This window comes from Streptomyces sp. NPDC031554 (genome assembly GCF_055580685.1).
Map to the genome: position 1 here is coordinate 113,990 of NZ_JBVIKX010000012.1, position 55,939 is coordinate 169,928.

Sequence of the window (55,939 nt, forward strand, 5' to 3'; positions counted from 1 at the left end):
CGCAGCCAGCCCATGGTGCCCATGAGCAGCCCGAACAGCACCCCGAGCGTGATGCCGAGGCCGGCTCCGATCGCGATGCGCCGCAGGCTGATGCCCAGGTGCTCGACGAGGGTGGTGCCGTTGTAGCCGCGCACGCCGTCGTGGGTGGTGGACACGGCGACGAACGCGTCCCACACCTCGGCCGGCGGCGGGACCAGTGTCTCGCTCCACGTCCCGCTCGCCGCCAGCAGCTGCCACAGGACGAGGAACAGCAGCAACGAACCGGACGGCAGCGCGACATGGCGCACGCGCGCCCACGCCTTCCTTGTCGGGAGGCGGCGTTCGGGCGGTACGTCGGCGGGCGCCGCCGGGGTGTCGGGCTTGAGCAGGCGGGAAGTCGTGGACATGGGGCGTCCTCCAGGGGGCGCCGGGACATGAGCGGCCGTCGTCGACCGACAGGGGCGGCCGGTCCCGAGCGAAAGCGATGCGGGACGAAGCGGAGGGAGCACCCTGCGGTCAGGGTGCGTGAAGGCCCCCGCCGGGTGGCGTCACCGGACGACGGGGCGCGTCAGAAGTGCTGGATCAACGGATCAACAACAACACGAGCCCGCGCGTCGGCACAGGTCGATGACCAGGCGTCGCACCAAGAGCTCGGGAATCATGGCCCAGTTCTACAACAGGCCCCGGCTCCGCACCAAGAGGCGTCCCACCCATTGGAACGGGGGGAGGACGACCGGCCCCCGGCGTCGGTGGGGAGTCCGTGGGCTCTCGACCGGGGCGAGGGCACCGCGCGGCTCGGCACCCCCCGGTTCGTCCGCGGCGTCGCCGCCGGGGCGTCGTCGCCATCCGAGCCCGACGAGGAGAGCGCGCGGCAGGCCGGCGAGGTGGTCCGCCGTTCGCAGCACCGCACCGTCCGCCTCGTCGTGTTCCGTGACGGTGGCTCGGGGCCGGCACGGCAGGGCGTGATCGACGCGTTCCACGAACTCGGCGTCCGCGGCCAGGACATGGAACGGTGTGGAGGAGGGGGGCGTCACCGCGCGGTGGTGGGCTGCGTCCGTCGGCCGAGGCCGGTCAGGTGATCCGCGGACGGGTCGTCTCCGGGCCGTCCGCTGTTCCCCCGAGGGGAGTCCGTGTCGTCGGTGCGGCCGAAAAGTGCGGGGGCGGGAGCAACCCTGCCGCCGTCTCGGCGGTCACACAGGCGTCACCTGTCTCATGCGTTTCCCTCTTGGTCCGGAAAGGGCCCCATTCTCCGTGTTGACTCGTACCCGGCTGACCGCGCTGGCCGCGACAGCCGCCCTCGCCGCCACCGGCGGCCTGATCACCGCCACGCCGGCCCTCGCGGCCGTCACCTGCGCCTCCCCCGTCTGGAAGGCGCAGTACTTCGCGAACACCTCGTTCAGCGGCACGCCGAAGCTGACCGCCTGCGACTCCGCCATCAGTGAGAACTACGGGTACGGCGACCCTGCCGGTGTCACCCTGCCCAAGGACAACTTCTCCGTCCGCTGGTCCCTGACCCGGGACTTCGGCTCCGGCGGCCCCTTCCGGCTCTCCGCCGCCACGCAGGACGGCATGCGCGTCTACGTCGACGGCGTGCGGAAGATCGACCTGTGGAAGAACGTCTCCACCACCGCCCGCAGGACCGTGGACCTGACCGTCCCGGCCGGCAGGCACACGATCCGCGTGGACTACGTCGCCTGGACCGGCCTCGCCCTCGCGGGGTTCACCTACGCCCCGCGCACCGAGGCCGCCGTCGACACGGTCAAGCCGCTCGCGCCGGCCGGCCCGACCGCCGCGTACAGCCGGGACACCTCCAGGACCACCCTGCGCTGGACCGCGAACAAGGAGATGGACCTCGCCGGTTACCGCGTGTACCGGCGGCTGAGCGGCACCCAGTGGGCGAAGGTCAGCGGCGCCTCCCTGCTCACCTCCCCGTCCTTCACGGACGTGACGCCCGCCACGGGCCAGACCTTCCTGTACGAGGTCCGCGCCGTCGACAGGGCGGGCCGCGAGTCGGCCGGAAGCCTCGACGTCACCGCGGTGACCGTGGACCGCACGGGCCCGGCCGCGCCGGGCGGCCTCTCCGTCGTGGGCGACGCGTGGTGGGCCACCCTCACCTGGCAGGGGGTCGCCGACGCGGCGCGGTACGAGGTGTACGCCGCCCCCGCGGCCGCCGGCCCGTTCGAGCTGCTGGGCACGGTGGCCACGACGTCGTACCGCACCGACGCCCCCGTGAACACCCCCCGGTACTACCGGGTGCGCGCCCTCGACGCGCTCGGCAACCCGTCGGCGTACGCCGCCGTCACCGGCGACGGCGTCGACCGGACGCCGCCGAAGCCCCCGGTCTCGCTCGACTCCCTCGTCCGGGTCGAGTACACCAACGTGTACTGGAAGCAGCCCGACGGCTTCTACGAGGACTTCGACAACGGCGGGACGTACCACGTCTACCGCTCGCTCGGCACGACCCTCGACCCGGCCGCGCTGACCCGCGTGACCTGCGCCGAGGAGAGCGACGAGACCAGCACCGGCGGCGTCTGCCACGACCTGGACATGCCCGAGGGCGTCCATGTGACGTACGCGGTCGCCGCGGTGGACCCGGCCGGGAACGAGTCGGCGCTGTCCGCCCCGCTCGTCGTCCGCACCGGCGACCGCGTCGCGCCCGGCCCGGTCACCGGCGTGAAGGCGACCCCGCGCGCCGACGGCGTGCTGGTCAGCTGGGACGCCTCACCGGAGGACGACGTCGACCGCTACGTGGTCCGCACCGGGGCCCGGCAGGCCGACGGCACGGTCAAGTGGCTCGGCTCCACCTCCTGCCGGGAGGGCACGAGCGACCCGCTCGCGGTCCTGTGCGGCGAGCTGCCCGACGGCGAGACGTACGTGTACGCGGTCGTCGCCAGGGACCGCTGGGACAACGCGCTGCCGCCGGGCGCCCCGCAGGTCGCGGTCGTCGAGGCCACCGAGCTGGACGTCCGGCCGTCCGTGACGGTCGTCCGGGACTGGGAGCTCGGCAGCCTGGGCCACGGCACCGTGATCGGCGGTCCCGACGAGGACGGGCCGTCCATCGGCTGGCGGTGCGACGCCACGGCCGCGTGCGAGGACGTCGTGGGCTACCGGGTCAGCCGGTGGAACGCGGCCGCGCGGGCGTACGAGCCGCTGCACGCCGGACTGCTGCCGGCCGGGACCCGCACCTACACGGACACCACGGCCGCGCGGGGGACCACGCACTTCTACACGCTGGAGGCGGTGCGCGCCGATGGCGGCGTCGCGGGCACCTACGTGTGGAACTGCGTCTTCCAGGACCGCGTCTAGCGGACGGTGCGCCCGGGCCGGAGACCCGGGGCCCGGGAGTCCGGGCCGAAGAGCCCGGATCGGGGGGCCGGGGCGGAGGAGCGGGGGCGGGACGTGCCGCTCCGGTCCTCCGCCCCGGCGACGGCCGGCCGGGGAGTCCGCGGGGACGGGCGGCTCAGTGCTCCTCGCGCAGCCCCCACGGGGTCCCGTACTCACCGAGCAGGTCGAGGAAGGGCTGGGGCGGCAGTGCCTCGGGGCCCAGGACGCCGCTCGCGCCCCACCTGCCGTCGGCGATCAGTTCCAGGGCGATCACCGGGTTGACGGCGGTCTGCCAGACGACGGCCTGGGAGCCGTACTCGCGCATCGACCATTCGTTGTCGACGACGTGGTACAGGTACACCTCGCGCGCGGCACCGTCCTTCGTCCCCCTGACCCAGGTGCCCGCGCAGGTCTTGCCCCTCATGCGGTCGCCCAGCGTGGCCGGGTCGGGCAGGCACGCGGCCACCACGTCCCGCGGGGAGACCTGGACGGGGCCGTCCGCGCCGGGGACGGTGACCTTCGCGGTCGAGTCGAGCCCCAGCTCGTGGAGGGTCCTGAGCTTGGCGATGAAGTCGTCGCCGAGGCCGTACTTGAAGGTCACCCGGCGCGCGTCCACCCAGCGGGGCATCAGGAGCACCTCCTCGTGCTCGACGTTCACGCACTCCACGGGGCCGATACCCTCGGGGAAGTCGAAGACCTCCGGCTCGCTGAAGGGTGCCGTGGTGAACCAGCCGCGGTCCTTCTCGTAGACGACGGGCGGGTTGAGGCACTCCTCGATGGTGGTCCAGATGCTGAAGGAGGGCGCGAAGCCGTGGCCCTCGACCGTGAGGTTCGCGCCGTCGCGGACGCCGATCTCGTCGATCTCGTCGAAGAGCCGGTCGGCCGCGTACCGGGCGAAGACGTCCGACAGGCCCGGCTCGACGCCCATGCCGACCAGGGCCAGCCGGCCGGCGCGCTCCCAGGCCCCGGCCAGGGCGAACTGCTCGTCGCCCAGCTTGACCCCGCACTGTTCGTGAGGGGCGGTCGGGTGCGGCACGGACAGCGACATCGCCATGTCGACGTAGTGCGTACCCGCGGCGAGTGCCGCGCGGAACAGCGGCATCACGAACCGCGGGTCGGTCGCGTTCAGCAGGACCTCGCACCCCTCCTCGGCGAGGAGCCGGCCGACGGCCGCCTCGTCGGAGGCGTCCAGGCGGCGCGCGCTGAACCGCTGCCCCGCGTCGCCGAGCGCGGCGACGGCCGCCTCGGCGCGGGCGAGGTCGCGGTCGGCGACGACCATGCGGGTCAGGAACCCGCGGCGGGCCGCGATACGGGTGGCGGCGGTTCCGACGCCGCCCGCGCCTACGAGGAGCACACGCATGTCACACACCGTTCTCGTCGGGAGTCGGGGCGGTTCCGGTGAACGCCCGGGGACACCCCGATGCAACACGACCGCGACGGTTAAGGTCTACGGCGTTGGCATAAGGGTTCCCGAAGGAGCGTGCGATGCCCAAGAGGGTGGTTCCCGAGGCGGAACGGCGCAGGCGGCGGCCGACCCGCCAGGGCACCGTGCTGTCGGAGCGGCAGATCGTGCGGACGGCGCTGCGGATACTGCGTGAGCACGGCGGCGCCGGGCTGACCGCACGCCGGCTCGGCGCCGCGCTGGGGGCCGACCCGAGCACCCTCTACCGGTACTTCGCCGGCCTGGACGACCTGACCCGCGCCATCGGCGAGGAGTTGATGGGGCGCGCCCTCGACAGCTGGACGCCCACCGGGAGTTGGCGCCCCGACCTGCGCGCCCTGGGCCTGGCCCTTCACACCTCCTACCTCGCCCACCCCCAGGCCGCCCTGCTGACCGCGAGCCGTGTCACCGGCCGGCCCCGGGAGATCCAGGTGGACGAGACGATCCTCGGCATCCTGCGCGGCGCCGGCTTCAGCGACGTGGACACCGTCGGCGTGTACCACGCCTTCATCGACCTGACCCTGGCCTTCGCCGCCCTGGACGCGGGCGCGCTGGCCGTCAAGGACGAGGCCAGGGGCGCGGACGAGGGCATGTGGACCTCCACCTACGCCCGGCTGCCCGCCGAGACCCATCCGCACATCGCCGCGACCGCGCACCTGCTGGCGGACCGGATGAACCTCAGCGCCTATCCGGTCGTACTGGACACGCTCCTGAACCAGGCCGAGGACCGGCTGGTCACCGCGCGGGACCGGGCCGGCGGCGGTACCGGGTGAGACCCGGGGGCGCGTCGACCGGAGCGGCGGCACGGCGGGGCGCCCGCGGCAGGCCGGACCCGGCACCCGCGACAAGCCGGACCCGGCGCCGGAGGCGGAGGGACCATCCGGGCGGGCGGCCCGCACGCGTCGAAGCGCATCGACGCGACCGTCATCCTGACGGACGGCCGACGCTCCGAGCGGCGAGCCCACTCGCCGTCGCACCCCTTGTCCCACGGGAAACGCATCCGTTACCTTCACGTGCCACCAAGTGAAGCGCTTCGACACTCATCCCAGGGCAGGGCCGCCGCAATGAGCCAGCAGCTGAACCGCAGGACCCCCGACGACGCGGACGACGCGGAGGTGCCCGTCCGGCACCGGACCGCCCGACCGGCCGATCCCGTGATCCCCGGCTTCCACCCCGACCCCAGCGTCTGCCGCGTCGGCGAGGACTACTACCTCGCCTGCTCCAGTTTCGAGTACTTCCCCGGCGTGCCCGTCTTCCACAGCCGCGACCTGGTGCACTGGACGCAGCTGGGCAACGCCCTGGACCGGCCGGAACAGCTGCGTCTGCCGGCCGGCATGCCGTCCTCCGGCGGGATCTACGCCCCCACCCTGCGCCACCACGACGGCCGCTTCTGGCTGATCGTCACCAACGTGAGCGAGGGCGGCGGAAACCTGATCGTCACGGCCACCGATCCCGCCGGCCCCTGGTCGGACCCCGTCCCCGCGCCGGGCGTACCGGGCATCGATCCCGACCTGGCCTGGGAGGAGGACGGCACGTGCTGGTGCACGGTCGCCGGGGTCTCCCAGATCCGTATCGACCCGTCCACCGGGCGGACGTACGGGACACCGCACCGGGTGTGGTCCGGTACGCCCGGCGCGAAGGCACCGGAGGCGCCGCACCTGTACCGGATCGGCGACCACTGGTACCTGCTCATCGCGGAGGGCGGCACCGAGCGCGGCCACGGCGTGTCGATCGCCCGGAGCCGCACGCCCGGCGGCCCGTTCGAGCCGTGCCCGGCCAACCCGGTCCTCACCCATCGCGGCACCGACCACCCCGTGCAGAACACCGGCCACGCCGACCTGGTCCAGGGCCCCGACGGCTCGTGGTGGATGGTCCTGCTCGGCGTGCGGCCGCGCGGCGGCACCCCCGGCTGGCACGTGCTCGGCCGTGAGACCTTCCTGGCGCCCGTGACGTGGGTGGACGGCTGGCCGGTCGTCGGCGAGGTCGGACCGGACCCGGCCACGCTCCCGTGGCCCCTCTCCCCCGGGCCCGCCGAGGAGCGCCGGGACGACTTCGAGCCGGGCGGACTGCGGCCGTGCTGGATCTCCCTGCGGGACCGCCCCGCCGAACACTGCACCACCGAGGAGCGCCCCGGATGGCTGACGCTCCGCGCACGGGGGGACTCCCTGGACGAGCCCGACGTGGTGTTCACCGGCCGGCGCCAGCAGCACCTGTCGTGCCGGGCGCGCACCCTGGTCGATCCCGCCCGGGGGCGCGGCGGGCTCGCCGTCCGGCTGGACGAGCGGCACCACTACGCGGTCGAGGCGTCCGGCACGGAGGTCCGGGTGGTCGCGCGCGTCGGCTCCCTGCGCACGGTCGTGGCCACGCACCCCGTGCCCGCCGGGCCCGTGGTCCTCGGCCTCACGATCACCGACCCGCCGCCTCCGCACGGGCCGGTCACCGGCCCCGACGTGGTCTCCCTCGGCGTCGAGGAGCCCGACGGCACCTTCACGGTGCTCGCGACGCTCGACGGCCGCTACCTGTCGACCGAGGTCGCCGGCGGCTTCAGCGGCCGGGTCCTCGGCATGTACGCCGCCGCCGGCACCGTCCACTTCGACTGGTTCGACTACGAGCCCCTCGACCGCTAGGACGTTCGGCGGCGGCGCGTCGCCGCCCGCCCCGGCCCGGCATCCGGTCCGCGGTACGGCGTCCTGACCGCCCGGCCCCTCGTCCCGGTCGCCTCCCCTCCCGGTCACCCCCTTCCCGGCGTCGGGCCGGCGCCGGGAAGGGACCGGGCGGCCCGCGGTGTCCCTCAGATGCGGGTCCACTTCTGGCCGGCCCGGCCGTCGCAGGTCCACAGGACCAGCCGGGTCCCGTTGGCGGTGCCGGCCCGGTCGACGTCGAGACACCGCCCGGCGTGCGCGTTGCGGATCGTTCCGTCGGAACCGACGGTCCACTTCTGGTTGTCCTGGCCGTTGCAGGGCCAGGTGATGACGCGGGTGCCGTCGGCGGTGCCCTGGTCGTAGGCGTCCAGGCACTTGTCGCCGAAGACCCTGATCTCGCCGCCGGCCCAGGTGGTCCACAACTGGTTGGCGGCCGTGTGGCAGTCCCAGATCAGTACGGTGGCCCCGGCCGCGGTGGAGGCGTTGTCCACGTCCAGGCAGCGGCCGGACGCGTTGCCGCGCAGCCTCGAGGTGGTGGCGGGCGACGGGCTGCCGCCGCTCACCCGGAACACGGCCACGCCGTGCGCGGGGACGCTCGCCGAGATCTGCCCGGATGTGCTCGACGTACCGCCGGTCCACAGGTCCGTGAGGGTGAACGGCCCCCCGGACAAGCCGACTTGCGCGGTGTTGGTGGTGACCGTGGCGGTACCGGCGCCCCGGTTGAACAGGCCCACCGCGACCGAGCCGTCGGACAGTGGCTTGGCGAACACCTCGGTGGTGCCGTCGTCCCGCACCCTGCGTCCGCCCGCGCCCAGGGGGTCCTGGTCGACCGCCAGCAGGCGCGGGTTGCGCAGGGTCGCGCTCACGTCGGCGGACATGGTGCGGATGTCGTTGCCGGCCATGAGCGGGGCGGCCATGAGGGCCCACAGGGCGAAGTGGGAGCGGGACTCGGTCAGCGACAGTCCGGGACGACCGACGACCAGCATGTCGGGGTCGTTCCAGTGCCCCGGGCCGGACTGCGCCGCGAGCGGGGCGGTGACGTCCAGGACGTTGCCGACACCCATCGGATAGCTGTTGGTGTTGCCGTTCTGCCAGATGTCGAGCAGGTCCTCGGTCGTGCGCCAGAGGTCGGCGACCCCGCCCCAGTCGTAGGTGGCGCCGGTGATGGCGTGCAGGCTGTTGGGGTTGATGCTGTAGACGATCGGCCGCCCGGTGGCGCGCAGGGCGTCACGCATCAGCGTGAACCGGGCGACCTGTTCGTCGCGGGTGCCGCTGGAGGAGCACCAGTCGTACTTCAGGTAGTCGACGCCCCAGGAGGCGAAGGTGGCGGCGTCCTGGACTTCGTGCCCCCTGCTGCCCGTGGACCCCGGGTAGCCGCCCGTGGCCTGCGCGCAGGTGCGCTCGCCCGGCACCTGGTAGATGCCGAACTTCAGGCCCTTGCCGTGGATGTGGTCCCCGAGCGCCTTCATCCCGCTCGGGAACTTGGCGGGGTCGGCCCGCAGGTTGCCCGCCGCGTCGCGCTGCGGGTCGAACCAGCAGTCGTCGACCACCACGTACCGGTAACCGGCGTCCCGCATCCCCGAGGACACCATCGCGTCGGCGGCCTCGCGGACCTTCGCCTCGGTGACCCCGCACCCGAAGCTGTTCCAGCTGTTCCAGCCCAGCGGCGGGGTGAGCGCCGGACTGCCGGGGGCGGCCGAAGCGGTCGACTGGACGGCGGCCGTGACGGACGCGGTGACCGTCAGCGCGACGGCCGCGAAGAGGTGGAGGAGTGTTCTGCCCGATCGTCTGAACACCGGGGCTCCTTTCCCGGAAGGGGAAGCCGTGAACTGCCTGTGCGGGAGGGCGGGCGCGGGCCCCGCGCGGCACACGGCCGCATCGGGGATCCCCTGACGCCGCCGCCACGCCGGACCTGCCGCTCCGGAGCACCGGAGCACCTCAGCAACTAAGCATCGAAAGATTCGTTCGATATTCCGAACATCATTCGGTCCCGAGGACTTTGACGGATCATCAGGGATGACATTGAGCATGTCAACACCGCACGGACCGCCGCCCCCACGGCATCCGCCGAGCCGTCGACACACCATCACACACCCTCGCGTCGAAATGTTTCGATGTGAATGGCGAATCATGCGAGAAGGATTGACGGGATCGTCAAGCTCCCTACCATCCCAATTGATCGGATAGTCGATCGGCGTTCGACATGACGAACCGAGACGAGCCCGCCCCGCCGTTCAGCTCGCGACGGGCGGGACCACCGCGCGTTCCCGGGCCGCACAAGGAGAGCGAAACGTGGACATGTCATGCCCTCAACAACCGCTGGGCCGTCGCCGGGTCCTGGCCGCCGCCACCGGCCTGGCCACCGGTGTCTTCCTGCCCCCGGCCGCGGCCTCCGGGACCGCCAGCGCCTCCGCTCCCCCTCCCGCCCCCGGTACGGCTCCCGCAGCCGCCGCGCAGTACGCGAACCCGGTGATCTGGCAGGACTTCGCCGACATCGACGTCCTGCGCGTCGGCGACACGTACTACGCCTCGGCCTCGACGATGCACTACTCCCCGGGCGCGCCCGTCCTGCGCTCCTACGACCTGGTGAACTGGGAGATCGCCGGCCATTCGGTGCCCGTCCTCGACTTCGGGGCCAAGTACGACCTGAACGGGGGCCGTGGCTACGTCCGTGGCGTCTGGGCGTCGTCGCTGGCCTACCGTCCCGGCAACAGGACCTTCTACTGGCTGGGCCAGATCGACTTCGCCCGGACGTACGTCTACACCGCCACCGCCGTCGAGGGGCCGTGGAACAGGCTGACGACCATCAGCACCCCTTACTACGACGCGGGACTGCTGGTCGACAGCGACGACACCCTGTACGTGGCCTATGGGAACACCACCATCAGCGTCGCCCAGCTCTCGCCCGACGGCCGCAACCAGGTGCGCACCCAACAGGTGTTCACCACACCGTCGAGTGTCGGAACCCTCGAGGGCGCCCGCTTCTACAAGATCAACGGGCAGTACTACATCTTCCTGACCCGCCCCGCGAACGGCCAGTACATCCTGAAGTCGTCGGGCGGTCCCTTCGGCCCGTACACGATGCGGCAGGTCCTGCTCGACCTGCGCGGGCCGATCGCCGGCGGCGGTGTCCCGCACCAGGGCGGGCTGGTGCAGACGCAGGGCGGTGCCTGGTACTACATGGCCTTCGTCGACGCCTACCCCGGCGGCCGGATGCCCGCCCTGGCGCCGGTGACCTGGACGCCGGACGGCTGGCCCGTCGTACAACTCGTGAACGGTGCCTGGGGCACCTCGTACCCCAGCCCGGCCGTGCCCGCTCCGCCGCGCCAGGTCACCCCCATGACCGGCGTCGACACCTTCGACGGCACGTCCCTGAAGCCCAGGTGGGAGTGGAACCACAACCCGGACGCCGCCAAATGGTCGGTCGGCGACGGCCTGACCCTGCGGACCGCGACCGTCACCAACGACCTGTACTCGGCCCGCAACACCCTCACCCACCGCATCCAGGGCCCCACCTCCACCGCCACGGTCCAGCTCGACCACTCCGCGATGCGGGACGGCGACCGCGCCGGACTCGCGCTGCTGCGTGACTCCTCCGCCTGGATCGGCGTCAAGCGCGACGGCGGCACGACGCGGGTGGTGATGGTCAACGGGCTGACGATGGACGGCAACTGGAACACCACCGGCACCGGCACCGAGGTCGCGAGCGCGACCGTCCCGGGAAGCCGCGTCTGGCTGCGTGCCGGCGCGGACATCCGCCCCGGCGCGGCACGCCCCGGAACCTTCTCCTACAGCACCGACGGCACCTACTTCACCCGCCTCGGTCCCGCCTTCTCCCTCGGCAACGACTGGCGGTTCTTCATGGGCTACCGGTTCGCCCTCTTCAACCACGCCACCCAGGCACTCGGCGGCGCGGTCCGCGTCACACGGTTCGAGCTGTCCGTGCCCTGAGCCGATCCGGTCACCGGCACCATCCACCCCCACTCCCGACCGTACGAGGAGAAGGATGAACCCGCTGAAGCGGCCCGGCCGACGCCGGGCCTCCGTACCGGGCCTGCCGGCCGTGGCAGCGATGGTGACGCCCACCACCGTGACCGGCGCGTCCGGCGCCGAACGGACCACCACGCCGGGCGCCCAGGCGGCACAGTCCGGGCGGTACTTCGGAGCCGCCGTGGCCGCCGGAGAACTCGGTGACGACACCTACACCTCGATCCTGGACCGCGAGTTCAACTCGGTCACGCCCGAGAACCAGATGAAGCCGGATCCTGGACCCGGGACATCAGCCACGGCGAGATGATCCGCGCGGGCTACGACCGGACGATCGGCATCGACTCCTGCCGGCTCCAGTACCCGTACCAGGGCCTGAACCCCAATACGAGCGGTGACTACGACAGCCTGCCGTGGCGGCTGGGTCTGCTCACCCAGACCAGCTCCACCTGCTGACGGAGGGGGTCCCGCCGCTCGTGCGGAGCCCCCTCCGCCCCGCCGTAGCACGCCGAGGGGTCCGCACCGGGAACGCGGGCGGAGGGCGACGGGTTCCCGGACCGGGCCGGCTCCGTGGCGGACAACGGTCACCGACGCCCGTCCGGAGGGACCGCCCGGCCCGAACGGATTCCGGACCGGCCGAACCGGTGCTCCCGCCCGCTCACAGGCGCTGGTTCGCGACGTCGACCTCGTCCGGTTCCGGTCCCGTGGCCGGGTCCCGCTCCGCCCGCAGCAGGCGCAGCCGGTCCAGCCGGGAGATGACGGGCGAGGCCGTGACCCCGTGCAGGACGACGGAGACCAGGACGGTGAAGGCCACCACCGCCCACAGTTCCCCGGCCGGGACGTGGAACGTCTGGGTGCCGAGCGCGTAGGAGAGGTAGAAGAGCGAGCCGATCCCGCGGATGCCGAAGAAGGCGGTCACCAGGCGTTCGCGGGGGCCCGCGGCCGAGCCGAGCTGGGCGAGCCAGCCGGTCAGGGGGCGGATGACGAACAGCAGCGACAGGCCGACGAGGGCACCCTGCCAGGTCAGCTCGGACAGGATCCCCTGTCCGAGGCAGGCGCCGAGCAGCAGGAGCAGGCCGGCGGTCAGAAGGCGCTCCACCTGTTCCACGAAGTCGTGCATCACCGTGTGGTAGCCGTGGGCGCGTTCGGCGGCCCGCAGGCGGCAGGCCGTGACGAACACGGCGAGGAAGCCGTAGCCGTGGGCCGCCTCGGTGAGACCGTAGGCCAGGAGCATGGCTCCCAGGGCGACGAAACCCTCCCCGTGTTCGGACAGCCGCATCGTCCGCGGACCGGCGCGGAAGAACAGCCAGCCCAGCAGCGCTCCCACGGCCAGGCCGCCGGCCACGCCCACGGCGCACTTGTACAGCAGGTCGACCAGCAGCCAGTGCCCGATCCAGTCCCCGGACATCCCCGTACCGGCCGAGGCGGCCAGCGCCGTCGCGGCCGCGACCAGGGGGAAGGCCAGCCCGTCGTTGAGTCCCGCCTCGCTGGTCAGCGCGAACCGCACCTCGTCCTCGTCGTGCTCGGAGTCGGTGGGCGCGCCGACCCGCACCTCGGAGGCGAGCACCGGGTCGGTGGGCACGAGCACGGCGGCGAGGAGCAGCGCGGCGGCCGGCGGCCAGTCCAGCAGCCCCAAGGCGAGGAGCGCCGTCGCCACGACGGTCAGGGGCATCGTGATGCCGAGCAGCCGCCAGGTGGCACCCCAGCGGCGGCGGCCGAAGGGCCGGTTCAGGGCGAGCCCCGCCCCCATCAGCGAGACGATGACGCAGATCTCGGTGAGGTGCTCCGCCCATGCCCCGTCGCGGACGGGGTCGATCTCCGGCAGGGGCACGGGCAGCAGGGGCAGGACGGCGCCGCAGGCCAGGAACACGAGCGGCGCCGACAGCGGCCGGCCGGCCACCAGACGGGGCAGCATCGCCGCCCCCAGCACACCCGCTCCGAGCAGGGCAAAGAGGAAATCAGCCGAGGTCATCGCTGACGAGTGCCCGCCACCGGTCGAAGATACGCAGGCCCACCGACGTGCACCGGCCGGACGGGAGCGGCCGGCGTGCCGCGCCGGACGACGGTCCCGGCGCCGTCCGCAGCGGCGGGCCCGGCGCCGTCCGCGGGGCGGGCCCGTGGTCCGGCCCCGGGCCGCCGCACGTTAGGAGCCCCGGGGCAGGGGTAGTCGGACGCCCGGCGGGACGGGCCCGGTGGCCGGCCGCGTGCGGGGTGACCCGTGTGGCGGCCGGCCGGGCGCGCGGTGAGACTGGGGCGAGCGGCGGCCGACGATGGGTGGGTCATGCACAGCGTTGAGGAAACGATCGAGATCGCGGTTCCGGTGAGCACCGCGTACAACCAGTGGACGCAGTTCACGGGCTTCCCCCGGTTCATGAGGGCGGTGAAGAGGGTCGACCAGGTCAGGCCCGCCCTCACCCGGTGGACCATCGCGGCGGGACCGCTGCGCCGTGAGTTCCAGGCCGAGATCGTGGAGCAGGAGCCCGACTCGCACGTGGTCTGGCGGAGTCTCGAGCGGCATCACGCCCACCGGGGCGAGGTGACGTTCCGGCCCACCTCGGCGGGCGGCACGCTGATGACCGTACGGATCCACGTCGAACCGCGCGGCGTCACCGGCGTGCTCGCCGGCGTCCCCCGGCTGGCCGACCGGGTCGTACGGGACGAGCTGCGGCGTTTCAAGGAGTACATCGAGGGCCTGGGAGAAGAGACCGGGGCCTGGCGGGGAACCGTCCACGACGGGCGGGTACGGCCCGAGGAACCCAAGCCGCACCGGAGCCGGGTGGCCCGCTGGCCCGTCGGCTGATCCGCGAGCGGCAGCAGCACGAGGGAAGAGGCGACACGATGAAGAAGGCGCCCGGCGACGAGCCGACCGAGGCTCTGACCGTGACCCCGCCGAAGAAGTGGGCCGCGGGCGTGCCCGCGGTGGTCCACGCGATGGAGTACTCCCTGGAGGAGACCTCGCCCCGCAACGCCGGGCACACGTTGCTGACCATGAACCAGGTGGACGGCATCGACTGCCCCGGCTGCGCCTGGGCGGACCCCGCGCCGGGCCACCGGCACCGCAACGAGTACTGCGAGAACGGCGCCAAGCACATCAACGACGAGGCGACGACGAGGCGCGTCACCGCCGACTTCTTCCGCACGCACCCGGTCTCCGAGCTGGGCCGGCGCTCCGACGCCTGGCTGAACCAGCAGGGACGGCTGACCGAACCGGTGGTCAAGCGACCGGGGTCCGACCACTACGAGCCCATCAGCTGGAACGACGCCTTCGGCCTGCTCGCCGCGGAGCTGACGTCGCTCGACTCCCCCGACGAGGCCGTGTTCTACACCTCCGGCCGGGCGAGCAACGAGGCCGCGTTCGTCCTGCAGCTGTTCGCCAGGGCGCTGGGCACCAACAACCTGCCCGACTGCAGCAACATGTGCCACGAGTCCAGCGGGTTCGCCCTGCACGAGACCCTGGGCACCGGCAAGGGCACGGTCAGTCTCGACGATCTGCACCACGCCGACCTGATCTTCCTGGTGGGGCAGAACCCCGGGAGCAACCACCCGCGGCAGCTGTCCGCGCTCGAGGAGGCCAAGCGCAACGGCGCCCGCGTCATCGCGGTGAACCCGCTGCCGGAGGCCGGTCTGCTGAGGTTCAGGAACCCGCAGAAGCCGCGCGGGGTGATCGGGCAGGGCGTCGAGATCGCCGATCGGTTCCTCCACATCCGCAACGGTGGCGACCTCGCCCTGTTCCAGGGGCTCAACCGGCTGCTGCTGGAGGCCGAGGACGCCCGGCCGGGCCAGGTGCTCGCCCACGACTTCATCGCCTCCGACACCGAGGGCTTCGAGGAGTTCGCCGAGCACGCCCGCACCGTCGACTGGGAGGACGTCCTCGCCGCGACCGCGCTGACGCGCGAGGAGATCGAGCAGGTCCGGGACGAGGTGCTGCGCAGCGACCGCGTCATCGTCTGCTGGGCGATGGGGATCACGCAGCACAAGCACGCCGTCCCCACCATCCGGGAGATGGTGAACTTCCTGCTGCTGCGCGGCAACGTCGGCCGGGCCGGCACCGGCGCCTGCCCGGTGCGCGGGCACAGCAACGTGCAGGGCGACCGCACGATGGGCATCTGGGAGCAGATGCCGGACGAATTCCTCGACGCGCTCCAGGAGGAGTTCGGCTTCGATCCGCCGCGCGCCCACGGCCTGGACTCCGTCAACTCGATCAAGGCGATGCGCGAGGGCCGCATCAAGTTCTTCCTGTCACTGGCCGGCAATTTCGTCCGCGCCGCCCCGGACAGCGAGATCACCGAGGAGGCAGTGCGCGGCTGCCGCACGACCGTCCACATCTCCACCAAGCTCAACCGGTCGCACACCGTCTGCGGCGAGACGGCGCTCATCCTGCCGACCCTCGGCCGCACCGAACGGGACATCCAGGCCGACGGGGAGCAGTTCGTCACCGTGGAGAACTCGATGAGCGAGGTGCACACCTCCCGCGGCCGTCTCCAGCCCGCCTCCCCCCTGCTGCTCAGCGAGGTCGCCATTGTGTGCCGGCTCGCCCGCCGCACCCTCGACAAGGCGAGGGCGGACATCCCGTGGGAGGAGTTCGAGGCCGACTACGGCACGATCCGCGACCGCGTCTCCCGCGTCGTCCCCGGCCTGCACGACTTCAACCGGCGGGTGACGCGTCCCGGCGGCATCCAGCTGCCGAACCCGGTCAACGAGGGCGTCTACCACAACCCCGCGGGCAAGGCGCTGTTCACCCGCAACGCCTGGGAGATGCTGAACGCCCCCGAGGGGCACCTGCTGCTGCAGACCCTGCGCTCGCACGACCAGTGGAACACCGTGCCCTACACGTCGAACGACCGCTACCGGGGCATCCACGGCAGCCGGCGGGTGGTGCTCGTCCACCCGGAGGACATCATCGGTCTCGGTCTGGCCGAGGGGCAGTACGTCGACCTGGTCGGTGTCTGGCAGGACAACGCCGAGCGCCGCGCCGAGGGCTTCCGCGTGGTGCCGTACCCGACCACGCGCGGCTGTGCCGCCGCCTACTACCCGGAGACCAACGTCCTGGTACCGCTGGAGAGCGTGGCCGACAAGAGCAACCAGCCGACGTCGAAGGGGATCGTGGTCCGGCTGGAGCCCGTCGCCGCGCCCCGGTCGGAGGCGTCCCCGAGCCGGGGTCCGTCCGCCCGCCCGACGGCGTGAGCGGGGTCGCTGCGAGGGTCAGCGCGGAAGCGTCCAGCCGGGCGTCCAGGTCCCGGCGGCGCCGTGGTCGGCCGCTGTGGCCGCGAGGTGGGCGCGGAGGATGTCCAGGGCCGGGTGGGGGTTGTCGCGCCGCCACAGGAGGGAGTGCGGGTAGACGGGCGTCGGGTCGGTCACCGGGATGCGGCGCAGGCCATGGCCGGCGGGCCACACCAGGCGCGTGTGTCCGCCCATGAAGGTGGCCAGGGCCGGGGTGTCGGCGACGGTGTCGAGGAGGGCGTCGGAGCCGAAGTTGGGGCCGGTGGCCTCGATGGTGAGGCCGAACTCGGCCACGAGGTCGTCGTAGTAGGCGGCCCATTCGGTGCCGGGGACGATGCCGGGCATCCAGATCCGGTGTCCGGCGAGCTGTTCGACGGTCACGGACCGGGCGCCGGCCAGTGCGTGGGCGGGACCGGTGAGGAGCTGGAGCGGCTCGTCGAGCACCCGGACCGACGCGATGTCCTCCGGCAGGGGTCTGCCCGGCGCGGCGACGGCGCGGAAGGACGCGTCGATCGTGCCGGAGCGCACGGCGGCGACGGCGGCCTCGATGTCGAGGAGCATCACCACGTCGAGATCGATCTCGGGGTGGGCGCCGTGGAAGCCGCGCATGAGCCCCGACGCCGCTCCGCGCGAGGCGATGATGTCGACGCGCAGGGGCCGGCGGCCGGCGCGCACGGACGTGAGCGCGCGCTCGGCGACGCGCAGCAGTTCGCGCGCATGGGGCAGGAACGCCTGCCCGTCGATGGTGAGTCCGGCTCCGCGCGCGGTCCGGGTGAACAGTCGCACCGCGAGGTGGCGCTCCAGCGCGGCGATGCGCTTGGAGACGGCCTGCTGGGTGATCCCCAGCTCGGCGGCCGCCTCCTGGAACCGTCCCGTGTCGGCGGCGGCCACGAACGTCCGGACGGTGTCGAGATCCATGCCGGCATCCTAAAGACACAACGGCGGGTTGTGGCCGAGAGCCCGTCCGTTGTTTGATTCCCGGCCGGAGCCTTCGCTTTGATGCGTCCGATCGCTTGTCGGTTGTACGGAAGGGGCGGGCGGGGAGTGTCAGGCACGCAGAGCGGGCACCGGCCGGGACGGCGGCTCGGGCGTCGGCGGGGGCGGCGGCTGGGGCGGCCGTTCGGGTGGCTGTGGGGGGCGTACGCGACGAGCGCGCTCGGTACGTGGCTCGCCTTCGGCGCGTTCCCGCTGATCGCCGTCCAGGTGCTGCACGCCGGACCGGCCGAGGTCGCGGCGCTCGCCTCGGCGGGAGCGGCGGTGGGCGCGGCGGCGGCGGTGCCGCTCGGCCCGTGGGTGGAGTTCCGGCGCAAGCGGCCGGTGCTGATCGCGACGGACCTGGTGCGGTGCGCGGCGCTGCTGACGGTCCCGGTGGCGTTCGCGCTCGGCGTGCTCACCTTCCTTCAGCTCCTGCTGGTCTCGGTCGTCGTCGCGGCGGCCGACATCACCTTCCGTGCCGCTTCCGGCGCCTACCTCAAGACGCTGCTGCCGGCCGAGGACCTGCTCGTCGCCAACGCCCGCCTGGAGTCCACGGCCTGGACGACCACGATCGTCGGACCGCCGCTGGGCGGCGCGGCGATCGGGCTCCTCGGCCCGGTGGCGACGGTGGTGACCGACGCGGTGAGCCACCTGCTGTCGGCGTTCGGTCTGTGCGCGACGGGCGGGCACGAGCCGCGGCCCGGGCGCCGGGAGGCCGGGCGCCCGCGGGCCGGGGACCTGCTCGACGGCTGGCGGTACGTCCTCGCCGACGCGACGCTGCGTCCGCTGTTCCTCAACACCACCGTGTTCAACGGCCTGGTGATGGCCTCCTCGCCGCTGCTGGCCGTCCTGATGCTCGGCCCGCTCGGGTTCGCGCCGTGGCAGTACGGCCTGGCCTTCGCCGTACCCTCGGTCGGCGGACTGCTCGGTTCGCGGCTGGCGCCGTCGCTGGTCACGCGGTTCGGGCAGCGGCAGGTCCTGCTCGTGTCCGGGACGCTGCGTGCGGTGTGGCCCGTCGGCCTGGCCTTCCTGGGGCCGGGCACCGGAGGGATGCTGCTGGTGATGGGTGTCGAGCTCGGGCTCATCTTCTGTTGCGGGGTCTTCAACCCCGTCCACGCCACCTACCGTCTCGAACGCACCGCGACCGACCGGGTCGTCCGCACGCTGTCGGCCTGGGCGGTGACGGCCAAGGCATCGACCGCGCTCCTGACGGCGGTCTGGGGTGTGCTGGGAAGCCTGCTGGGGCCGCGGACGGCCATCGCTCTGGCCGGCGTCCTCCTGCTCGCGACCCCGCTGCTGCTCCCCCGCCGCGCGACGGCGCGTCCGGCCGGTTCGGCGCCGGCGCCGAACCTCACCTGACGGGGCGCCCCCGCGATCATCGTGACCGGGACGGGGAGGCGGAGCCGTGCCGGTGGCCGGTCTCCGGGTGCGGATCGAGGAGGTCCACGCCGTGGCCGTGGGGTGTGCGAGCGGCCGCCGTTCGGGCGCCGCTCCGCGATCCTCAGGTGACGATGTTCTCCGCGTACGGGCACGTCCGTCCGTACACGGCGTCGAACGTGACCCGCTGACCCGCCAGGAGGCCCACGAGCCCGTGGTCGGCGATGTGGGAGTAGTGGGCGTACACGTCCGTGCCGTCGCCGTCCTGCTCGATGAAACCGAAGCCCCGTGCCGTGTTGAACCACTTCACCGTGCCGGTCGCCATTTATCCCCTCCTCCTCACAGCCGGTCGGATGCGCGCGGCACACGGCTCGCTTCGCACTCCGCACTTCACACTCCGCGCGGCGGACCCACCGGGGCCGAATAGCGCCGAACACATCCGGAGTTCCGGGTGAATTCAACGGGACGGCAGGACGAAGTCCGGATTCAATTTTCTTCCGGCCCGGAATGTTTTCCTCGCACGGCCGGATCCACCGCTCTCGCGCTCGGATATTCCGCGGTCATGACACCACAGGTGCGCGTCGGGCACGGTCGGGCGGCGATGGCGCGCGCCGGGCCGGTCGTCACCGCGGGCGGGCCCGACGGATCGAGCGGGCAGGCGGCAAACGGCTGGGCCCGCACCGATCGGTGCGGGCCCAGCCGTCACGTGCGCGCCGCGGATCAGACGGGAACGATGTTCTCCGCCTGCGGGCCCTTCTGGCCCTGCGTGACGTCGAAGCTCACCTTCTGGCCTTCCTGCAGCTCACGGAAGCCGGAGGTGGCGATGTTCGAGTAGTGGGCGAAGACGTCGGCGCCGCCGCCGTCCTGCTCGATGAAGCCGAAGCCCTTTTCCGCGTTGAACCACTTCACGGTGCCAGTAGCCATGTCATATCTCCTTCGGGGCATTACCCGTGGGACCTGCACTGTGCACATCCCGCGTCGCCGTGATGACCCCGTCCGGAAGAAAAACCGGCATGAAAAAGCGCACCTGCCGACCTGGGGGACGGCAGGGCACTTGAAGTTTTCGGGAACCACAACTGCAACTGGAAGAACCGTAGCACGGAATAACGACCCGAGCGAGCGCCGGTAAAAACCACATCGTTTCTCGATCAGTCCGCCGACATACCCTCACCGCGCATGAATCGGATTTCTGCGGCGACGGCGACAGAATTTGTGCCGTGAGCCCATGGCGGCACGGGCCTCCCCTCCACGACATCCGCCACCGCATCCGTCTCGGGGAGCGCACCGACACGCGCCGGCCGGAAGGCGGCCCGACGGGACCACCACCGGGCCACCGCGAGCGACGGGCCCGGGGACCCGGCCGCGCCGGAGTCCCCGGCGCCGCCTTCAGGCACCGAGGGGCGGCGGGGCGGGCGAGCCCGACCGCCCCGCCTTCCGACCGCCCTGCCGCCGACCGCCCGGCGGCCGATGGTCGATGGCCGGCGGCTCCGACTCGACGGCCGAGCCGATCCGGTCGGCCGTCCCGGTCAGGAAGGCGTCCCGGTCAGGAAGGAATGCCGGTGCCGTCTCCGCCGAGTGGTGCGGGCCCGCCCGTCCGTCACCAGGGCACCTCGCCCTCGTCGTCGAAGAAGCGGCCCGTCGGCCCGTCGTCCGCCACGGTCACCAGCCGGATCGCGGAGGCCGCGCCCTGCTGCGGGGTGCGCACTCCCCGGAAGCCGTTGAGGTCGGTCGCCGTGAAACCGGGGCAGACGGCGTTGATCAGGATGCCCGTGCCGGCCAGTTCCTTGGCGTACTGCACGGTGACGGCGTTGAGGAAGGTCTTCGACGGCGCGTAGGCGACCGAGAGGGGACCCGTCTCGGCGCCGGGTGTGCTCTGCAGTGTCAGGGAGCCGACACTGCTGGAGACGTTCACGATCCGCGGCGACGGCGAGCGGCGCAGCAGCGGCAGCAGGGCGTTGGTGACGCGGACGACGCCGATCACGTTGGTCTCCACGGCCGCCCGTATCCGGTTCACGTCGACCGTGGTGGGCTCCTGCGGGCCGCCGCCGGTGATCCCCGCGTTGTTGACGAGCGCGTCGAGCCGCCCGGCCCGCTGCTCGATCAGGCCGGCCGCCGCCGCCACGCTCGCGTCGTCGGTCACGTCGAGCGGCACGCCGAACGCGTCGGCCCCGGCCGCGCGCAGCTTCTCCACGGCGGCCTCGCGCCGCTCCCCGTCCCGCGCGCCGACCCCGACGGACCAGCCCAGGGCGCCGAGTCCGACGGCGATCTCGTACCCGATGCCCTTGTTGGCGCCGGTCACCAGCACGACCTTCTGTCCGTTCACGTTGTTCCCGCTGTTCCCGCTGTTCGTCTCGCTCATGACGTCGATCCTTCTCCCGCGGCCGCCGGGGCGTCCAAGACCGATCGGGTGGGCGTCGATACCGTCCGGGTATCGCCCCTGGCCGGCCCGGTTACGCTGACGAGGTGGAGACACGTGAGCTGCGGTACTTCGTCGCGGTCGCCGAGGAGTTGCACTTCGGCCGGGCCGCCCGGCGGCTCGGGATCGCCCAGCCTCCGCTGTCGCGGGCGATCGGAGGGCTCGAACGGCGCCTGGACGCCGCCCTCCTGGAGCGCGGCAGCCGGGGCGTCACCCTGACCGGGGCCGGGGCGGTGCTGCTGCGGGAGGCGCGGGCGGCGCTGGACGCCGTGGAGGCCGCCGAGCGGCGCGCCCGCCGGGCCGCCCGCGCCGCGGCCGGCCGGCCGGCCGTGGTCCTCGCCGCGAAGGCGGGCGCCTCCGACGAACTGCTGGCGAAACTCCTGGACGCCTATGCCGCCGAACCCGGCGCCGTCGCGGTGGACATCGTGCTGTGCGGGCCGGGCGAACAGGTACGGGTGCTGTGCGACGGCCGGGCCGACGTGGCCCTGTTGCACCGGCCGTTCGACGACACGGCCGGCTTCGACACCGAGGACCTGCACACCGAGGGACAGGTCGTGGTCCTCCCTGCGGACCATCCCCTCGGCGGCCGCCCCCACCTGCGGCTCGCCGAGGTCACCGGCCTTCCCGACCTGCCCCTCCCCCGCTGGCCGCGCCCCGACGGCACCTTCCCGGACGGCCCCGGCCCGCAGGTGCGCGACCACACCCAGCTCACCCAGCTCATCGCCCTCGGCCGTGCGTGCGCGGTCGTCCCGGAGTCGGGCCGCACCGGCCTGCGCGAAGGCCTCACCGCCGTACCCGTCCTCGACGCCCCCCGCGTCACCACGGTCATCGCCTGGCCCCCGCACAGTCGCTCGACGGCGGTCGCGGGACTGGTCCGCGCCGCCGGCGCCCTGTGACCGGCGCGGACGAGGGAACGAAGGGACGGAGGGACGGAGGGACGACTTGCGCTGAAGTGCGCTCCAAGTCGTAACGTCGCAGGCACCGCGGCGCGCAGGGCCCGTTTCGCCCGACGCCCCTCACGGGATGCCGAACGGTGGAATCCGACGCTAGATGGATGAGGGGCCTCGCGCCGCCCCGACGACGAACGAACACGCGAACGCGCGAACGTACGCGCAGAGAAAGGTGGGACACGGCATGCGGAAGCGCAGCCTGCGGGACCTCCAGGTGTCGGCCATCGGCCTGGGGTGCATGGGCATGTCCGCCTTCTACGGATCCGCCGACCGGGAGGAGGGGATCGCCACCGTCCGGCATGCCCTCGACCTCGGGGTGAACTTCCTCGACACCGCGCAGATGTACGGGCCGCTCACCAACGAGTCGCTCGTCGGCGAGGCGATCCGGGGGCGTCGCGACGAGTACGTGATCGCGACGAAGTTCAACTACCGGATGGACGACGCGGTGCCAGGCGACATCAGCACGGTCGGCCCGCAGGACGGCTCGGCCGAGCACGTCCGCAGCTCGGTCCACGGTTCCCTGAAGCGTCTGGGGACCGACCACATCGATCTGTACTACCAGCACCGGGTCGACCCGAACGTACCGATCGAGGAGACGGCCGGCGCGCTGGGCGAGCTGGTCGCCGAGGGCAAGGTGCGGTACATCGGCCTGAGCGAGGCGAGCGCGGAGACCATCCGGCGCGCGCACGCCGTGCACCCGGTCACGGCGGTGCAGAGCGAGTACTCGCTGTGGTCGCGGGACGTGGAGGCCGAGGTGCTGCCCGCCTGCCGTGAGCTGGGCATCGGCTTCGTGCCGTACTCGCCGCTCGGCCGCGGTTTCCTCGCCGGGCGGTTCACCTCACCGGACGAGCTGGACGCGAACGACTGGCGCCGCGAGAACCCGCGCTTCCAGGACGCCAACCTGGAGGCGAACCTGCGGCTGGCGGCGAAGGTGAAGGAGATCGCCGCCGAGAAGGAGGTGACCCCGGCCCAGCTGGCCATCGCCTGGGTGCTGGCCCGGGGCGAGGACCTGGTGCCGATCCCGGGCACCAAGCGCCGCACCTACCTGGAGCAGAACGCCGCGGCGGTCGACATCACGCTGACCGGGGACGAGCTGGCCCGCATCGACGCGGAGCTGCCCGAGGCGTCGGGCGAGCGGTACGACGAGGCGGGGATGAAAAGCGTCAATCGCTAGGAGTGTTCCGCCGGCGGCGCCGCGGTTCCCCTCCGCCGCGCCGTCGCCGCCGGCTGCGGGCCCGCACCGGTCCCGGGCCCCACCGGTCTCCTCGCCGGTCGGATGTCACCCGATCGTGCGGCAGGCCCCTCTCCGGCGGTTCGGGCGACCGCATCAGCCGTGGGCCCGGTGGCCGGGCGGCCGGTCCTGTCAGAGCCGCCGTCCGTCGTCCGCCCATGCCGCTGGCGGATGCCGTCGTCCTGTTCGATCAGGCATGGACCCGGTTCGAGTCGTGGCCGGCCGCTCACTCGCCGGCGGACCGTGCCGCGCTTCGACCGCCGGCCGTCCGCACCTCTGCGTGCCGTTCGCGCTGCCCGACGACGGGGGTGTCGCGTTCGTCGATCACCGGCCCGGCCCCACGTACGGGCACGTGTACGAGATGGGCGTCGGCTCCGGCGACCTGGACGGCACCCTTGAGGGCTCGATCCTGACCGAGTTCGTCCGCGCCGTGACGGACGCCCTGGAGTCGGGCACGCCGTTCCTGTACCGCCGGTCGGCCGCCTTCGAGCACTCCTCGGGCAGGACCTGCGCCGAAGGGGGATCCGTTCCTGAAGGCCTCCCCTTTCCCCGCAAGTCCGGGAAGGGGCTTCCCCTCCACCTCGCGGGAGCGGTGAAGCCGCAGCGAGGGAGCAGGGCCCTGCCCGTCCACCGGAGCAGGCTCACGCCGTACCGGGTGCCGGGCGCTCAGGGACGGGCGAACAGCCTTCCGAGGTCGTCGAAGGCGTCGCCGACGAACCGTCCCAGGGTGTGCTGCGGGTCGGCGGTCTCGATCCAGCGTTCGAAGGCGGTCTTGAACACGGCCAGACCGGCCTCCGCGGCGAGGCGTGCCTCCGGCTGCGCCGTTCCGCGCCGCATCAGGGCACCGGTGAGCGTCTGCGACCAGGACGCGAGTTTGGCCAGTTCACGTTCCTGCAGTTCCGGGTGGGCGGCGATGACGGTCTGACGCCGCCGCGCCAGCTCCCTGCGGTCCTCCATCAGCCCGGAGAGTTCGAGCAGGGCCGCTGTCACGGCCTCGGCCGGGGTGAGCGCCGCGGAGCTCCGGGTCACGGCTTGTTCCAGGACCTCCTGGAGCTGCCGATTCCCGGGGAAGAGCACCTCACGCTTGTCCGCGAAGTGGCGGAAGAACGTCCGCTCGGTCAGTCCGGCGCGCTGCGCGATCTCCTTCACCGTGGTCCGCTCGAAGCCCACTTCCGCGTAGAGCTCCAAGGCCGCGTACTCCAGTCGGCCGCGCGCGTCCGGCGCCCATCTTCCCATGGCTCCACCCTACGTGATGACAGTGACTGCCATCGATGAGCTACTGTAGTGATGTCAGTCAATGACATCACCTTGATCACAGGTGTCCCCCAGCTCATGCGAAGGATCACTCATGCGCGTATTCGTCACCGGAGCGTCCGGCTGGATCGGCTCCGCGGTCGTCCCCGAGCTCATCTCCCACGATCACCGGGTCACCGCCCTCGCCAGGTCGGACGCCGCCGCCCGAGCCCTGCGCAAGGCCGGGGCCGAGGTGGTCCGAGGATCCCTGGACGACCTCGACATCCTGCGCGGCGCGGCCGCCGACTCCGAGGGCGTCGTCCACCTGGCCTTCAAGCACGACGCCGCCTTCTCCGGCGACTTCAAGAGCGCCATCGCCGCCGACCGCGGCGTCGTCACCGCGATCGGCGCCGCCCTCGCGGGCACCGACCGGCCCTTCATCGCCACCGGCGGTACCCCCGCCGTCCCCGGCCGCACCGCCACCGAGCACGACGGGCGTCCCGCCGCCACGGACGCCGTCGACGACAACAGCCCGGCCGGCCGCGCCGGAACCGACGAGATGGTGCTGGCGCTGTCCTCCCGCGGGATCCGTTCCGCGGTGCTGCGCCTGCCGCGCGCCGTCCACGGGGAGAACGACCCCGGCTTCACCACCTCGCTCATCGCCACCGCCCGTGACAAGGGCGTGTCCGGGTACGTCGGCGACGGCTCCCAGCGCTGGCCCGTCACCCACCGTCTGGACGCCGCGCGCGCTTTCCGCCTCGCCTTGGAGAAGGCACCTGCCGGCTCCCTCCTGAACGTCGTCGGACAGGAGGGCGTCACCATCCGGAGCATCGCCGAGTCCATCGCCCGCCACCTGGGCGTGCCGCTCTCCTCCGTCGCCGCCGAGAACGCGCTCGAGCACTTCGGCTGGCTGGGCGCTCTCGTGTCGCTGGACCAGCCGGCGTCCAGCGCGATCACGCGTGAGCTGCTCGGATGGCGACCGACGCATCCCACGCTCCTGGAAGACCTCGACCAGGGGCACTACTTCCGCTGAGCGGGTCGCGCCCGACCAGGGCCGTGCCGGTACGGCGCGGCCGGGGTCACACCGTGTGCGTCGGCGCCGCTCCTGCCGTGCGCCGCGGGCTCCTCCCCCGCGGCCGGCCGCTCGACGGCGGCCGTGGCGCCCCGGCGGTCCTCGCCCCGTGCGAGGCCCGTCGCGGGTGCGGGAACCGGGTCAGCACCCTCGCGCCGGCTGGACCATGATCAATCTCCGCGCCGACCACGGTTCGACTGATCCCCGGGGCCGGGACAGATGCAGGACGTGCGGGCCGGCCCGCTCCAGTCCCCCGCGCGCCGTCCCAGGCCCGTCGAAGAGGGCGGGGCCGGCCCGGACCGCCATGCCCCACACCCGGTACACGGACGCCGCGGTGAAGCAGCCGCGTTCGGACGGCTTCGACGTCCAGGATGAGGACGTGGCCCGCCTCTCGCCGTTCGTGCGCCACCACATCAACGTGCTGGGCCGGTATTCCTTCCAGCTCTGCGAGCCACCGGAAGGGCTGCGGCCCCTGCGTGACAAGAAGGCCACGGGCGAGGAGTGACAGCCACCGACGCTCCTCAGCGAAAGTCCTGGACCGTGGTCAGGGGTTCAGCAACTGGCGAAACTGCTGGTCGAACTCCCGCGGGTCCCGGCTCAACGATGCCTTGACCATTTCGGTGAACTCGTCGACCACCACCTCGACGGCGTCGGCCTCGACGCCGTCGAGGGTGATTCGGGCGACATCGGCCGGGTCCATCTTGGGCATGTCGTAGCCCTTCATCATGTCGGTGTCGGCCGCCCCGAGATGCACCGAGGTGACGAGCGTGCCCTGACCGGCCATCTCCTGGCGCAGCGCTCGACTCATGCTCCAGACGGCTGCCTTCGAGACCGCGTAGGCGCTGCTGCCGGGGAAGACGAACCATGATGCCGAAGAAGCCATGTTCACGATCGAGCCCCCGCCATTTGCCGCAAGGACCGGTGCGAAGGCGCGGGCCATCGACAGCGTGCCCCAAAAGTTCACGTCCAGTGCGGCATGTACCGCCTGCAGGTCGCCGAGCAGGGCGCCGCCTCCGATGCCGGCATTGTTGACCAGCAGGTTCACATCGTCCGCCGTGCGGGCTGCGGCGGTGACGGCGTCCGGGTCGGAGATGTCCAGTGCGAGGACCTCGACGCCGTCGAGATCGATGGACTCGGGACGACGGGCGGCCGCGTAGACCTTCGCGCCTCGCTCGACGAGCTGGGCAGCGAGGTGGCGGCCGATACCGCGGTTGGCTCCGGTGACGAGCGCAGTGGCTCCGTTGATGTTCATGAGACGTACGCTAGAACCTCACGTCGACGTGAGGATCAAGTCCGAAGTGACGGAAGGTGTCATGCGTATCGGAATGGTGGCCGAACGCGCTGGAGTCAGCGTCCGTGCGCTGCGGTACTACGAAGAGCAGGGGCTCGTCATCGCCGACCGCAGCCCCAGCGGCCACCGGCGGTACCCCGAGTCCGCCGTCGAGCGGGTGAAGTTCATCCAGCTCCTCTACGCGGCCGGTCTGGCCAGCAAGGCGATCCGGCAGATCCTTCCGTTCCTGGACACTCTCGTCGCGACCCCGCAGATGACACGCCGGCTCATGGACGAGCGTGCCCGTATCAGGGGCCAGATCGACGCCCTGACCAGGGCGCACGATCGACTCGATGAGCTGATCCGCCTCTCCGCCGAGTACGAGAGCACCCCGGCTGCGTGCTCGGCGACGTAGCCGCATCGCACGCGTCACCTCTGCGGCACTGACGGCGATGAGAGAAGCCGTTCCGGCAGTGGGCGTTCTCCAAGCCTCACGCTGATGCCCGGAGCCGTCCTCCCTCACGTGTCGACGTCCCACGACATCGATGCCGACAAGATGCTCGAGGTGCTCCGCATCGGCAAGGAGAAGATGTCCGGCAAGGGCACCGAGAGCGCCGAGAAGCGTGTCGACCCGCTCCGCCGGCGGACGGGCCTCGTGCGGGAGCAGGTCATCGAGGACGTGGCCGCCTCCTTCCGCAACCGCTACGGGACGACCGCAGGCGAAGTCGCGGTGGAAGAGATGGACCGCGCGGAGGAACCGGTGCGGTCGAAGCTCGCGACCGAGGAGCGGACCGCGCGCGTGCCGTGAACGCCGCATTCTGCCGGGTGCCGCCTCGTACCCGGCAGGGCGAGCAGGTCTTTGCCCGTGATCATGTCGGCTGGTGGTGTCCTCCCCGTCCGACCGTGGTCACGCCGGGTCCCTCGCTGGAAAGGCCCCGGTCGAGCGCCTCCGCCCAGAACCGGCCGGCCGCCCGGTCGTCGAGAGCCTTGATGTTCACCTGAACGGGTCGCGGTCCCCTGTCGGCGGTCTCCTGCGCCCGCCCCGGCACCCCGCGGTTCGGGACCGGGCCGACAGGGCGTCAGGTGTGGCGTTGGCGCCGCCTTCTCCTGAGTGATGACGCCGGGACCGGTCACCTCGCGGCGGGCACCGCGGGCGGGACGCGCGGACGCCGTCACCGGGACGGGAACGTCCGGCTGCGGGTGAGGTGCGGTACCGGCTCACCAGCTTAGTCACCCCGGCGGCCCGTGCCATCCCGGCCGCGGGCGGCGACCGCGCGGGAACGGCTCCCGGATGGCACGGCCCGCCGAGTGGTGGAAACATCGATGGTGTGCTTGGCGCCGCTCCACGCTCGTGCGAGGAGGGATCGTCATGGCCAAGCGTCTGGTCGTCTGCTGCGACGGCACGTGGAACTTCGCCGACCAACCGAGCAAGACCAATGTCGCCAAGGTCGCCCTGTCCGTGCGTCCAGGACACGCGGACGGGAAGGAGCAGCGCGTCCACTACCACGGTGGCGTGGGCACCCGGCGGCAGGAGCGGCTGCGCGGTGGCGCGTTCGGCGTGGGACTGTCCCGGAACGTCCTCGACGCCTACCGGTTCCTCGTCGAGACGTACGAGCCCGGCGACGAACTGTTCCTCTTCGGTTTCAGCCGGGGCGCGTTCACCGCGCGGAGCCTGTCGGGGCTGCTGCGCAACTGCGGTGTGCTGCGCCGGGACCACGTCGACCGGATCCCGGAGGCCTGGGACCTGTACCGCAACCGGATCGAACGGCCGACCGGCGCGGCGGCGACGCTGTTCCGCCGCTCGTACGCGCGTGAGACGCGGATCCACTTCATCGGCGTGTGGGACACGGTCGGCGCCCTGGGCATCCCCGTCCCCGACGCCACGTGGCTGCAGCCGGCCGTGCGACGGTTCAACCGCCGCTGGGCGTTCCACGACACCGAGCTGAGCAGCTGGGTGGGGGCGGCCTTCCACGCGCTGGCCGTCGACGAACAGCGCTCGGCGTTCCGGCCGACCCTGTGGCACCAGCAGCCCGGCGCGGCCGAGCAGGGCCAGGAGCTGAAGCAGGTGTGGTTCGCCGGGGTGCACTGCGATGTCGGCGGCGGCTACGAGGAGACGGGCCTGTCCGACGTCACCCTGCTGTGGATGGTCGACCAGGCCCGCAGACACGGGCTGGCGTTCGACCCCGATGTGCTCGGCACGGCCGGGCCGAAGGTGATGAAGCCGGAGCAGAGCGTCGACTTCCGCGTGCGGCCGGACGGTTCGGGCGCGATGCACGCCTCGTGGACGGGCGCGTACCGGGCGTTCGAGCCCCTGCACCGGCCGCTCGGCAAGGCGGTCGACGGCGACGGCGTACCCGACGGCAACGAGTTCCTCGCGGTGCCCGCCAAGGAGCGCCACGACCGTGACGCGCGCTACCGTCCGCCGGAGCTGGAGCGGTATCTGAGCGGTCAGGAGTCGGTCCGGCTGGAGCCCGTGCTGCTGCCGGACATCGCCGCGGGCCTGCCGCCCATGCCTCCCGCGGCGTCCGCCCCCGGTACGGCGGCCGACGCGCGGGGCGGGCACGACCGCACCGTCTGACACCACGTCCCGCACGACCGGCGCGCCACATCCCGCGTCCGCGACCGGGATCAGTGCGCCGCGATCCAGCGCCGGACGGCGTCGTTGACGGTGTCGTCCATGGTGCTCAGCGCCTCCACGGCGTGCAGGTCTCCGGGCTCGGGCGCGACTCCTGCCCGCACGAGCGCCGCGTGCAGCTCGAGGCGGCGGCAGTCGGCCGGGAGCAGGGAGGGTCGCCGGGCAGGCTCGGGGGCGTGCCGGGGCGTCTCCTCCTCGGCCCGTGCCCGGGGCGGCACACGCCAGTCCTCGTCCCCCCACTGCCCACCCGTTCCCGGCTCGTCGAGAGTCGTGCTCGCGTCGACACCGCAGCGGTAGGGGTCCAGGATCAGCCGGGGCATCGTCACGGCGGTCGGTGAGTGCTTCCACTCCTGCATACAGCCGGCCTCCAAGGTCGGTGTGCGTTCGGCGTTCGTTCGGTGTCCAGGAGGCGGTCCGGGCGGTCGGCAGTTGCGGTCCGGGCGGCGGACCACCCGATCGCACCCAAACCCATCTCGTCACACCGGCGCACCGTCGGAAAGGACGACGACACGTGCGCCGGTGCGGCGTCCCGCCGGCACGCGCGCGTGCGTGAGCCGTCGGCGGCCCGTCCGGAGGCGGCGGTCCTCCGCGGCCCGTACCGACCACTTTCGGCCGCGATCTGTTCCGGCGGCCGGTTCATGATGCATGGTGGGGGTGCGGGTCACGCCTCCCCCGGACGAAGGACCGCCCGCCGGGCCGCGCCGTCCCGTCTGCCGGACGGCCGGGTCCGCCGCACCTCCCGGCTCCCCACGGGAGGCATGCGGCTGTCCGGACGCGGATCGTCGTACGGTGTCCCGTCCGGCGGCGGCCGGGACGCGGAGCGGTTCGACACCGGGGCGTGCGGACGGGGCGCGCGGACGTCCCGTCCGCACATCGTGTGCGGAAAACTCCTGTGCGCCGGCTCGCACACCTCTGCGATCATCCCCGGATGGCGCACCGTCTCGAATCGCTGGTCATCCGGCACACCCACCGCCTCCCCTCCCCCGCGGGCTCCGCCGGCGAAGGAGCCGCCGCCGCGCGGCAGTTCGACGCGGCGCTGATGTCCGTGGGCTTCAAGCTGTCGCCGGAGCTGCTGGAGCGGCTGTCGGGACTGTCCGAGGCCGCGGTCGTGCACACGGCCGGGCGGACGCTGCGCACCGTGAGCGAGATGGTGGGCGACCACGTCCGGCACAACCCGTACTTCATCGACTTCCCCGCGAACGTGCCGGACACCGAGGAGTTCTGGACGCGGTGCGTGGCGGAGGCGCTCGCCGACGACGCCTCGCGCGAGAACGTGCTGACCCGGTCGGCCCACGGGACGCTGGACCTGCTCGGTCTTCCCTCCTACGGCCGCTACCGGCACACCTACGAGGAGATGCTCGCGGCGCAGGACGAACTGATCGCCTCGGACCGCGACCGGGTGACCGTCCTGCACCTCGGGCGGGATCTGGACGACGAACTCACCGACCTGTACCTGGCCCTGGCGGGCAGCACGACGCCGCTGGGCGAGGAGCACCTGGGCGACCTCGGGATCCTCGCCGAGCGGTGCGCGCTCGGCCCCCAGCCCGAGTCGGTCCCGGTCCGGGAGAACCGCGCGGTGGTCAACCGGGCCCGTCTCGCCGCCGGCGCGGACCTCCTGCTGGACACCGTCACCGATGTGCTGCGGCTCGCGTGCGCCCTGTCGGGCGGTGACGTGACGCTGCGGGAACCGACCCGGTTCCGGGCCCTGCCGCGGCCGGTCCGCCGGGCGCTGATCGCGGGTCTCGACGCCGTGGTCGCGGCGGACCCCGCCAAGCTGGCCGACGTGCACGCGCACCGCGAGCCCTTCAAGCGGCTCGGCGAGCGTCTCCACCCGCACGAGTACCCGCGCCGGCCGCACGCCGCCGAGGTGTTCGCCGTGGCGCGGGGCGAGAAGGAGGCCCGGTCCTTCGACAGCCGTGTCCAGAAGCTGCTCGACGAGTACGACGTCCTCGGCGCGACGCGACTGCTGAAGTCCGCTCCCGGCAAGCTGTTCCGTGCCCTGGACCTCCTGCTGCGCATCGCCGCCGACCAGGGGGAACGGGACGCGGTGGTGGCCGCCGCGGTGGAGGTCGCCCCGCGGGTGTCCGGCCGGGTCGTGCTCTCGGTGCGCGAGCACTTCCAGAACCGGGAGCGGGAGACGGCCGAACCCCGGATCTTCGTCAACCGCCGGGGTCGCGGCTGGGTCGTCCCGGACGCACGGCCGCCCGTGCCCGCCGCCGACCGTGAGCGCCTGGTCGCCGCCCTCGACGCCGAGACCCGGCGCCGGCTCCCCGCGCCGGGCCGGCTGCTGCTCGGTCCCGGCATCCTCGACGTGGCGCTCCCGCTCAGCGGCAGGGCGACCGCGGCCGGGCTCGGCGTCCTGCCGCGCGGTTCGGTGTCCGCCGTCGAGGGGGAGCGGCTGCGCTTCTTCGTGTACTGGAAGGAGGCCGGGCAGCGCACCGACTACGACCTCTCGGCGCTGCTCCTGCACACGGACTACAGCACCGACTCCTGGCTGTCCTACACCTCCCTGACGGCGCTCGGGGGCAGGCACTCGGGCGATGTGACCGAGGCGCCCGAGGGGGCCTCGGAGTTCATCGACCTGTCCCTGGAACGGGTGCGCAGCACGTTCGTCGTTCCGCAGGTCAACGTCTACGCCGGTGAGGGTTTCGAGGAGGTCGCGGAGTCGTTCTTCGGCTTCATGCTGCGCGACGGTGAGCAGGAGGGCCGCCCGTTCGAGCCGCGCACGGTGCGGATGAAGTCGGATCTGCGCGGGGCGGGCCGGGTGGCGCTGCCGCTGGCGTTCCGGCGCGAGGACGACGGCGGCTGGCGGGCGAAGTGGCTGCACCTCTACCTGAGGGGCGTCTCGTCGGCCAACCGGGTCGAGGAGAACCAGGTGTCGGTGTCCAAGGTGGTGCGCGCCGTCGTCGAACGCGAGTACCTGACGGTGCGCCACCTGGTCGGTCTCCTGTCCGGCGGCACCACGGTCGTGGAGCGGTGGGACGGCGGGCCGGTGCCGGACGAGCCGGTGCTGTACATCGGTCTCGAACGTCCCGAGGGGCTGCACCCGGACTCCCGGGTCGTCACGCCAGAAAATCTCCGCGACCTGATCCCGGCCTGAGTGCTAGCGTTGCCCGCGGCGAGGCCATGAAAGGACTTCCTTCTCCACTCCTTCTGAAACGAGTTCTTTCGCTTTCCTCGCCGTCGACGTCGCTCGACGAAGGCGCCCGCGCTCACCGCGCGGGCGCCTTTGCGCTCCCCCCGCTCGGCGAGCGGGTCTCACCGCGCTCGCCGAGGGGACTCACCACGCCTGCGGGTCAGGAGACGCGCTTCAGCTGCCAGGCGTTGTTGCTGAGGCTGGGGGTCGACGAATAGATGCAGCTGCTGGTGTAGTACGAGCTGGTCTGGACCCAGCCGGCGGGCTGGTAGGTGGAGGCGCAGGCGTTGACCACGGTGCCGACCGGCAGACCGGTGAGCTGCTTTATCTGCTTGATGTTCGGGCTGAAGCTCTGCGTGCCGCAGCTGCTGCTGTAGCCCCAGCTGACGTCGACGTAACCGGCCGGGGTGACGACGCTCGCACAGGAGGTGAAGACATCACCGGGAGCGGCCTGGGCGGGCGCGGCGGACAGGGCGAACATCGCTGCCGTGCCGGTGAGGGCCAGACAGGCGGAACGAAGGCGACGCATCTGTGGTGACTCCTTCTGATCGCGGGCGGCCGGTCAGGCCGAGAAGGCATTTCTACGGCCCGCCGATCAGTTCGGACAGGGACTTTCCAGTCGAACAGGGATATGAATTCGGGCTCGGGCCCGGCTTCGGACCGGGGTTCCGGTGAAGTCCTCGCCGGTCAGGAACCGCAGGTGCGCCACGAGTTGTCTCCCTCATCGCCGACTCGAGGCGAGGGAGGAACAGACGATGACGCGTACACGCAGGCGTGCGGGGATGTGGGCCGCGGGACTGGTGGTGGTCGTGGGGAGCATGGTCGCCGGATGCTCGGACGACTACAACGACGAGCGCGGCAAGGGGGACGCCCCCGTGCGGGGCGGGGCGGGCGACGACACTCCGGCCGAGGTGTTCAACATGCCCGACGGGTTCGGGAACCTGGCCACCAAGTGTGTGGGACACGGGTTCCGGGCGTATGTGACGACCAACGCCGGCGCGCCGTCCAACATCGAGATCGTGCAGGACACGACGTGCGCCGGCTGATCAGGGGAGTCCTCGGGGCGGTGCTCGTGGTCCTCGCCGTCTCGGGGTGCTCCGAGGAGCACTACGACGAGCGGGGCAAGGCCGACGCGCCGGTGGCGGGCCGGGCCGGGGAGGACTCCCCGGCCGAGGTGTACAACTTCCCCGACGGGTTCGGGAACGTCGCCACCAAGTGCGTGGGGGACGGCCGGCGGGGTTACGCCACCACGAAGTCCGTCCGGCAGGAGGGCGAGGACGACGTCGTGGTCCTCCCGGCCCACGCGGTGATCGTGGACGACCCGGAGTGCCGGACGCCCTGACCGGGGCGCCCCGCCTCGGGCGGGCCCGGGAACTCCGCGGGCGGAGGGACGCGCGGCGGCGGGCGCGCCAGTCCGACCACGTACCCCGTCGTGCTGGGCGAGCGGGCGACGCGCGAACTCTTCGGTGCCCAGGCCCAGAACGCCTCCGCGCTGGTGAGGACGGCACCCGGCGTCTCCCCCGACGCCCTGGCGGCCCGGCTGCAGGGGCAGCAGCCCGCGTCCAGCCTGGTCGCCACCCCCATCGAGTCGGACATCCGACGTCAGTTCGACTCCAGCACCGCCTTCTTCCGCCTCATGCAGGGCTTCCTCGCCCTGGGCCTCGGCGTGGGCATCACCGGCCTGGGCGTCGTCATGGTCCGGGCCGTGCGCGAACGCCGCCGCACCATAGGCATCCTGCGGGCCCTCGGCTTCCGGGCCCGGACCGTCCAGCGGTCCTTCCTGTGGGAGAGCTCCTTCATCGCCCTGGAGGGGATCCTCCTCGGCTCGCTCCTGGGCGTCCTCACCACCTGGCTGATGTACCGCGACAGCGCCGCCTTCGAAGGCATGGAAGGGGGTTTCCCGGTCGAATGGAGCGGTATCGGCGGCCTGGGGCGGCCACCTTCGCCGCGTCGCCCCTGGCCACGGTCGGACCCGCACGGCGCGCCGCCGCCATCCGCCCCGCGCTCGCCGTCCGCGTCACCGAGTGACGGGCGGCCGGGGACGGCCCGCCGCACCGGCGGCGGTACGGCGCCCGCGTCGCCGGCGGCGGTTCCCGGCCGTACCCCGCCCGGGTTGCGCCCGGCCTGTTTGCGGCGATGGTGGAGTCATGCGGCCGGGTGCGGGGGGCCACCGGGTCCCGGCCCCCGGCCCGGCCGCGCGTCGGCCGTGTGCCGGGACGCCGGGGACCGGACAGGGGTCCGTCCCCCGTCGAGGTCGCGGAGAAGGGAGTGCACCGTGGCGACGAGGAGCGGCGTTTTCGGCGCCCTGACCAAGGAGCATCGCGAGCGGCTCATGGGCCTCGCGCGCGAGGTGTCGTTCGCGGCGGGCGAGCGCGTCTTCGACGAGGGCGGCGAGGCCGACCGCTTCTGGATCATCCACACGGGCACGGTGGCGCTCGACCTGCGCGTGCCCGGACGGCGGCCGGTGGTCGTGGAGACCATCGGCGCCGGGAAGCTGCTGGGCTGGTCCTGGCTGGTCCCTCCCCACCGGTGGCATCTGGGGGCCGAGGCCGACAGCCCGGTGCGTGCCTACGAGTTCGACGCGGCGCCGGTCCGCGAGATGTGCGCGCGGGACCCGGGACTGGACCACGAACTGTGCACCTACGTCTCCGGCGTGCTCGCGCGCCGGCTCAGGGCCGCGCGGGTGCGGCTGCTCGACCTGTACGCGCCGCACGGCGCGGGCGAGGTCCCCTGACCGGGCGGAACGGGACGTCCCGGATCGGGACGCCGCGGATCGGGACAGCACGGGACGAGACGCTACGGAACGAGGTGCCAGGCAGTGCCGCAGACCCCGCACATCGTGAGCGACGTGATGACCCGGACGGTCGTGGCCGTCGGCCGTGACGCGCCCTTCAAGGAGATCGTCCGGACCATGGAGCAGTGGAGGGTGAGTGCCCTGCCCGTCCTCGAGGGCGAGGACCGGGTGATCGGTGTCGTCTCCGAGGCCGACCTGCTGCCCAAGGAGGAGTTCCGCGACGGGGACGAGGGCCTCGCCGGACAGGGCGGCCGGTCGTCCGCCGTGGCGAAGGCCACGGCCGCCACGGCGGCCGGGCTCATGAGCGCTCCCGCGATCACGGTCCACGGCGACGTCACACTGGCGCAGGCGGCCCGGACCATGGCCGTCCGGCACGTCAAGCGACTGCCCGTGGTCGACGACGTCGGCATGCTCCAGGGCATCGTCAGCCGTGCCGATCTGCTGAAGGTCTTCCTGCGGCCGGACGAGAGCATCGAGGAGGAGGTACGGCGCACCGTGGTGGCGTACCTCTTCCCGGGGCTCAGCCACGGCATCCACGTGAACGTGCGCGAAGGGGTCGTCACCCTGCGCGGGCACGTCCACGACACCTCGCTCGTCTCGGTCGCCGTGCGCCTGGTACGCGCCGTGGAGGGCGTCGTGGACGTCGAGCCCCGCCTGACCGGCCGGGCCTCCGGCACGGAGGACACCGGCCAGGCGGACACGGGCGTGGCGGGCACCGGCGAGGAGGGGGCGCGGTGAGCCGCCGCGACGGCGTGTTCCGCGGGACGGTGCCGTGGCGGCTCCCGGCGAGTGCGCTCACGCGGGGACGACCCGGGAGAGCGGTTCCCGCGGTACCCGCTTCCCCGCTCCCTCGCTCCCCCGCCTCCGCGGTCGCTCCGGCGCCGCGCTGCGGCAGCACGGCCCCGCACGGCGGGACGCCGCGTCAGTCCGGCTCCATGTAGGGGCGGCGGAAGACCGGGGCCTGCCCGGTGCCCCAGGGGCGTACGGCCGCCAGTGCCCGGGTGACGGCGGAGTCCAGCGGACCGCCGGTGTCGACGGTGACGGCCTCGGGCCAGGCCGGTTCGCGGGCGGCCATGGCGGCGGCGACGTCCGGACCGGCGTCGGACGGGCCGGGGGCGCGTGTGCTCAGGCGGGCCGCGGCCACCTCGTCCGGGGCGCGGCAGCGCAGGGCGACGAGGTCGGCGCCGGTGCGTTCGGCGACACGCCGTGCCGCCTCGCGCCGTTCCGGGTCGGACCAGGTGGCGTCCAGGACGACGGACTCGCCGGCGGACAGCAGGGCGGCCGCCCGGTCGAGGAGGGCGGTGTAGGTCCTGGTGGTCCACTCGGGTGTGTAGAGCCCCTCGCCGTAGCCGGCCGCCGCGGACCGCTCCGCCGGAAGGCCGGCCAGTTCCTTGCGGACGCGGTCGCTGCTGAGCAGGGTGACTCCCAGCCGGTCGGCCAGCGCCCCGGACAGGGTCGACTTCCCGCTGCCGGGCAGCCCGCCCACGAGGGTCAGGCGGACGGCGGAGGTGCGCAGGTGACGCAGCGTCGTCGACACCAGCCGGCCGGCCGCCGTCCGCGCGCCGGGTGCTCCCTGATGGGCCTGGATGAGGGAGACCTTGGCGCGGACGAACGCGCGGTAGGCGACGTAGTGGTGCCACAGGGATGCGGGTGCGGGGTCGCCGGAGTACTCGCCGTACCGCGCGAGGAAGTACGCGGCGGCCTCCGGGGCGCCGAGCCGTTCCAGGTCCATGGCGAGGAACGCGGCGTCGTCCAGGCCGTCGACGTGGCGCAGCCGGTCGTCGAACTCCAGGCAGTCCAGGACGCGGGGGCCGTCGTCGAGGCAGAAGATGTCCTCGGCGAGCAGGTCGCCGTGGCCGTCGACCACCCGGCCCTGCTCGATGCGGGACGCGAACAGCGGTTCCCGGCCGGCGAGATAGCGCCGCACCAGCCGTTCCGTCTCCGCCACCCCGTCGGGCGCGGAGCCGTCGTCGGCCAGCGCGTGCACCTGGGCGAAGCTCGCCTCCCAGCGCGCCGACAGGGCGTCCCGCGTGCCCTGCTCGGCCACCTCGGGGCCGCGGGGCGCCTGCGCGTGCCACGCGGCGAGGTGCCGGGCGACGGCCCGCAGGACGTCGTCGAGGACGGCCCCCTCCCGGACCAGCCGGGACAGGCGCCGGTCCGCGGGCATGCGCCGCATCACCACGAGCGGTTCGGGCGTCTCCCCGCCGGGGCCGCGGAACTCGCCGAGGCCCAGGTAGACGTCGGGGGCGAAACGGCGGTTGAGGTCGACTTCGCGGGCGCACGCGCTCCGACGCGCCTCTCGCGTGGTGTAGTCCAGGAAGCCCAGATCCACCGGCTTCTTGACCTTGTAGGCGCGATCGCCGGCGAAGAACACGATCGCGGTGTGGGTCTCGTGCACCTCGGCGCGCGGCGGCTCGCCCTCCTGCCGCGCGCCGGACCGCGGCACGGGCCCCCCGGGCCCGGTCACCGGCCGCGCCGCCCGCCCGCCGGCGCCGGGCTCAGTCATGGGGGACCACGGCGACGGCGGCGGGCCGGCGGCGGGCGACGGCGAGACGTCCGGGCGGGCCGTCGGGGCCCACGGTGACGACTGGCTGCATGGCGGCGGCCTCCGTCTCGTACGAAGCTGGATACGACGGCGGGTGACGGGCGACTTCCGGCGTGCGCGTGCCGGACGTCCGCCGGCACGCCGACGCGGGGCGTCCCTTCGAGGAGTACCCCAATCCCCCTCCCGGCGCATGTGGAGCCGCGCCGGAGGGGGCCGGGGAGCGCGGCCCCTCCGCGGGAGGAGAGGGCCGGGAGAGGAGAGGGCCGCGATGGCAGTTCCCCCCGTGACCGGTCGCGCCGGGACCGCGCGGAACCGCGTCAGGGGCCGGGTTCCGGTCCCGGGGCCGCTCCTGCTCCTGGTTCCGGTTCAGGTTCAGGTGCCGGTGCCGCTCCTGGTTCCGGTGACGGTACCGGTGCCGACGCGGTCGTACCCCCGGCCGGATCCGCGGGGCCGCGGGCGGGGCCGGAAACCGGTGGCACAGGGACCTTTGGCCCTGTTCCCCGGCCCCGTCGCCGTCCGACGGTGGGAACAGGGGGTGGGGACGGCCGGCGAGTCGCTGGAGGCCGACTCATGGACACACAAGGTTCGCCGTACACACCCGGTCCGCCGTCGCGGCACGGCGGTCACGCGTCTCGGGGCGCGAACCCCCTGAGGCGTCCGTCCGACAGGTTCGAGTGCTGGTGCCGCCGCGTCCTCGTGGTCGTTCTCCTCCTCGGGCTGCCGGCGGCCGCGGTGAGCGCGGGGACGGCGGCGTACGAGGCGTCGATGGACACCGTGCGCGCCCAGACGGCGGAACGGCACCAGGTCACCGCCCGCCTGACGGCGGACGTCGTGGGCGACGACCGGGCGACGCGACCGGCGCAGGTCCGCTGGACCGACACCGACGGCGTCGTGCGGACCGGAGCGGCCCTCGTCAAGTCGGGGACCCCCGCGGGCGCCACCGTGCGCGTGTGGGTGGACCGGAAGGGCACCGTCACCGGTCCGCCCGCGAGCGGGCTCAACGCGACGACCAGCGGCTGGCTGATGGGCGGCATGGCCGCGTTCGGCGTGGTCGCCACGTCCGGCGCGGCCTGGACGGGCACGCGGCTGCTCCTGGACCGGAGGAGGTACGCGCAGTGGGACGCCGAGTGGAACGCCGTGGAGCCCCGGTGGTCCGAGCGCTTCCGCCCGTGACGGACACGACCGCGGCCGCGGGCCCGGGAGGTGACAGTGATGTCGGATGCCACGACCACCGATCTGTACGAGGTCACGATGGCCATGTCCTACCTGCGGGAGGGAAAGACCGCCCCCGCGACGTTCAGCCTCTTCACGCGCTCCCTGCCGCCCGGGCGCGGCTTCCTGGTGGCGGCGGGCCTGGAGTCGGCGCTCGATCACCTGGCCGACTTCCGCGTCGGTCCCGAGGACGTCGCCGCCTTCGCCTCGGCGCTGCACCGCCCGCCGGAGGACCTGGAGCCCCTGCTCGGGCTGGCGTTCACCGGGCGGGTGCGGGCGGTCCCGGAGGGGCGGATCGTGCTCGCGGACGAACCACTGCTGGAGGTGACCGCGCCCCTGCCGCAGGCGCAGTTGGTGGAGACGTACGTGCTCAACCAGCTCAACCACCAGACGACGATCGCCTCGAAGGCCGTGCGCTGCACGCTCGCGGCGGCCGGCCGGCCGGTCGTCGACTTCTCCTTGCGGCGCACCCACGGCGTCGAGGCGGGGTTCCTGGCCGCGCGGCTGAGCGCGATGGCCGGCTTCGCGGGGACCAGCAACGTGGCGGCGGCCACCGCGTGCGGCATACCCGCCGTCGGCACCATGGCGCACTCCTTCGTGGAGGCGTTCGCCTCCGAGGAGGACGCGTTCCGCGCCTTCGCCCGCGCCCACCCCGGCCCGGTGACCCTGCTGGTGGACACCTACGACACCGAGGAGGGCGTCCGGGTCGCGGCACGCGTCCTGCGGGACCTCGACCGCGGCCCCGGCTCCGCCGTGCGGCTGGACAGCGGGGACCTGGGGAACCTGGCCGTGCGGACCCGCTCCCTCCTCGACGAGGCGGGCCTGCCGGACGTGCGGATCGTGGCCAGCGGCGGTCTCGACGAGTACGCCGTGGACGACCTGGTCCGCTCCGGAGCCCCGGTCGACACGTACGCCGTGGGCACCCGTGTCGGCGTGTCGGCCGACGCGCCGTACCTGGACTGTGCCTACAAGATGGTCGAGTTCGACGGACGGCCGGTGATGAAGCTCTCGTCGGCGAAGGTGACGGCGCCCGGCCGCAAGCAGGTGTTCCGCCGGCCCGGCTGCGCCGACGTGATCGGACTCGCCGACGAGCGGCCCCCCGACGGCGGGGTGCCGCTGCTGGAGACGGTGATGCTGGACGGGCGGCGCACCGGCGGACGGCCCACGCTCGACGAGAGCCGGCACCGGCTCGCCGCGGACCTGGAGGCGCTGCCCCCGGCCGCCCGCCGGATCCGCGCGCCCGTCGCACCCCGGGCGACGGTCTCACGGCCGCTGGGCGACCTCACGGCCGTCGTCCGGCACCGCATCGAGGACGGCATGCGGGCCGCCTCCGCGCGGTCCCGCACCCCGTGACGCGTCGCACGACGCGCCCCACCATCCGGATCGAGGAGGAGAGCGATGCCGCACACGGCACAATGGACGGTCCGTCTTCATCTGTTCGAGGACGACGCGGGAACGACGAAAGCACAGCTGACCCTGGACACCGGCACCACGGAACTCACCGGCCACGGAAGCGCGCACTGCCATCCGGCGGACCCCGACGTGCCGGAGATCGGCGACGAACTGGCGGCCGGACGGGCCATGAACGACCTCGCCCGGAAGCTGCTGAGGACCGCCGAGCGCGACCTCGAGGGCGTGGGCGCCGCGCGGCCGCCCCGCCGGCGGACCGCCGACGGATGGCTCACGTGAGGCGCGGCGTCCCCGCGCCCCCGCGTACGTGCGGCCCGCCCCTCGTCAGCGGACGACGTCGAAGACGTTCTTCTGCACGCCGTTGGCGTAGGCCTCGTGCTCGACCAGCGTCAGCTTCTGGGCGTCCTTGTCGGAGGTGCTGAACAGGCGCTTGCCCGCGCCGAGCAGGAGCGGGAAGACGAGCAGGTGGTAACGGTCGATGAGGCCGGCGTCCGACAGACCGTGGTTCAGGGCGGCGCTGCCGTGGACGATGATCGGGCCGCCGTCGGTCTCCTTCAGCGCGGCGACGTCGTCGAGGGAGCGCAGGATGGTGGTCTCGCCCCAGTTCGCGACCAGGTCGCCCTCGGTGAGGGTGGTGGAGACGACGTACTTGGGCATCGCCTTGTAGCCGGCGAAGTCCTCCATGTCCGGCCAGACCGGGCTGAACGCCTCGTAGCTGGTGCGGCCCAGGAGCATCGCGGTGGCTTCCCGCTGCTCGCTCCCCTTGATGTCGAAGGCCTCGGGGAGGAACTCGACGTTCTTGAAGGTCCAACCGGAGTTCCGGTAGCCGGGCTCGCCGCCCGGGGCCTCGACGACGCCGTCGAGGGAGACGAACGCGGTGCTGATCAGGGTGCGCATCGGAGGTTCCTCGGTTGTCTCGTGTCTGACGGCCGGACGGTCTGGCGGCCGGTTGATCTGATGTCGGCAGGTCGGTGGGGCGCGCGACGGGGCCGCGTGTGCGGCTGTCGCGCACCCGCCATGTTCTCCGACCGTGGATCATCGTGAAACTCATCGGTCGCCCACCACGGACCTGTGGACCTGTGGACCTGTGGACCTGTCATGATCGACACGGGAGCGGCGGCGCCGGTTCCGGAGGTTCCGGAGACGAGGCGGAGGCCGGTTCCGGAGATGAGGCGAGCGCCGGTGGGGAGTCCGTGACCGTTGCCCGCGAATACGGTGAAGAAACCAGGTGTTCGGGCTGTGTGTTCTTCCGTTCGCCGGGCACCAGGAGCGGCGGAGGTTGATAACTATGGTTCCCCTGCTTCTCGTTCTCCTGCTGGCCCTGATCCTCTTCGGCGCGGGCTTCGCGCTGAAGGCACTGTGGTGGATCGCCGTCATCGTGCTGGTCGTGTGGCTGCTCGGCTTCGTCATGCGCAGCGCCGACACCGGCGGCCGCAAGGGCCGCTGGTACCGCTGGTGACCCGCTGGACGACAGCCGATTCCGTGGGCCCCGGGAAAACCCGGGGCCCACGGGCATGTCCCCCGACGGAACGCGCCCTCGGACAAACGGCATGAGAGGCCCCCTTCCGGGCACCAGCCTCACAGCCGGGGTCCGGTGCAGCAGTGGAACCTGCTCCTCCAACCACCGGGCCCCGGCCCCGGCCCTCTGAGGGCTGCCTCCCCCGACGGGTTCGGACACCTCCTCGCCCCGGCCGGGCGGGTCGGCGGTCGCCGCCCGCCGGACGGACCGCCCTCGGCAACCGCTCCACGGGCGGCACGCCCCTCGCCTCCCACCGGATCCCGCCGTGAGGGGGCCGCACATTCTCCTCTTCCCGAAATGTGTCAGACAGGACACAGGGGCCACTCGTGTCGAGAACGGGCGGTCACGTGCGACGCACGGCGTACCGCCTCCCCTGCACGCAGCCCATCCGACGAGGAGAAGCCGCCGATGACTGATTCCACACAGACAGGAACGGGGACGACCCGGGAGAAGGCCAGGGCGGAGACCTCGGCGACGGCCGGACAGGCCAAACAAGCCGCGACCCACGTGGCGGGAACCGCGACGGAACAGGTGCAGAACGTCGTGGGTGAGGCGCGACAGCAGGCGGGCACGGTCATCGACGAGCTGCGCCACCGTGCGATGGACGAGGCCGAGGGTCAGACCAGGCGGGCCGCGGGCACGCTGCGCCAGTGGGCGGGCGACCTGTCCGGCCTGGCCGAGAACGCCCGGAGCGACTCGCCGGCCCGCAGCCTCGCCGCCCAGGCCGCCGACAGGGGCCGCCGGGCGGCCGACTACCTGGACGAGCAGGGCGTCGACGGCCTCGTCTCCGACCTCCAGAACTTCGCCCGCCGACGGCCCGGCGTCTTCCTCGGGGGCGCTCTGCTGGCCGGAGTGGCGGTCGGACGCCTGGCCCGGGCGGCGGGATCCGCCCGGTCCGACGGGAACGGGTCGGCGCTGCCCGCCGGAGCACCGGACCAGGACGCTCCCCTCTCCCCCGCGCTGTCCACCGGTTCCCCGACGGGCGCCGCCCACGGTGCCCCCGGCCGTGTGCCGCCCGCTCCGCCGGTGGTGCCGCCGGTGCCGCCGACTCCGCCGGTCGCCGGTACGCAGCCGGACGGCACGCCGGGCCGGCCGTACCCGGAGGTGTGAGATGGCCACGCTCTCCCCCCTCACCGGTTCGACCGAGCCGCAGGAGCAGGACCGGTCCGTGGGCCGGCTGCTGTCCGAGGTGGCCGGGGACCTCCAGACGCTCTTCCGCCAGGAGGTCGAGCTGGCCAAGACGGAGATCAGGGAGGAAGCCACCAAGGCGGGCAAGGCCGCCGGGATGTTCGGCGGTGCCGGTTTCGCCGGCTACATGGTCCTGCTGTTCCTGTCGCTGGCCGCCGTGTTCGGCCTGGCCAACGTGATGGACGAGGGCTGGGCCGCCCTGATCGTCACGGCCGTGTGGGCCGTCGTCGCGGCCGTGTTGTACCGGAAGGGCCGCGAACGCATGCGCACCGTCTCACCGAAGCCCGAGCGAACCGTCGAGACCATGAAGGAGAACGCGGAATGGGCACGTCATCCGACCACATGAGGGCCGAGATCGAGGCCACCCGCGGCCGGTTGTCCGCGGACGTGGACCGGCTCGCCGATCGCACGAGTCCCCGGCGGGCGGTGCACCGCCGCAAGCAGCGGATGCGGGGCGCCGTGTCGGGTATCCGCGAACGGGTCATGGGGACGGCGTCGGACACCGCGCACGGGGTGAGCGGTGCCGCGCAGTCCACGGCCACCTCCCTCCAGGAAGGCACCGGACGCGCGGCCGAATCGGTGCGGGACACCGCGGACCAGGCGGGTCAGGCCGTACGACAGGCACCCGACCTGGCCCGTCGACAGACACGCGGCAACCCCCTGGCGGCCGGCCTGGTCGCCTTCGGCGTCGGAGTGCTGGTGTCCTCCCTGCCGCCCGCGTCCACCGCCGAGCGGCGGAAGGCGTCCGACCTCATGGAGAGCGATGCCCTGGAGCCGGTCAAGCAGGCCGCCACGGAGTCCGCGCAGCACCTCAAGGAGGGCGCCAAGGAGGTGACGCAGAGCGCGGCCGCCGAGGTGAAGGGCAGTGCCGCCCAGGCCGCCCGCACCACCCAGGACGACGCCCGCGACCAGGCCGGCCAGGTCACGGAGCAGGCACGCGACTCCGGCAGGAACGTCGTGGACGAGGCCAAGCGGAGCGGCCCCGGAACCGGCTGACCGGCGGATCCGCCCGGCCGTCGACGACGCCGCCTCCCCCGCCACCGGTGAGGGGAGGCGGCGTCGTCCGCCGCCTGCCGCGACGACACCCGCGCCACTCCCTCGCCGGCGAAACGACGGGACGGAGCAGCGGCGCGACGAGGCAGCGACGGAACGGGGCGGCCGGGCGACGGAACGGGGCCGGGCGAACCGCGTTCACCGGGGTGAGAGACGCCCCCTTCCGGGCAACCGCCCCTTGGGGCCCAGAAGGCACGGCCGCCCACACAGGGAGCGAGGACGCATGGACCACGAGGAGATAGAGGAACGGCTGCTGGCCGGCCTGACGGTCGACGACCGCCGCCCGGAACAGCCGATCCTGCTCGACGAAGCCGGCGAACCGATCACCACCTGGCGGGAGAACTACCCCTACGACCGGAAGGTGACGCGCGCCGACTACGAGCGGGGCAAACGGGTCCTGCAGATCGAACTGCTCAAGCTGCAACGCTGGATCAAGGACACCGGCGGCCGCCTGGCCGTGGTGTTCGAGGGCCGCGACGCCGCGGGCAAGGGCGGCACGATCCAGCGTTTCGCCGAGCGTCTGAACCCGCGCGGCGCCAACATCGTGGCGCTGGAGAAACCCACCGACCGCGAAAGGGGCCAGTGGTACTTCCAGCGCTACGTCGGTCATCTCCCCGGACCGGGAGAGATCGTCTTCTTCGACCGCTCCTGGTACAACCGGGCGGGAGTCGAACGCGTCATGGACTTCTGCACGCAGCGGGAGTACGAGCTCTTCCTCGAACAGTGCCCGCCGTTCGAGAAGATGCTGGTGGACGACGGCATCATCCTGGTCAAGTTCTGGTTCTCCGTCTCACGGGCGGAACAGCGGACGCGGTTCGCGATCCGCCAGGTCGATCCGGTCCGCCAGTGGAAGCTGTCACCGACCGACGTCCAGTCCCTCGATCTCTGGGACGACTACACCACGGCCAAGGTGGAGATGTTCCGGGCCACCGACACCGAACACGCCCCCTGGACCGTCGTCAAGAGCAACGACAAGCGGCGCGCCCGCCTCGAGGCCATGCGCAGCCTGCTCCACCGGATCGACTACACGGCCAAGGACCCCGAGGCGGTCGGCAAGCCCGACCCGCTCATCGTCGGCGCCGCCGCCACCCTCCTCGAACCGGGCGAGGAGGACACGGCGCTCTCACCGACCCCGCTGACCGCCCGGACCGAAGGGCCCGGACAGCACCCCGCCACGGGAACCGCCGCGCTTCGATGACCCGCGACGCGCGCGGGTCCTCCGGGCCCGCGCGCGTCCCGGCCGGTTCCGTACCCTGGTGGGCATGCGCATGCGGCCCACCCTCAGCTGGACGCCCACCGAGGACCTGCCGCCCGGCACCACGGACCCGGAGCCGGTCGTCGAGGCGCTGGGCACCGGCGGCGTGCTGGTCCTCAGCGGGGCGGGCATCTCCACGGAGTCGGGCATCCCCGACTACCGGGGTGCGGGCGGGAGCCTGAACCGGCACACCCCGATGACCTACCAAGAGTTCACCTCCAGCGCCCGGGCGCGGCGCCGGTACTGGGCGCGCAGCCACCTCGGCTGGCGCACCTTCGGGCGCGCCCGCCCCAACGCCGGTCACCGGGCCGTGGCCGCGTTCGGCCGGCACGGCCTGCTCTCGGGTCTCATCACCCAGAACGTCGACGGTCTGCACCAGGCCGCCGGCAGCGAGGGCGTCGTGGAACTCCACGGAAGCCTGGCGCGGGTGGTCTGCCTCTCCTGCGGCGCCGTCAGCGCCCGCCGGGAGCTCGCCCGGCGGCTGGCGGAGGCCAACACGGGTTTCGAGCCGGTGGCCGCGGGAGTCAACCCGGACGGTGACGCCGACCTCACCGACGACCAGGTCGGGGACTTCCGCACGCTGCCCTGCGCGGAGTGCGGCGGCATCCTCAAGCCGGACGTGGTGTTCTTCGGCGAACCCGTTCCGCCGCAGCGGGTCGAGGACTGCCGTGAACTGGTCCGCGGCGCGACGTCGCTCCTGGTGCTCGGCTCCTCGCTGACGGTGATGTCGGGGCTGCGGTTCGTCCGTCAGGCGGCCGGTGCCGGGAAACCCGTTCACATCGTCAACCTCGACCCGACCCGGGGCGACCGGCACGCGACGGCCCGGGTGGCGCTCCCGCTGGGGACGGCCCTCACCGCCGTGACCCGTCGCCTGGGCATCCCCGTGGACGACTAGGACGCCGTCTGAGGGAGGGGCCGCCTGAGTGAGGGGACGACGGGGGCGCGGCGCCACCGGCGGTTCTCCCCAGGGTCTGCCCCGTGGGACATCCCGTACCGACGTGCGACACTTCCTGCCATGTTCGGCGTCAACGACCTCCCCACCTATCTGGCAGGGCTCGCCCTGATCATCCTCCTGCCCGGCCCCAACTCGCTGTACGTCCTCTCCGTGGCCGCCCGGCGCGGGATGCGGGCCGGTTACACCGCCGCGGCCGGCGTGTGGTGCGGCGACGCCGTGCTGATGACGCTCTCCGCCGCCGGTGTCGCCTCCCTGCTCCAGGGCAACGCCGTGCTCTTCGGCATCGTGAAGTACGCGGGCGCCGGCTATCTGACCTGGCTGGCCGTCGGGATGCTCCGGGCCGCGTGGGAGATGTGGCGCAGCCGACGGGAGCGGGCCGCGTCCGACCTCCGGCCCGCCACCGTCGCCGACGAGCGCCCCTTCCGGCGGGCCCTGGTCATCAGCCTCTTCAACCCCAAGGCCATCCTGTTCTTCGTCGCCTTCTTCGTGCAGTTCGTGTCGGAGTCCAACCCGGTCGTGGGGTTCGTGACTCTAGGCGTACTCGCCCAGGTGGCAAGCGTGTTGTACCTGTCTGCGCTCATCTTCGGCGGCGCTCGTCTGGCCGCCGCGTTCCGTCGCCGGAGGGCGCTCAGCGCGGGGGCCACCTCGGCGGCCGGGGCGCTCTTCCTGGGGTTCGCCGTCAAGCTGTCTCTGGCAAGCGTGTAGAGGGCCGGCGGTCTCGTCTTGACGATGCTGCGGCCCTGTTCGCCCGCATGAGCCTCCAGGAGCAGCATGAGGCACTGGGAATCGTCTTCGCATGTCACGCCCACATCAGGAGTGAGGCAAGGGTGACGGCCGGCGAACCGACCCACCACCCGGGCGAACACCGACTCCAACTCGTCGGCCCAGCAACCGGCTTCAGTCATGCCCTCCACGCCAGCACGACGACAGCCACCAGTCCAGGACACGATCCGCTGCCGGGGTACGGGTCGGCCATGCGGTGCCTACCGGCGAATCAGAGAATCCTGATTTTCTCTATCCGGACGCCGCCGGGGTAGTTCGGCCAGGTGAAGGTGGTCCACTTGTCGATGGGGGTGTCGGGCTGCCACCTCCCGTCCCCGTACCACTGGACCCGGTTGTTGCCGGTCTGAATTTGGTCGACCCATTGGCTGCCCGGCCTTTCGAAGGACCGTTCTCCGGCATTGGCATAACACGTGTGAAAGGCACTCCAGGAGCCGCCGGAGTAACTGTGCCAGTACACGTGGAGGTACTCGCTGATGTTGTAGCACTCGACGGAGTCGATCGCGGACGCGGACTGGGGGGCGACCATGAGCGAGGACCCCGCGACGGCTGCTGCCAGTGCGGCCTTGGCTGCCTGCCGGATGATTCGCCTCACGTGAGTTCTCCTCTACGAAACTGCGGAATTTCGACGACTGCCCGTCTTGGTTCGTTGAAACCACACGGTTGAATGGTGTCTTCAGATCAAGAGGCTACGGGTGCAACGGCCCGGAGCCGTCCCCTGAAGGTGGACACTTCGAGTAGCTCGCACGGGGGACAAGTACTCCAGAAGCGGCGGGCGACCTGCTCCTGCAGGGGAACCGGGCGGCCTTCGGCAGATCGGGTTCGGTGAGGATCATCCGGAAGTCGGTGAACCGGAGGGCCTTGATCTCTTCGAAGAGGCGCCGGACGGGGACGGTGGGATCTTCGGCACGGCGTTTGCGCAGGTGCTCGCGGTAGGGGTCGACGAGGCCGGCGCGGCATGGGGGGACGCGGAGCATGCGCGCGGGCCGGCTGCAGTCGGCGGGCGCACTCGAGCAGGCCCACGCCCTTCTTGAGCAGGTCGTGGACCTGGTGCCGGCGTTCCGGGGTCGCCTGCGCACGGGGCCCGTTGTGGATGCGTCCAGCACGGCGGCCCAGCAGGTGCTGTGTGCCTTGACCTCACTCAAGGCGGGTGCCCTGGGCGTGGGGGCAGGGCGAGGGCGGCATTGACTTCGTCCGAAAGACCGCAGCTACGTCGCCGCAGGCGATGTGAGGCGGAGAGGGTCATGGGGGCGAAGCGATCCCCGTCCGGTAGTCGGCCCGGAGCCCCGCTCGGCCGGTGTTCCCGGTCGGGCCGTTGCGGCTGGACGCGTTGCCGCTTTTCAGAGTGGTCGCCAGACGCGGGCCAGTGCCGACGTGGTGAGGACCTGGTCCGGGTGCCCTTGTCCGGCGAGACGGCCCTCCTGGAGGAGGAGGCAGACGTCCGCCGCGCGCGCGACTTCCAGGTCGTGCGTGGCCTGGACGACCGTCACTCCGTCGGCGACGAGTGCTGTCAGTAGCGTCCCGATCCGCTCCCTCGCCTCCGGGTCCAGAGCCGTGGTCGGCTCGTCGAGGAGCAGCAGGTCCGACTCCTGCGCCAACCCTTGTGCGATAAGCGTGCGTTGGCGCTGCCCACCCGACAACTCGCCCAGTTGACGCGAGGCGAGGTCCTGGATGCCGAGCCGGTCGAGCGCCGCGTCCACGGTCGCATGATCCCGACGGGTCAGTCGGCGCCACGGCCCGCGCTCCCCCCAACGCCCCATCTCCACGGTCTGCCGGACGGTGAGCGGCAGGGTGTCGCCGACGGCTCCGCGCTGCGGTACGAACGCGGGTGGCCGATCTCCTTCGTGATGGAGGTCGCCGGACGTCGGATGGATCACACCGGCGAGAACACCGAGCAGGGTCGACTTGCCGCTGCCGTTCGGCCCGACGAGCGCCGTCGTGGCCGACTTGGGTATCTCCGCGCTGACTTCGCGGAGCACCGAGCGGCCCGGATAGCCGGCGCACAACCCGGAGAAATGGATGTGAGCAGCCCGCTTCGGGGGTGGGGCGGGCAAGGGCCGCGATGTGTTGAACATGATTTTCATTGTAGTGTCCTCGGCATGGAATGGTTGACGGCCCCCTTCGAAGTGACCTTCGTGCAGCGAGCCCTGTGGGGCGGGATGCTCGTGTCCGCGATCTGTGCGCTGGCGGGCACCTGGGTGGTGCTGAGGGGGATGGCCTTCCTCGGTGACGCCATGTCCCACGGGCTGCTGCCGGGTGTTGCGCTGGCCGCACTGTTCGGCGGGAACCTGATGGTGGGCGCGGTGGCCAGCGCCGCCGTCATGACGGTCGGCGTCACCGCGCTCGGCCGTACACCGAGGCTGTCCCAGGACACCGGCATCGGGCTGCTCTTCGTCGGTATGCTCTCACTCGGTGTGATCATTGTGTCGCGCTCGCAGTCCTTCGCAGTCGACTTGACCGGCTTTCTCTTCGGTGACGTTCTCGCCGTCCGGCAGCAGGACCTCCTCGTGCTCGCGGCGGCGTTGCTCGCGGCGCTGGTGGTGTCGGTCCTCGGTCACCGTGCTTTCCTGGCCCTGGCATTCGACTCGCGCAAGGCCCGGACCCTGGGGCTGCGGCCGCGCCTGGCCCACACGGTGCTGCTCGGCCTGCTCGGTCTGGCGATCGTCGCCTCGTTCCACATCGTGGGAACGCTGCTCGTCCTCGGACTGCTCATCGCACCGCCGGCGGCCGCCCTGCCCTGGGCCCGCAGCGTGCGCGCGGTCATGGGGCTCGCCGCCCTGCTCGGTGCCACCGCCACGTTCGGCGGCCTGCTGGTGTCCTGGCACCTGAGCACCGCCGCCGGCGCGACCGTCGCGGCCCTCGCGGTAAGCCTGTTCTTCCTCTCCCACCTGCTGTCCGGGCTGCGTCACCGCCGTGCGCGCCATGTCCCCGCCCCCGTACTCGAAGTCAACTGAAAGAAGCCTGAGGCGATCGTCATGACCGTCCGCAGAAACGTCACTCCGTGGGCTTCGGCCGCACTGGTACTCACCACGCTGCTCGCCACGAGCTGCGCGGAAGACACAGGCAACAGCCCCAGCTCCACGGCGAGTTCCCCCTCCGCCGCTCCACACGGGTACGTCGAGGGAGCGCAGGAGGCCGCCGAACAGCAGTCTCGGCTCCTCCTGAACGACCCCGACAGCGGGAACAGCAGGGTCCTCGACCTCATCACCGGCAAGGTGCACAAGACCACCCGGGTGAAAGGCGCCGTCCGGCTGGGTACGGACGGCAGGTTCGGCTACCTCCACGCCTCCGGCGGCACCCATGTGATCGACAGCGGCGCCTGGACGGTGGACCACGGGGACCACGTCCACTACTACAGCACCGCGACAAGGGACGTGGGTGAGCTTCCCGTGGGCAGCCGGGCGCAGGTACGCAGCGACATCGTCGTGACCGCGGTGACCGACGAGGACGGACGCACCACCCTCTACGACCGGAGCGAGCTGGAGAAGGGCGACATCGCGACTCCCCGGACGCTGCCGGGCACCTACACCGGCGCCGTCGTGCCGTACGAGGAGCACCTGCTCGCCTTCGCGGTCGAGGACGGGACGACCGAACTCATCGCCCTCGACCGCGAAGGCGAGCGCGTCGCCTCCCCGGACGTGGAGTGCGAGGAGCCGCGAGGAGATGCCATCACCCGACGCGGCGTGGTACTGGGCTGCGCCGACGGCGCCCTGCTCGTCCGTACGCGAGACGGCGTCTTCACCGCCGAGAAGATCCCCTACGGAAGGGACGTCCCGAGGAAGGAACGGGCCACTGCCTTCCGCCAGCGATCCGGCAGCGACACCCTCACCGCACCGGCCGGAGACGATGCCGTATGGGTCCTCGACGTCACCGGGCCGACCTGGACCCGGGTGGAGACCGGACCGGTCGTCGCAGCCAACACAGCCGGAGAGGGCTCTCCCCTGCTCGTTCTGGAGACCGACGGCTCGCTGCACGGCTACGACATCGCCACCGGAAAGCAGACCGCGCGGCCCAAGCCGCTCCTGACGGGAGGAGAGCGGGCCGACATCGAGGGCAGCGCCCCCGTCATCGAGGTCGACCGCAGTCGCGCCTACGTCAACGACCCCGACGGCAAGAAGGTGTTCGAAATCGACTACAACGACGGCCTGCGCATCGCGCGCTCCTTCGACCTGGACGTCAAGCCGGTCCTCATGGCGGAGACCGGCCGATGATCCCGGCCGAGACGAAGCAGCGCGCGAGGGTGGGCATCGCACGCCTGCGCAGTCTGATCGTGGGCCTGCTCGCCCTCGTCACGGTTGCCACCGCCGCCGCCTGCACCACCGACGACGACCGGCCCAGCATCGTCGTCACGACCAACATCCTCGGCGACGTCACCCGGGAGATCGTCGGTGACGAGGCCGCCGTCACCGTCCTGATGAAGCCCGACGCCGACCCGCACTCCTTCGGTCTCTCGGCGGTGCAGGCCGCGGAGCTGGAACAGGCCGACCTGGTCGTCTACAACGGCCTGGGACTCGAAGAGAACGTACTGCGGCACGTGGAGGCCGCCCGCGAGTCCGGCGTCGCCACCTTCGCGGCCGGCGAGGCGGCCGACCCGCTCACCTTCCGTACGGCCGACGACGACGGTCCCGAGGGTGACGAAGGGCAACCCGACCCGCACTTCTGGACCGACCCCGACCGGGTGCGCAAGGCCACCGGCCTGATAGCCGACGATGTCATCGAGCACGTCGACGGAGTGGACGCCGACACGATACGCGCCAACGCCGACCGCTACGCCGAGGAGCTCACGGGCCTCACCGCCTGGATGGAGAAGTCCTTCGACCGCATTCCCCGGAGCAAGCGGTCCCTGGTGACCAACCACCACGTATTCGGTTACCTCGCCGACCGCTTCGGCTTCCGGGTGATCGGCGCGGTCATCCCCGGTGGCACCACGCTGGCCTCACCGAGCTCCTCGGACCTCCGCTCACTCACCGAGGCGATGGACAGGGCAGAGGTACGCACCGTCTTTGCCGACTCCTCCCAGCCCACACGGCTCGCCGAGGTACTGCGTACGGAGATGAGCGGCCAGGTGCGGGTCGTCGAGCTCTACTCGGAATCGCTGACCGCCAAGGGTGAGGGCGCCGACACCTACCTGCGGATGATGCGTGCCAACACCACCGCCATGGTCGACGGCCTGATCGGCGGCTGACCTTCTGAGCCTGCCTGCACGCCGGCCGACGGGCCGACACCACCACACCCCACCGCCGCCACCGGGCGGCGCGGAAAGGAACAGACCGATGAACAAGTCGATACGCGACAGAGCCCTCACGGGTACGGCACTCGCCCTGGCGGTCTCCACGGTTCTGACCGCCTGCGGAGGGAAAGACTCCTCCGCAGGCGTCGAGGCCGACGGCACCGCGGGCGCCACGCCCGCCTCACAGGTCAAGGACCCGCTGGTCGCCACCTTCGACGGCGGCCTGTACATCCTGGACGGCGAGAGCCTCGAGCTCGCCAAGACCATCGAGCTTCCCGGCTTCAACCGGGTCAATCCCGCAGGAGACGACGACCACGTCGTCGTCTCCACCGACAGCGGCTTCCGCATGCTGAACGCCACCGGCCAAGCTCTCACCGGCATCGAGTACAAGGGCGCCAAGCCCGGCCACGTCGTACGTCACGCGGGCAGGACGGTGCTCTTCACCGACGGCACCGGAGAGGTCAACGTTTTCGACCCCGCCGACCTGAGCGGCGGCAAGAAGCCGGAAGGACGCACCTACACCTCCGCCGAGGCGCACCACGGCGTCGCCATCGAGCTGGCCAACGGCGAACTCCTCAGCACCCTGGGCACGGAGGAGAAGCGCACCGGCGCGCTGGTGCTGGACAAGAGCAACAAGGAGATCGTGCGTAACGAGAACTGCCCCGGCGTCCACGGTGAGGCGGCCGCCGAGAACGAAGCCGTCGCCGTCGGCTGCGAGGACGGCATCCTGATCTACAAGGACGGAGAGTTCACCAAGGTCGACGCCCCCGACGACTACGGCCGCATCGGCAACCAGGCCGGCAGCGACACCTCGCCGATCCTTCTGGGCGACTACAAGACCGACCCCGAGGCCGAGTTGGAGCGGCCCACCCGCATCTCCCTCATCGATACCGAGAAGAAGAAGCTGCGCCTCGTCGACCTCGGCACCAGCTACTCCTTCCGCTCGCTGGCCCGCGGCCCGCACGGCGAGGCCCTGGTCCTCGGCACCGACGGCGCCGTCCACGTCATCGACCAGAACACCGGCAAGATCCAGAAGAGGATCCCCGCCGTGGGCGAGTGGCAGGAGCCACTGGACTGGCAGCAGGCCCGGCCCACCCTCTTCGTCCGCGATCACACCGCGTACGTCTCCGAGCCCGGCAAGAAGGCCCTGCACGCCATCGACCTGGAGACAGGGAAGAAGATCACCTCCATCACCCTGCCGGAGAGCACCAACGAGTTGTCGGGCGTCGTCGCCGGACACTGACTCCGCCCCGTGTCCTCGCCGCCGCAGCCTTCCGGTTGCGTCGGCGAGGACACCACGTGTACCGCCCGCACAGCAGGCCGGGACTCGGCAGCCGGCCGTGACGAGTGACGTGGCGTCCGGACCCTGGACCGGTTACGCCGGCCGGGCCGTGGTGCGATGCCAGACATCCGCTCCTGCGGGTGGCGGCTGTTCTCCACGCATGGACCGTGCCGGCCCGAACATGTCGTCACCGCCTCACGGGATCACCGTCGGCACCGTCGTTCCGGCTGCGCAGTGGCATGCCACCGTGATGCAGCGGTGTGCCCAGCCGCAGACGGGCCGCCCCATGGCCCGTCTGCGCGTTGACGATGTGCACCTCGCCGTGGCCGCCTCGGATGACAACAGTCCGGCCGGAACCCGGTGAGGCGGCAAAGGCTCGGCGTCGGACGCTCTCCCGGGGGATGCCGCCGCGACACGGAGCGCCGTCCATGACGGGCAGGGGGAGACGACGGACGGTGGCGCCGGGGCCTGGGAGGACCAGTTCGTCACGGTGTTCCGCGTCCGCGACCTGCACGAGCACCTCGGCCAGGCCACCGACGAGTTCATCGATCGATGTCACCCGCTCCCGCCTGGGCGACTCGTCCGCCAGGGACTCCTGGAACAACCCGGACGCGGTCGCTGCCAGAAACGGACTCGACACCCTCTGAGGGCCCACAAGACGTCAAAGCGGCGCCGGGCGAGGGCGGCCTGCTCGTGCGACTCGCCCTCGCTCCTCTTGCACTCGTAGAAGGTCCGGGAGGCGGACCGCACCGGACGGCGACCTGAGCGGACAGGTGGAAGACGCGCGGGAGACGACGGTGGTGGCGGTGCGGTCAGCGCATGTTGCCGCCGATGCGTCCGGAGTCCTTCATTCGGACGGCGACGAACCGGTCGAAGCTTCCCTCTTCTTTCGCGCGCACGTGGGAGCCGTTCACACATGCGCGGATCGTCGACGGTGTGCGCCCCGAAGGCGCGATGCCCTTCGGGGCGCGCGCGGCAGAGGTTCGGGTTCAGGCGTTGTAGCCGCCGTGGGCGTCCAGCACAGCACCCGTGACGTACGACGCGGCGGGGCTCGCCAGGAAGGCGATGGCCGCGGCGATTTCGTCGGGGTGTCCCATGCGCTGCAGGGACAGCGAGCTGACCAGGGCCTTGAGGGTCTCGGGGTCCGGCGGCTCCATGCCGCCCTCCATCAGTCCGGCCTCCACGACGTTGGCCGTGATGTTCCGAGGGCCGAGGTCGCGTGCGACGCCCATGGTGTACCTCTCGATCCCGGCCTTGGTCGCCGCGTAGTCGGCGAGGCCGGGAGCGCCGACCCGGGAGCCCAGTCCGGAACTCACCGTGATGATGCGACCGCCCGTACGCAGCACTCGGGAGGCGGCCCGGACGACGGCGATCACGCCGAGGTAGTTGGTGGCGTGCATTCGGTCCAGTGCGGCGGTGTCGGCGTCCGGGTCGTCCACCGTGCCGGCCACGGAGATCGCCGCGTTGTTGACGAGGATGTCCAGGCCGCCGAAGTGCGCGACCACGTCGTCGATCAGCGCCGGCGCCCGGTTCGTGGCCGCCTGGTCGGACTGGAAGGCGACGGCCTTGGCTCCCTTGCCGTGCACCTCCTCGACGACGGCCTGCGCCTGCTTCTCGGAGCTGATGTAGGTGAAGGCGACGTCGGCACCCTGCTCGGCCAGCAGTCGTACGGTCGCGGCTCCCAGTCCGCGCGACCCCCCGGTGACCAGGGCGACCTTGCCCGTGAGTGGCTTGCTCATTCTTCTCACCTCGTTGATTGGCTTCTTCCGACTGTCGAAACATTAACTGTTACGACAACCTGTTGCAACATTCACTGTTACGACTGCGC

Annotated in this window: 49 protein-coding genes and 5 pseudogenes (1 of these 54 only partly in view); 36 read left to right on the top strand and 18 right to left on the bottom strand. The window is 72.3% G+C overall.

All coding sequences use genetic code 11. From position 1 onward, the window contains the following. Positions 1–386: the 5' end (the start) of an ABC transporter permease gene (locus ACZ5FU_RS27685; RefSeq protein ID WP_469047256.1), read on the bottom strand. The gene continues 490 nt to the left of window position 1, outside the view; 386 of the gene's 876 nt are visible here — the first part of the coding sequence; the start codon lies at positions 384–386; the stop codon falls past the left edge of the window. Positions 387–1,230: 844 nt separating this feature from the next. On the opposite strand from ACZ5FU_RS27685, the gene ACZ5FU_RS27690 reads away from it, so the two are divergent. After that, on the top strand, positions 1,231–3,285 hold the full coding sequence (locus ACZ5FU_RS27690) for a PA14 domain-containing protein (RefSeq protein WP_451528395.1): 2,055 nt from the start codon (positions 1,231–1,233) through the stop codon (positions 3,283–3,285). A gap of 154 nt (positions 3,286–3,439) precedes the next feature. Here ACZ5FU_RS27690 and ACZ5FU_RS27695 read toward each other — a convergent pair whose 3' ends face one another. Continuing rightward, complete coding sequence (locus ACZ5FU_RS27695; RefSeq protein WP_451528394.1) at positions 3,440–4,663, bottom strand: saccharopine dehydrogenase family protein; 1,224 nt, start codon at positions 4,661–4,663, stop codon at positions 3,440–3,442. A gap of 125 nt (positions 4,664–4,788) precedes the next feature. Between ACZ5FU_RS27695 and ACZ5FU_RS27700 the strand changes: the two genes are divergently transcribed. After that, a complete protein-coding gene (locus ACZ5FU_RS27700) occupies positions 4,789–5,517 on the top strand; it encodes a TetR/AcrR family transcriptional regulator (protein ID WP_451528393.1) in 729 nt (242 codons plus the stop codon). 291 nt (positions 5,518–5,808) lie between these two features. Continuing rightward, complete coding sequence (locus ACZ5FU_RS27705) at positions 5,809–7,371, top strand: glycoside hydrolase family 43 protein (RefSeq protein ID WP_451778538.1); 1,563 nt, start codon at positions 5,809–5,811, stop codon at positions 7,369–7,371. A 164-nt stretch (positions 7,372–7,535) separates the two neighbouring features. On the opposite strand, the gene ACZ5FU_RS27710 is transcribed toward ACZ5FU_RS27705, so the two are convergent. Continuing rightward, positions 7,536–9,182, bottom strand: a complete 1,647-nt coding sequence (locus tag ACZ5FU_RS27710) for a glycoside hydrolase family 27 protein (protein ID WP_451778541.1) — start codon at positions 9,180–9,182, stop codon at positions 7,536–7,538. Positions 9,183–9,684: 502 nt separating this feature from the next. Here ACZ5FU_RS27710 and ACZ5FU_RS27715 point away from each other — a divergent pair. The 3 genes and pseudogenes from ACZ5FU_RS27715 to ACZ5FU_RS27725 all read left to right on the top strand — a co-directional run. Further along, a complete protein-coding gene (locus ACZ5FU_RS27715) occupies positions 9,685–11,337 on the top strand; it encodes a glycoside hydrolase family 43 protein (RefSeq protein ID WP_451778722.1) in 1,653 nt (550 codons plus the stop codon). 121 nt (positions 11,338–11,458) lie between these two features. Beyond that, the gene (locus tag ACZ5FU_RS27720; RefSeq protein WP_468645785.1) at positions 11,459–11,683 is read left to right on the top strand and encodes an endo-1,4-beta-xylanase; all 225 of its coding nucleotides are present in this window, start codon (positions 11,459–11,461) and stop codon (positions 11,681–11,683) included. Then, positions 11,644–11,829 (top strand): annotated as a pseudogene (locus ACZ5FU_RS27725) (hypothetical protein); the annotation flags it as partial. The gene ACZ5FU_RS27720 and the pseudogene ACZ5FU_RS27725, both read left to right, overlap by 40 nt. 202 nt (positions 11,830–12,031) lie before the next feature. Here ACZ5FU_RS27725 and ACZ5FU_RS27730 read toward each other — a convergent pair. Next, a complete protein-coding gene (locus ACZ5FU_RS27730) occupies positions 12,032–13,345 on the bottom strand; it encodes a cation:proton antiporter (RefSeq protein ID WP_451528388.1) in 1,314 nt (437 codons plus the stop codon). Between the two features lie 309 nt (positions 13,346–13,654). On the opposite strand from ACZ5FU_RS27730, the gene ACZ5FU_RS27735 reads away from it, so the two are divergent. Together ACZ5FU_RS27735 and ACZ5FU_RS27740 are read left to right on the top strand one after the other, a co-directional pair. After that, the gene (locus ACZ5FU_RS27735; RefSeq protein WP_451778547.1) at positions 13,655–14,173 is read left to right on the top strand and encodes an SRPBCC family protein; all 519 of its coding nucleotides are present in this window, start codon (positions 13,655–13,657) and stop codon (positions 14,171–14,173) included. 38 nt (positions 14,174–14,211) lie between these two features. Next, positions 14,212–16,557 carry an FdhF/YdeP family oxidoreductase gene (locus ACZ5FU_RS27740; RefSeq protein WP_451528386.1) on the top strand — a complete coding sequence of 782 codons (2,346 nt, stop codon included), beginning with the start codon at positions 14,212–14,214 and terminating at the stop codon, positions 16,555–16,557. 18 nt (positions 16,558–16,575) lie between these two features. Here the strand turns inward: ACZ5FU_RS27740 and ACZ5FU_RS27745 are convergent, their stop codons facing one another. Beyond that, positions 16,576–17,511: a LysR family transcriptional regulator gene (locus ACZ5FU_RS27745; RefSeq protein WP_451528385.1), complete on the bottom strand. Its 936-nt coding sequence runs from the start codon at positions 17,509–17,511 to the stop codon at positions 16,576–16,578. Between the two features lie 126 nt (positions 17,512–17,637). Between ACZ5FU_RS27745 and ACZ5FU_RS27750 the strand changes: the two genes are divergently transcribed. Next, a complete protein-coding gene (locus tag ACZ5FU_RS27750; protein WP_451528384.1) occupies positions 17,638–18,927 on the top strand; it encodes an MFS transporter in 1,290 nt (429 codons plus the stop codon). Between the two features lie 142 nt (positions 18,928–19,069). Here ACZ5FU_RS27750 and ACZ5FU_RS27755 read toward each other — a convergent pair whose 3' ends face one another. From ACZ5FU_RS27755 to ACZ5FU_RS27765, 3 genes are all read right to left on the bottom strand, one after another. Then, positions 19,070–19,270: a cold-shock protein gene (locus ACZ5FU_RS27755; protein WP_451778554.1), complete on the bottom strand. Its 201-nt coding sequence runs from the start codon at positions 19,268–19,270 to the stop codon at positions 19,070–19,072. A 395-nt stretch (positions 19,271–19,665) separates the two neighbouring features. Beyond that, on the bottom strand, positions 19,666–19,869 hold the full coding sequence (locus ACZ5FU_RS27760; protein ID WP_451528382.1) for a cold-shock protein: 204 nt from the start codon (positions 19,867–19,869) through the stop codon (positions 19,666–19,668). A gap of 673 nt (positions 19,870–20,542) precedes the next feature. Then, on the bottom strand, positions 20,543–21,304 hold the full coding sequence (locus ACZ5FU_RS27765) for an SDR family oxidoreductase (protein ID WP_451528381.1): 762 nt from the start codon (positions 21,302–21,304) through the stop codon (positions 20,543–20,545). 104 nt (positions 21,305–21,408) lie between these two features. On the opposite strand from ACZ5FU_RS27765, the gene ACZ5FU_RS27770 reads away from it, so the two are divergent. Next, positions 21,409–22,257, top strand: coding sequence for a LysR family transcriptional regulator (locus tag ACZ5FU_RS27770; RefSeq protein WP_468645771.1), 849 nt, complete (start codon positions 21,409–21,411; stop codon positions 22,255–22,257). 238 nt (positions 22,258–22,495) lie between these two features. After that, complete coding sequence (locus ACZ5FU_RS27775) at positions 22,496–23,485, top strand: aldo/keto reductase (protein ID WP_451528380.1); 990 nt, start codon at positions 22,496–22,498, stop codon at positions 23,483–23,485. Positions 23,486–24,208: 723 nt separating this feature from the next. Here ACZ5FU_RS27775 and ACZ5FU_RS27780 read toward each other — a convergent pair. After that, positions 24,209–24,778, bottom strand: coding sequence for a TetR/AcrR family transcriptional regulator (locus ACZ5FU_RS27780; RefSeq protein WP_451528378.1), 570 nt, complete (start codon positions 24,776–24,778; stop codon positions 24,209–24,211). A gap of 112 nt (positions 24,779–24,890) precedes the next feature. Here ACZ5FU_RS27780 and ACZ5FU_RS27785 point away from each other — a divergent pair, with 112 nt between their 5' ends. Together ACZ5FU_RS27785 and ACZ5FU_RS27790 are read left to right on the top strand one after the other, a co-directional pair. Continuing rightward, positions 24,891–25,808, top strand: coding sequence for an SDR family oxidoreductase (locus tag ACZ5FU_RS27785; RefSeq protein ID WP_468645773.1), 918 nt, complete (start codon positions 24,891–24,893; stop codon positions 25,806–25,808). A 349-nt stretch (positions 25,809–26,157) separates the two neighbouring features. Beyond that, positions 26,158–26,352: pseudogene (locus ACZ5FU_RS27790) on the top strand (Tn3 family transposase); the annotation flags it as partial. Positions 26,353–26,391: 39 nt separating this feature from the next. Here ACZ5FU_RS27790 and ACZ5FU_RS27795 read toward each other — a convergent pair. Then, positions 26,392–27,099, bottom strand: a complete 708-nt coding sequence (locus ACZ5FU_RS27795) for an SDR family oxidoreductase (RefSeq protein ID WP_451778557.1) — start codon at positions 27,097–27,099, stop codon at positions 26,392–26,394. 61 nt (positions 27,100–27,160) lie between these two features. Here ACZ5FU_RS27795 and ACZ5FU_RS27800 point away from each other — a divergent pair, with 61 nt between their 5' ends. The 3 genes and pseudogenes from ACZ5FU_RS27800 (at position 27,161) to ACZ5FU_RS27810 (ending at position 29,695) form a co-directional block, all read left to right on the top strand. Continuing rightward, positions 27,161–27,532 (top strand): MerR family transcriptional regulator, encoded by a 372-nt coding sequence (locus ACZ5FU_RS27800; RefSeq protein ID WP_451778560.1) that lies wholly within the window; start codon positions 27,161–27,163, stop codon positions 27,530–27,532. 87 nt (positions 27,533–27,619) lie between these two features. Beyond that, positions 27,620–27,925 (top strand): annotated as a pseudogene (locus ACZ5FU_RS27805) (lipoate--protein ligase family protein); the annotation flags it as partial. A gap of 561 nt (positions 27,926–28,486) precedes the next feature. Continuing rightward, positions 28,487–29,695, top strand: a complete 1,209-nt coding sequence (locus ACZ5FU_RS27810) for a DUF2235 domain-containing protein (RefSeq protein ID WP_451528374.1) — start codon at positions 28,487–28,489, stop codon at positions 29,693–29,695. A 50-nt stretch (positions 29,696–29,745) separates the two neighbouring features. Here the strand turns inward: ACZ5FU_RS27810 and ACZ5FU_RS27815 are convergent, their stop codons facing one another. After that, a complete protein-coding gene (locus ACZ5FU_RS27815; RefSeq protein WP_451528373.1) occupies positions 29,746–30,108 on the bottom strand; it encodes a hypothetical protein in 363 nt (120 codons plus the stop codon). A gap of 572 nt (positions 30,109–30,680) precedes the next feature. Here ACZ5FU_RS27815 and ACZ5FU_RS27820 point away from each other — a divergent pair. After that, positions 30,681–32,852 (top strand): TerD family protein, encoded by a 2,172-nt coding sequence (locus tag ACZ5FU_RS27820; RefSeq protein WP_469047258.1) that lies wholly within the window; start codon positions 30,681–30,683, stop codon positions 32,850–32,852. A gap of 196 nt (positions 32,853–33,048) precedes the next feature. On the opposite strand, the gene ACZ5FU_RS27825 is transcribed toward ACZ5FU_RS27820, so the two are convergent. Then, a complete protein-coding gene (locus tag ACZ5FU_RS27825) occupies positions 33,049–33,417 on the bottom strand; it encodes a hypothetical protein (RefSeq protein WP_451528371.1) in 369 nt (122 codons plus the stop codon). A 226-nt stretch (positions 33,418–33,643) separates the two neighbouring features. Between ACZ5FU_RS27825 and ACZ5FU_RS27830 the strand changes: the two genes are divergently transcribed. From ACZ5FU_RS27830 to ACZ5FU_RS27850, 5 genes and pseudogenes are all read left to right on the top strand, one after another. Next, the gene (locus ACZ5FU_RS27830; RefSeq protein ID WP_451528370.1) at positions 33,644–33,934 is read left to right on the top strand and encodes a hypothetical protein; all 291 of its coding nucleotides are present in this window, start codon (positions 33,644–33,646) and stop codon (positions 33,932–33,934) included. After that, positions 33,922–34,230 (top strand): hypothetical protein, encoded by a 309-nt coding sequence (locus tag ACZ5FU_RS27835; RefSeq protein ID WP_451528369.1) that lies wholly within the window; start codon positions 33,922–33,924, stop codon positions 34,228–34,230. Before ACZ5FU_RS27830 ends, ACZ5FU_RS27835 begins: the two co-directional genes overlap by 13 nt. Positions 34,231–34,524: 294 nt before the next feature. Next, positions 34,525–34,782: pseudogene (locus tag ACZ5FU_RS27840) on the top strand (FtsX-like permease family protein); the annotation flags it as partial. 438 nt (positions 34,783–35,220) lie between these two features. Then, complete coding sequence (locus ACZ5FU_RS27845; RefSeq protein WP_451528461.1) at positions 35,221–35,622, top strand: cyclic nucleotide-binding domain-containing protein; 402 nt, start codon at positions 35,221–35,223, stop codon at positions 35,620–35,622. Positions 35,623–35,706: 84 nt separating this feature from the next. Then, positions 35,707–36,420, top strand: a complete 714-nt coding sequence (locus ACZ5FU_RS27850) for a CBS domain-containing protein (protein WP_451528368.1) — start codon at positions 35,707–35,709, stop codon at positions 36,418–36,420. Positions 36,421–36,604: 184 nt separating this feature from the next. On the opposite strand, the gene ACZ5FU_RS27855 is transcribed toward ACZ5FU_RS27850, so the two are convergent. Next, positions 36,605–38,080: a bifunctional aminoglycoside phosphotransferase/ATP-binding protein gene (locus ACZ5FU_RS27855; protein ID WP_451528460.1), complete on the bottom strand. Its 1,476-nt coding sequence runs from the start codon at positions 38,078–38,080 to the stop codon at positions 36,605–36,607. A gap of 717 nt (positions 38,081–38,797) precedes the next feature. On the opposite strand from ACZ5FU_RS27855, the gene ACZ5FU_RS27860 reads away from it, so the two are divergent. From ACZ5FU_RS27860 to ACZ5FU_RS27870, 3 genes are read left to right on the top strand one after another with little or no spacing between them, the layout of a single operon-like run. Beyond that, on the top strand, positions 38,798–39,400 hold the full coding sequence (locus tag ACZ5FU_RS27860) for an Rv1733c family protein (RefSeq protein WP_469047260.1): 603 nt from the start codon (positions 38,798–38,800) through the stop codon (positions 39,398–39,400). A 39-nt stretch (positions 39,401–39,439) separates the two neighbouring features. Beyond that, the gene (locus tag ACZ5FU_RS27865; RefSeq protein WP_468839185.1) at positions 39,440–40,792 is read left to right on the top strand and encodes a nicotinate phosphoribosyltransferase; all 1,353 of its coding nucleotides are present in this window, start codon (positions 39,440–39,442) and stop codon (positions 40,790–40,792) included. Between the two features lie 45 nt (positions 40,793–40,837). After that, positions 40,838–41,128 (top strand): DUF1876 domain-containing protein, encoded by a 291-nt coding sequence (locus ACZ5FU_RS27870; protein WP_451528365.1) that lies wholly within the window; start codon positions 40,838–40,840, stop codon positions 41,126–41,128. Between the two features lie 45 nt (positions 41,129–41,173). On the opposite strand, the gene ACZ5FU_RS27875 is transcribed toward ACZ5FU_RS27870, so the two are convergent. After that, positions 41,174–41,746, bottom strand: a complete 573-nt coding sequence (locus tag ACZ5FU_RS27875) for a dihydrofolate reductase family protein (RefSeq protein WP_451528364.1) — start codon at positions 41,744–41,746, stop codon at positions 41,174–41,176. A 391-nt stretch (positions 41,747–42,137) separates the two neighbouring features. Between ACZ5FU_RS27875 and ACZ5FU_RS27880 the strand changes: the two genes are divergently transcribed. The 7 genes from ACZ5FU_RS27880 (at position 42,138) to leuE (ending at position 47,524) form a co-directional block, all read left to right on the top strand. Beyond that, entirely contained in the window at positions 42,138–42,308 is a 171-nt protein-coding gene (locus ACZ5FU_RS27880) for a DUF5670 family protein (RefSeq protein WP_030933194.1), read from the top strand. Positions 42,309–42,776: 468 nt separating this feature from the next. Then, positions 42,777–43,478, top strand: a complete 702-nt coding sequence (locus ACZ5FU_RS27885; RefSeq protein ID WP_451531397.1) for a hypothetical protein — start codon at positions 42,777–42,779, stop codon at positions 43,476–43,478. A 1-nt stretch (position 43,479) separates the two neighbouring features. Continuing rightward, positions 43,480–43,902 carry a phage holin family protein gene (locus tag ACZ5FU_RS27890; protein WP_451778579.1) on the top strand — a complete coding sequence of 141 codons (423 nt, stop codon included), beginning with the start codon at positions 43,480–43,482 and terminating at the stop codon, positions 43,900–43,902. After that, a complete protein-coding gene (locus ACZ5FU_RS27895) occupies positions 43,878–44,552 on the top strand; it encodes a DUF3618 domain-containing protein (RefSeq protein WP_451531399.1) in 675 nt (224 codons plus the stop codon). Before ACZ5FU_RS27890 ends, ACZ5FU_RS27895 begins: the two co-directional genes overlap by 25 nt. Positions 44,553–44,832: 280 nt before the next feature. After that, positions 44,833–45,807 (top strand): polyphosphate kinase 2, encoded by a 975-nt coding sequence (ppk2, locus tag ACZ5FU_RS27900; protein WP_468839188.1) that lies wholly within the window; start codon positions 44,833–44,835, stop codon positions 45,805–45,807. Between the two features lie 64 nt (positions 45,808–45,871). Next, positions 45,872–46,759, top strand: a complete 888-nt coding sequence (locus tag ACZ5FU_RS27905; RefSeq protein WP_468839191.1) for an NAD-dependent protein deacetylase — start codon at positions 45,872–45,874, stop codon at positions 46,757–46,759. 120 nt (positions 46,760–46,879) lie between these two features. Further along, positions 46,880–47,524: a leucine efflux protein LeuE gene (gene leuE / locus ACZ5FU_RS27910; protein ID WP_468839194.1), complete on the top strand. Its 645-nt coding sequence runs from the start codon at positions 46,880–46,882 to the stop codon at positions 47,522–47,524. Positions 47,525–47,813: 289 nt separating this feature from the next. Here leuE and ACZ5FU_RS27915 read toward each other — a convergent pair whose 3' ends face one another. From ACZ5FU_RS27915 to aztA, 3 genes and pseudogenes are all read right to left on the bottom strand, one after another. Next, the gene (locus ACZ5FU_RS27915) at positions 47,814–48,194 is read right to left on the bottom strand and encodes a beta/gamma crystallin domain-containing protein (protein ID WP_451778584.1); all 381 of its coding nucleotides are present in this window, start codon (positions 48,192–48,194) and stop codon (positions 47,814–47,816) included. A 250-nt stretch (positions 48,195–48,444) separates the two neighbouring features. Then, positions 48,445–48,747, bottom strand: a pseudogene (locus tag ACZ5FU_RS27920) (ISL3 family transposase); the annotation flags it as partial. 192 nt (positions 48,748–48,939) lie between these two features. Further along, positions 48,940–49,683, bottom strand: a complete 744-nt coding sequence (gene aztA, locus ACZ5FU_RS27925) for a zinc ABC transporter ATP-binding protein AztA (protein ID WP_451778587.1) — start codon at positions 49,681–49,683, stop codon at positions 48,940–48,942. Positions 49,684–49,698: 15 nt separating this feature from the next. Between aztA and aztB the strand changes: the two genes are divergently transcribed. The 4 genes from aztB to aztD all read left to right on the top strand — a co-directional run bounded on the left by aztB (position 49,699) and on the right by aztD (position 54,072). Continuing rightward, positions 49,699–50,553 carry a zinc ABC transporter permease AztB gene (gene aztB / locus ACZ5FU_RS27930; protein ID WP_451530526.1) on the top strand — a complete coding sequence of 285 codons (855 nt, stop codon included), beginning with the start codon at positions 49,699–49,701 and terminating at the stop codon, positions 50,551–50,553. A gap of 21 nt (positions 50,554–50,574) precedes the next feature. Further along, positions 50,575–51,810, top strand: a complete 1,236-nt coding sequence (locus ACZ5FU_RS27935; protein WP_451530527.1) for a hypothetical protein — start codon at positions 50,575–50,577, stop codon at positions 51,808–51,810. Further along, positions 51,807–52,784 (top strand): zinc ABC transporter substrate-binding protein AztC, encoded by a 978-nt coding sequence (aztC, locus tag ACZ5FU_RS27940; protein WP_451778589.1) that lies wholly within the window; start codon positions 51,807–51,809, stop codon positions 52,782–52,784. Before ACZ5FU_RS27935 ends, aztC begins: the two co-directional genes overlap by 4 nt. 88 nt (positions 52,785–52,872) lie before the next feature. After that, positions 52,873–54,072: a zinc metallochaperone AztD gene (gene aztD / locus ACZ5FU_RS27945; protein ID WP_451530529.1), complete on the top strand. Its 1,200-nt coding sequence runs from the start codon at positions 52,873–52,875 to the stop codon at positions 54,070–54,072. Between the two features lie 1,028 nt (positions 54,073–55,100). On the opposite strand, the gene ACZ5FU_RS27950 is transcribed toward aztD, so the two are convergent. Then, a complete protein-coding gene (locus ACZ5FU_RS27950; RefSeq protein ID WP_451530530.1) occupies positions 55,101–55,850 on the bottom strand; it encodes an SDR family NAD(P)-dependent oxidoreductase in 750 nt (249 codons plus the stop codon). Between the last annotated feature and the right edge of the window lie 89 nt (positions 55,851–55,939).

Coding starts and splice junctions, on each gene's coding strand:
- ACZ5FU_RS27780 (WP_451528378.1), bottom strand. CDS start 24,778: ATGGGAAGATGGGCGCCGGACGCGCGCGGCCGACTGGAGTACGCGGCC.
- ACZ5FU_RS27720 (WP_468645785.1), top strand. CDS start 11,459: ATGGTGACGCCCACCACCGTGACCGGCGCGTCCGGCGCCGAACGGACC.
- ACZ5FU_RS27705 (WP_451778538.1), top strand. CDS start 5,809: ATGAGCCAGCAGCTGAACCGCAGGACCCCCGACGACGCGGACGACGCG.
- ACZ5FU_RS27765 (WP_451528381.1), bottom strand. CDS start 21,304: ATGAGCGAGACGAACAGCGGGAACAGCGGGAACAACGTGAACGGACAG.
- ACZ5FU_RS27695 (WP_451528394.1), bottom strand. CDS start 4,663: ATGCGTGTGCTCCTCGTAGGCGCGGGCGGCGTCGGAACCGCCGCCACC.
- ppk2 (WP_468839188.1), top strand. CDS start 44,833: ATGGACCACGAGGAGATAGAGGAACGGCTGCTGGCCGGCCTGACGGTC.
- aztD (WP_451530529.1), top strand. CDS start 52,873: ATGAACAAGTCGATACGCGACAGAGCCCTCACGGGTACGGCACTCGCC.
- ACZ5FU_RS27715 (WP_451778722.1), top strand. CDS start 9,685: ATGTCATGCCCTCAACAACCGCTGGGCCGTCGCCGGGTCCTGGCCGCC.
- ACZ5FU_RS27905 (WP_468839191.1), top strand. CDS start 45,872: ATGCGCATGCGGCCCACCCTCAGCTGGACGCCCACCGAGGACCTGCCG.
- ACZ5FU_RS27760 (WP_451528382.1), bottom strand. CDS start 19,869: ATGGCTACTGGCACCGTGAAGTGGTTCAACGCGGAAAAGGGCTTCGGC.
- aztB (WP_451530526.1), top strand. CDS start 49,699: ATGGAATGGTTGACGGCCCCCTTCGAAGTGACCTTCGTGCAGCGAGCC.
- ACZ5FU_RS27700 (WP_451528393.1), top strand. CDS start 4,789: ATGCCCAAGAGGGTGGTTCCCGAGGCGGAACGGCGCAGGCGGCGGCCG.
- ACZ5FU_RS27755 (WP_451778554.1), bottom strand. CDS start 19,270: ATGGCGACCGGCACGGTGAAGTGGTTCAACACGGCACGGGGCTTCGGT.
- ACZ5FU_RS27935 (WP_451530527.1), top strand. CDS start 50,575: ATGACCGTCCGCAGAAACGTCACTCCGTGGGCTTCGGCCGCACTGGTA.
- ACZ5FU_RS27795 (WP_451778557.1), bottom strand. CDS start 27,099: ATGAACATCAACGGAGCCACTGCGCTCGTCACCGGAGCCAACCGCGGT.
- ACZ5FU_RS27870 (WP_451528365.1), top strand. CDS start 40,838: ATGCCGCACACGGCACAATGGACGGTCCGTCTTCATCTGTTCGAGGAC.
- ACZ5FU_RS27800 (WP_451778560.1), top strand. CDS start 27,161: ATGCGTATCGGAATGGTGGCCGAACGCGCTGGAGTCAGCGTCCGTGCG.
- ACZ5FU_RS27785 (WP_468645773.1), top strand. CDS start 24,891: ATGCGCGTATTCGTCACCGGAGCGTCCGGCTGGATCGGCTCCGCGGTC.
- ACZ5FU_RS27880 (WP_030933194.1), top strand. CDS start 42,138: ATGGTTCCCCTGCTTCTCGTTCTCCTGCTGGCCCTGATCCTCTTCGGC.
- ACZ5FU_RS27730 (WP_451528388.1), bottom strand. CDS start 13,345: ATGACCTCGGCTGATTTCCTCTTTGCCCTGCTCGGAGCGGGTGTGCTG.
- ACZ5FU_RS27875 (WP_451528364.1), bottom strand. CDS start 41,746: ATGCGCACCCTGATCAGCACCGCGTTCGTCTCCCTCGACGGCGTCGTC.
- ACZ5FU_RS27820 (WP_469047258.1), top strand. CDS start 30,681: ATGGCGCACCGTCTCGAATCGCTGGTCATCCGGCACACCCACCGCCTC.
- ACZ5FU_RS27815 (WP_451528373.1), bottom strand. CDS start 30,108: ATGCAGGAGTGGAAGCACTCACCGACCGCCGTGACGATGCCCCGGCTG.
- aztA (WP_451778587.1), bottom strand. CDS start 49,683: ATGAAAATCATGTTCAACACATCGCGGCCCTTGCCCGCCCCACCCCCG.
- ACZ5FU_RS27895 (WP_451531399.1), top strand. CDS start 43,878: ATGGGCACGTCATCCGACCACATGAGGGCCGAGATCGAGGCCACCCGC.
- ACZ5FU_RS27775 (WP_451528380.1), top strand. CDS start 22,496: ATGCGGAAGCGCAGCCTGCGGGACCTCCAGGTGTCGGCCATCGGCCTG.
- ACZ5FU_RS27885 (WP_451531397.1), top strand. CDS start 42,777: ATGACTGATTCCACACAGACAGGAACGGGGACGACCCGGGAGAAGGCC.
- ACZ5FU_RS27825 (WP_451528371.1), bottom strand. CDS start 33,417: ATGCGTCGCCTTCGTTCCGCCTGTCTGGCCCTCACCGGCACGGCAGCG.
- ACZ5FU_RS27865 (WP_468839185.1), top strand. CDS start 39,440: ATGTCGGATGCCACGACCACCGATCTGTACGAGGTCACGATGGCCATG.
- ACZ5FU_RS27735 (WP_451778547.1), top strand. CDS start 13,655: ATGCACAGCGTTGAGGAAACGATCGAGATCGCGGTTCCGGTGAGCACC.
- ACZ5FU_RS27830 (WP_451528370.1), top strand. CDS start 33,644: ATGACGCGTACACGCAGGCGTGCGGGGATGTGGGCCGCGGGACTGGTG.
- leuE (WP_468839194.1), top strand. CDS start 46,880: ATGTTCGGCGTCAACGACCTCCCCACCTATCTGGCAGGGCTCGCCCTG.
- ACZ5FU_RS27860 (WP_469047260.1), top strand. CDS start 38,798: ATGGACACACAAGGTTCGCCGTACACACCCGGTCCGCCGTCGCGGCAC.
- ACZ5FU_RS27740 (WP_451528386.1), top strand. CDS start 14,212: ATGAAGAAGGCGCCCGGCGACGAGCCGACCGAGGCTCTGACCGTGACC.
- ACZ5FU_RS27810 (WP_451528374.1), top strand. CDS start 28,487: ATGGCCAAGCGTCTGGTCGTCTGCTGCGACGGCACGTGGAACTTCGCC.
- ACZ5FU_RS27890 (WP_451778579.1), top strand. CDS start 43,480: ATGGCCACGCTCTCCCCCCTCACCGGTTCGACCGAGCCGCAGGAGCAG.
- ACZ5FU_RS27950 (WP_451530530.1), bottom strand. CDS start 55,850: ATGAGCAAGCCACTCACGGGCAAGGTCGCCCTGGTCACCGGGGGGTCG.
- ACZ5FU_RS27845 (WP_451528461.1), top strand. CDS start 35,221: ATGGGCCTCGCGCGCGAGGTGTCGTTCGCGGCGGGCGAGCGCGTCTTC.
- aztC (WP_451778589.1), top strand. CDS start 51,807: ATGATCCCGGCCGAGACGAAGCAGCGCGCGAGGGTGGGCATCGCACGC.
- ACZ5FU_RS27745 (WP_451528385.1), bottom strand. CDS start 17,511: ATGGATCTCGACACCGTCCGGACGTTCGTGGCCGCCGCCGACACGGGA.